Below are 57,671 nucleotides of genomic sequence, written 5' to 3'. Positions count from 1 at the left end.
GAGTAAATTACTGTAAAAGCTGCAATGTCTTCCTCTTAACTCAAAATAATGACTGCACTTGCACGCTTCTTGCAGCACTAGTAAAGAAAAAAGGGGGACTTACCAATGAAAAATATAAAAAGATGGTGTGCCTTATTGTTGTCGTGTTTGTTATTCTTTTCCTGCAGTGCCATCTCTAAGATGACGGCGATAGAAGAAGACCAGCAGGTGGTGGAAAAACAAGCAATTGAAACTTCTGCTAAAGGTGTTCTCATAAAAGTCGACGAGAAAAGCAATGGTCAGAACGAGTTGCTGGATGCCGTTTATCTGCTGGAGAAACTCTACGGCAAGCCGGTGGTCGTCACCAATGGCGGTATCACGCATGATGGTGGATCAGTCGTAAGATATGCACTGTACTTCGATGTCTCTGACAGCTTGTATTCTGTTGTAATGATATCAGGTGGCCAGATTACATCAATTGATACGATGAACAAAGGTAATGTAATCCTGGGCCCGGCAAAGATTTCGGTTGATAGTATTATTCCCGATTCAAATGTTAAGAAAATACTCGAGGCGGGTGATACAAATTCTAATCTTGGCGGGTAACCTGGAATAAATAAAAGTGGGAGTGAGGTTGGGACTCGGTACCAGTAAGCTGGTTTAGCTGGTCCTGGCCTCAACTCCTGCAGATTCTTGTTATTTCATATCAACGGCACCTCACCAAAAGGATTAATCCCGCATCTGGTCTAATACTTTTGTATTAAGAAATAACATCCACAATATTCACGATTTGTTTTCACACTACCCGTTATTATCATTTGCTGGAAAATGTCTTATGCATCTGTTTTGATTAAGTATAAAATTTATGAAGATGTTTGGCACAGCAATTGCTTCTATCCACCCGGCCATCAAAGTTTTGGTCATGTGTCGAGAAGGGACGTAAAGAAGGGCGTCATATGATGGGGGCAATTGATCAAACGGAGCACAATCGGCTATCGGGAATAAATTATTTCAATACAATTCATTATCCCAGAATAGCAACCGAACAATCCGGCAAAACAGGAAACCGAAAAGATAGACCCATGGAACATGCCCGCCTGTCCGGCACATTTATTGAAAACAAGGGGCCGACAATTACAAAAACGGTTGTTAAAGACCGCAAATTGGTGGTTGAGAAATATGACCGTAACGGACGGCTAATTCGATTGACACCTCCCGGCTATATTCCATTCGACCGGGCACCGCACTCATTTTGGATTTGATGGTGTGTCGCGGCATCGATATGAAACAACGACTCAGTGATGGCTTGAATAACTCTGGAGAGTCTAATTTCTGATTATCTAAAACCTAAAGAGAAAAGGAATTTTAAACCCTATGGGAATGGAGGCTTTAAAAATCAAACCGAAAAATGAGCGCAGGAATGGAAAACGACATATATGCTCACAGGAGATCTTTTTTGCAACCCGAAGTCAATTTTATGAAGGGCTTCTTATGAACTACAGTCTTAACGGTCTTTTTATCAAGACCAAAGAGGACCCGCCTATAGGCGAATTGGTCACTGTTGTGGATCCAAACCCGGACGGAGAAGATAAAAAACGTCAGGGTCAGGTCCTATGGAAAAACGAGCAGGGATTCGGAGTCGAGTTGTTCCATTCTCGAAATGATCAGGAAGCCAAGCTGTTGCGTTTTGAAAAAAGATCGCCAATATAGATGGCTTAAAACACTTTAAATTAAAATCACCGGGCAGATGATATCATCAAAGAAGTTCTGGCCTTATTTCCCGGTTGCGACGCAACGATCAAGACGGATCCGCCTGTCCTGCTACCCCTCACACGTAAATCAAAACCCGCTCCCCCTTGCCATCCGCTTCCAATGCCTTATTGTTTGTGTAGGGAGAAAACCATGTTCAATACCCTAATAGACGTTATTGGTGCCGTGTGCGCTGTTCTGCTAGTCGGGTATTTGGTTAAATCTTATGCCCGCAAGCCACCAAAAGACGGCGATGCCGAATCGACGGTGATCGAAGATTACCTTCAGAAAATAACGCGGATTACCGGCTTTAGTGTCTATGATACATTCCAAAAATCCGCAGAGAACTGGCATGTTCCCACCCGAAGAATTGATCAGGATTTCGCTAAATACCTGTCATCCCAGATCATCCCTTATTACGTAAAAGACTTTGTCAGGAAAAGCCAAATACACATCGATGAATTGTACAGGGGCAAGGGGACTGTCTATTCAGAAAAAAGATTGTGGGTTTTTTATTCTGTTCTCATATTGCTTTTCTGGGGCGGTGCTGTTTTCATAAGCCTATATGTTTTTCCAAATATCTGGCCGCCAGAGTTCAGGGCAAACATTCACATCGGCCCGCCTTGATATCCTGACTTTCGACTGTTGTCCCCATTTACCAACATCAAATGACCTTTACCCGATTGCCATTTCCGCAACCCTATTTTCCAATTCGCTATGATACTGTATAAAAAAATATACAGTAGGTATCATTTTTCTTACACATTTTGATGTTGCCAGCTGTCCGTTATAATCGATAACTGTCTGTATTTTAATCACATCATTTTTTTTTGCCTAAATTGCACACTTATTGCTATATTCTTATATAGATCAGATACATGCGGCGCCCGATCGAGCTAAAAATTCGAATTGCTTGCGTATCATGAAGGGTCATTTGGCGCTTGTGAATGCTTGCGTTGATCTTGCCTGGGGGGAAGGACAAAGCTTTAAAGCAACCACTTGGTTGTTTCAATAATGTTTAAAACGGGTGTATGCCTTTTAGACTGGCTCCATTATATTTCAAATTTAGAACTGCCAAAAAGACTTCCTCCTGAGTAAACCACCGCAGAATCTTTCTTGAGCAAGCTCGAAAAGTAACAAATACGTTCATACGTATTTCGATGAGCCGTGATCAAATCAACCGTTTGGCTTTGCCCATCAAGCGAATGATGGAACTTAGCGAACAAGAATTGACCTAAAAAGAAAGGAGAGGCATCATGTTAAAAAAAGGCAAAAAACCGGAAGATAGCTCAGATTATGTCTATGAGAAAGATTCAGTCTCAGAAAAGACAGCACCCAAACCGACACCGTCCATCCCGTCAACGCAAACCAGTTCTGAAAATACCACCATCGGAAAAAATATCGCTATCGAAGGACACATTCGCGGCGATGAGCACCTCGTTATCGATGGTGCTATGAAAGGTAACATCGAAATGGCCAGGCATAATTTTTCTGTGGGGTCCAACGGACGGGTTGAGGGTGAGATCAATGCGCAGAATGTACGCATCAGCGGTCAAATGATTGGCAATATAAAGACACAGGGCAAGGTTGAAATTACCAAAGAAGCCGATTTTATGGGTGATATAAGAGCCAAGGGTATTTCGATTGAAGATGGTGCCTACTTCAAAGGATCCATTGAGCTTGCCCAGGAGCCCCACAGAAAGACAACTTTGAGCGCAAAGTCGACGCCCTCAACAGCCCAACAACCCGCTAACAAGTCCAAAAACCAAACGGCCAAAGAGGTTGTTAAGGAGAATTGATTTTTGGTAACTCCGAGCGTACCTGTTTACGACTATTCTCATGCCGACCCCTCACTTGCTGCCTTTACCAGCAGGATGCTTAAAATGTATCTTGAAAACCTTGGCCGTCATCCGACAGCACAGGTTTTGGATGTGGGACCCGTTTGTCAGGAAAATATCCTATATTTCACAAAACGGGTGATGCGCTTTCACGTTTGTGATTTATTTGTGCGATTGAATCGTAGCCGGCACAAGGGTTTATCGACCGAGCAGGTGCGGGAATTCTTAGACTATCCGGCGGGCAGTTTCGATGGGATCAACCTGTGGGATTTTCTTGACCATTTAAAGGTTGAAGAATTGGGTAGATTGGTGAATTGGTGTCAAATGACACTAAAGCCGGGGGGAATGATGATCATCACCAGTTTTGAAAAGCAATGGGCCCCTCAGCAAACCCACACCTTTGTCGTCAGTAGCGGCTGCCGCATAAAGTTTCGCCTCCAGGGCCACCTGGATTTGCCGCGCTATTATCACAACAACAGGATCATGACCGCTGTGCTGTCAGATTTTCGGACTGTCAAGTCATTCATCTATCGCAATGGGGTAAGGGAGTTTTTATGTAAAAGCGACTAGGGCATCATTATGCCGAATTCGATTTTGAACCAGCCATCAGCGTGCCGGGCATTGGTTTATTATTGAATTTCTCGCTGCAGTGATGGATTAAATGCAGGATAAATTGAAAACAGAGACAAGACGAAGCTTAATGTGTTAAACGCTCACTTCACTAACAGCTTGTAGATAATGATGATGAGTGTGACGAAAATGATGAAGGAATAGGTCCAGCGGTTTTGTCGTTTGGTTAACACCGGCACGGTCTTTTTTTGTATCGGAACGGGAAATTGGAGATCCGGAATCTTGAACCGCATTGCTGAAAATTCATAGGTTTTTGGGTCGGTATAAATTCTTAAAATAGTCACCGGCGCAATAAAATTCTCTTCAGGCGTATAAATAATCGCTTTATTAATTTTGGAAAAAGGAATGTTCCACTCTTCAAATTGAATGCTATTGTCCGTAAAACGTAATCGGCCGTTGCGAGTCTCTTTGCGCGCCCATTTCAAAGGATTTTGCTTTTGAGGATGATCTATTAGCCTGGCTTTAACTTGAACGTCCTTTTCCAAATTAGGCACCTCGCGAAACAAGCCTGCTGGCCAGGCTGTCGATATGGCGCTCATCGGTTCCGCAGCATCCCCCCAAGATCTTCATTCCCAGCTCATGATGAAGGCTGGCTACTGATTCACCAAAAATGTGCGGGTCTTCCTCAACCAGCTCTTCGCTGTCATCGAGCGCTTCAGGCTCAAGGGCAGCCGTATTGGCCAACAGCCCTGCCACGCGTTTTCTGACCGCAGAAGACGAATTTTTTGCGTGCATCATGGCAGCTTTAAATATAGACGCATGGGTGCAGTTGGACATAAATGCCAATGGTTTTGGTTCGACGCTGGTATCGATGGTGGCAATGGCATCTTTTATGGGGGTGCCATCCAGCAGCGTGCCTTCCGAACGGAACACAAAGCTGACAATGTAGGGTTTTCCGGTAGCAGCCAACGCTGTGGCCAGGCCGGTGGCTTCGCTTAGGGCCGGCAAGGTGGCGGCCAGTAGAAAATCAACCCCTGCTTCAGCAAGTTTATTGGCCTGCCATGAGTGAAACGCGTGGGCCTCTTTTGATGAAAGTGCTTCAGCCTGATTATACGCGTCGCCGCGACAACTCAGCAGACCGCAGATGACTATTTTGGCGGCATAGGCGCCGTAGCTTCTGCGCATGTCATCGAAAAATCTAAAATTGTCGCCGTTGACATCCCTTTTTTCATAACCGGCTTTTTTGATACGCTCTTGGCTGGCTCGCCAAGTCGGGGTTGAAAGCAGCAAGGGTAGATTATATTTGTGGCCGATATCAAGATATTGGCGATAGATGTCAGCCAGCGCGGCACGTTTACTTGGGTTGTAGATAAAAGCCGAGTTGACCACATCTGGATCGAGTTCAAATGCGCTATTACGACGCAGGCGTTCGATTACGGCACCCTCGCCAAGGATGCATTCAGATGTATCAAACAACTGTGGGAAAGATAACTGTTTCATCTTGATGATCGTAAATGTCGTGTTATTCCTATAAAGAGAGGTAAATAAATACGAATTGTCCGGCGTTGACATCGATGGTCAGGTCGCCGCCTCTTGAATCGGCAAAAATAATCCATGCCGGTTTATCACCCGGGCCGCATTCTAAATTCGGATACGACTCGCCGGTTTTTCCTTTGTACCAGGACAGCAGCATCGGATCTTTGCAAAACTCTTTTGCCTTTTGTTTTGCCAAATCCTTTGCTTCTTCAAAATCAAGCTCAGGCTTATCAACCGTTAATTCAATATGCCTGCCCGGATAATCTGTAATTTTGGGCTTAATCAATTCCATAGGCTGGAAAACCCAAACGCGTAAAGCGTTCTCTTATCACACAGAGCCCCCAGAGATCACAGAGAGCAAATCTTAAAAACCAGCTAATTCTGTATACCTCCAAATGAAGGATTCGATAGTTAGTTTTACTCGTCTGTGTTTGTCCGTGTGGGTCCGTGGTTAATTAAAATTCCTCAATCCGGAATTCTTAGTCCAGCAACTCCATCAGCTTTCCGCAGCACGGTGGGATGCGGTCTCCGGCCTTAAGGTTGACGAACTTGTTGCACGTCTGGCAATAGCAGGTGCAGTCCTTGTCCACGTATACGGCGGGATAATCCTCTTCGCCCTTTTCGCCTTCGACGGCAAAGCTGGCGATGTTATTTTTTTCAGGCACATATTCACCCACAGGTACAAGCTTTTGATTAAAGCGGGCGCAATCCACCAGCATGCGCCACAATCCCTCTAACATGGTCTTTTCGTAGTCAGCCTCGGGGGTGAATTCCACCAGGGTTTTGCTGAGTTCAATCTTCATCTGTTTTCCTCCTTAATCTGCTGTTAATGGATATACGTATGGGAAAGGGAGTTTCCGTTTACGGTTTTAGCCATCACATGGGCTGGATCTGCACTTTGGAAAAGCGGCCAATCCATATAAACACATCAGGCTTTCTAAAGTCAATAATTGACCATTTTCACATCAATATGTCACAGTGGTTTTGATTTTCAGTTTGGTGCCTTTTCTGTGGAAATTCATCAATTATGCAAAAATATGATATATTTAAAATATGAGACTGTTTCTGGGAACCATCATTGTGATTATATCCATGCTGATAACAGCATTTAATTTCTGGTATTTTCACTATCATATGGTCGTTTTTGGCAGGGGATTGCTGGAAGCGTTGCCTTCTGAAAGAATGGTTGCATTTACTTTTACATCTTTTCCCTTTTTGGCCGCTATCTATCTGTCGATGCGTCATCTCATCTTTGAAAGCAGTGGTCAAAAAAGACGATGGATTAAAAAGAAATGGACCACGGCGGGAATCGCAGCTGCTTTCGCCTGTTTGGCCATTTTTTGGTTTCCACTTTCCAATTTTACCATTTGCCTTTATTACACCATTACTCAGGAGGGAACCGCCAACGCATGTGACAGAATGGAATCCGATGCTCACAATACCGTAGCGGCCATTTCGAGTTATTTTGCCGATCCAGACCACATGACACTTCCCACTGTCGCTCAATTAATCGAGCAAGAAGACCTATCGTTAAATTGTCGTGTTGAATTGGAAGAAAACGCAAACGGAGAACCTATCATTACGGTAATTGATGACACGGCAAAATGCCGCAAAGGAATGAAATACGTCTATCATTTTGATGGGTCAGCCTCAGAATGGATAATAGAAAATTAGAATAATCCATTTGGGGGCTAATTTGAAATTCGGCAATCGACAAAATTAAAACTTCTGAAAAACGCAGTGACGAATTATCGATTCAACGGATTAACGCATTAACCTGAAGACTTTAAAACTTTAAGCTTAGCAGTAATGAGCTGGTTGTGATCCAGCCGCAGTAAGGTCTGCAGTTTGCCCATCAGGTAGTGCTCGTGCTCGTCCATCTTCCCGTCAACATAGACGATGCGCCAGAGGGTTTCGATGATTTCAATCTTTTCTTCAGTTGAATAATTTTCGTTAATCAGGTTGGAAAATTGCCACAGGTCAACACTTTTTTCCAGCTCCTGTTCAGCTTCTGCGATCAAGGCGTCGGCGTGTTCCTGGGACAAGCCGTATGTATCTTTTAATATGGATAAGATGGTTTCCATCTCCGCATCGCTAAATTCATTATCGATGCGCGCAATCTCCACAAACAGCGCACAGGTGGCAACCCTTATATCGTGTTCTGTAGCCTGCTTGGCATTGTCGGAACCGTCGGTCGCAGCCTTTTCAAAAAATCGTTTGATCTTGTCCAGCATCTGCCATTTTCCTTTGAATTGTCATTAGAGATTTGAAAGCTTGTGATTTAAAAGCTGACTAACAAATAATTTTTATGAACTCAAGTGGATTTAAATAAGGAAGGGATTATTCCGGGAGAACACCAGCCACTGAGGGCTTTCACAAATTGCAGTGCAATTGTCTGGATTAAAAGCTGTTAAAAGAGTTACATCTGTATAAAGAGCGATATTTGCAAAGTTTAAGACAACGTTTTTCATGCCTTATCGTAAAAACAATTAATCTGGGACTATTTTGAATACTTTGTCGTTTTCCCTTACTTTTTCCGATACCTTTATACCGACGCTATCCCCTTTCTTTACTTTTGTTACCGCTTTGTGCTCGATTTGCATTGAGCTCACCTTGGATTCACAATCTGTTGTATGCCCCAAAAAATGAAGTGTATCGCCCACAGACACAGTCCCATCGGTGATCTCGACGGCTGCAACGGATATTTTACTGAAGTAATTAGAAACGACACCGACTTTTTCTTCGCTCATAACTGTATCCCCGTTGTTTAATGTTTGGATATTGCATTTCAATTATGACGTCACCGTAGCCCTGAGTCTCACATTTTAAAGTCAGAGGAGGACCATTTCGAGATCAGTGGTAATCGTCGCTTCTATACTAAGTGAAAAAAAGCGTGTCTCTTGAGAGCAGGAAAGGGAGGTCTGTTTTAACTTTAACAGCTATAAATTACGTATAGGATGGAGTTCGGTTCAGAATGGACACTCGGCCGCTTTTGAGCTTGGCGATCTTTGTGGACTTACTACCAAAAAATTTCGTTTTATGTCAAGGAGTTTAGTTAAAAGGGGGACAGCGTCTGCGGCACACAGCTTTCCGCGTTATAGTTAGAAGGAGACGACGTAATCCTGCGAACCTTGGACCTTTTTTAACTTCAGTCTACAGTTTCAAGATAACCGGCCCCATCTTTTAAGGCATTCTCAATTTGTTCGACGCTGGTTAAAGCAGGATCATACCACACGGTGTTGGCTTCTTTTCGACCGATAAAGTGACTGTAAACGTGTTCGGCACCTTTAAGCCCATCCAGGACTTCTTCACTTACATCGAATCAGGCAACTTTAAAAACCGCTTTGGTTAATTCCTTATTTTCAGCTTTCGATTGAAGGTTTGCGTTTATGCTGAGCATAAGACTCAGACCGAGCATCAGCATCAGCGCCAAACCCACCTTATGTTTAATCTGCATTTTTTTGATTTCCTTGCAGCCGCGTCCGATAATCGTTCTTAACGTAATGCGAAAATGTAAACTAACGATAAGATAATCACCCTGACTTTTGCAGCAAGCTTGAATGGCGCCGCTTGACGAGCTTGGCGTTTTGCAAGAGGTAAGGGGTGGCGCCATCAACTAACGTTTAAATTCTATGATTATTTGCTGTGTGTTGACCTTTTTGGCTTTTCCACCCAGTTTTATTGTAACCGGCAGCAGTTTGAAATTCACACCGCCGCCGCCTTCTGTTTTAACGACAAAGCGAATTTTTGCGGTCAGTTTTGACAGGTGCAAAGGCGGCTTTCTTTTTGAAGCCCGATAGGCACTTTTGGCAGCCTCGATGATGGCAGTAGCCAGCGTATCCTCTACTGAGCGCACCAAGGCTGCATCAGCGGGTTTCGGGGGCTTGAGTTCAAGATGGATTTCCTGCACCGCTTCGCTATCCACTTTGGCGCCCAACTGCACAACGATCAATGATACTTTGCCGTCGGCCTTTGTGGCCAAAGCGCTTTTTAACTGCAGGGTGATCTTATGTAAAGGCGGCAGATTATCTTCTGCGATAGATGTGCTCACCCGGATAAGTGTTTTCTGAACCTCGGTTAATAGCTCATCTAAAATCACATTATCTTCCGCCATCCCCATAGAACTATTGAAAGCCAGTAAGCCAAAAACCAGAAGTGCTAAAAAAACCGTACCAAATCGGTGATTCATTCTGCGTACCCCCTCGATTATTTTTTTTGAGCGTGGTGTTTTATGATTTTTGTTCTGCCGATGCGAACTTATGTGTCAATATCACGGAATGTGACGATTTCGAGGTCTTAATATCGCAAAATGGGTAACAATAAAGTCCGATTGATGTCAAAGGAATTTGAGGGGAGGTGATCGGAATGGCAGGTGACCGACACTCAGGGCTCTGCGAATTTTTTACAGGCGGTTGCGGTTAATGGAAATACAGCGGTTAGTTAGCAGATAAAGTCCTTTCTCAAAATTCCAAAGATAAAATTCTTTGGACCTTGTCTTTCAAAGCCCGCAGGACGCATGGCCGTTCCTAAAACACAGTTCGCCCAAGGTGCAGCGCTCAATTTATTGTGGCCATTTTCATTTTTAACAACTGCGTCAATTTCCGCAAATATTTTGTGTTAAAACGCACAATAATTTGTTGCGGCCTTAAAATCACACAGTCATATTTAATATAACTATTTGATATTAAGCAAATTTCCATAATCTTGTGATGTTGGCATTTGATTTGCTCTGAACTTATATCTAGCAGGAGGCCTGGTTTTTAAATTGGAAGGAAGAATGATCATAAACAAGATACAACCAACGTTTCCGGAGCATAAAAATGGATATCATAAAAATATTGCTCATTGTTATCATAGTGGCGGTTGTTTTTGTTGTTTTTAAAATTGTCGATAAGAAAATGGGACCATGATCTTACTTGAGAAAACCGATTCATGCCGCAAGAAAAGGAGTTAGATATGGCATGGTACAAATTTACCATATCAAATGAACATATTGCCCCAATTGTGGCACAAAAAATACAAGAAAGATTTAATCAAATTTTTTGGTCCGTGCCCTGCCCTAAAGGCGCGGCGGTATATGCAAAAAAATCGGAGAAAGGGCGCGGTACAGTTTTTTACTTAACGCCTTCCTGTGAAAGATCAGCTAAAGCGTTAATCGTTTCATGTTCCGCAGAAGCTTGCGAAAAACCGGATATGGCTTCATTAATTTTTTTGGCTGGCGATTCTTCACATATTGGTTGAAGTGCAAAATCTTTGGGCCTTGAATATTTAAACCCATAGCGCTCATCGAGGGCCTCGACTTACGATGGGCGTTTCCCTAACCTCTGTTCAAAATCCGAAATTTTTACGTGTTGCCCATGAAAACTAAAGACTCTTATGGTTTGGGTATCCTCATTATAAAATGCCCAGATGCCGCCTTCGCGGTCAAATTTCAAAACACTCGTATGATAACCATTCATTGCGGCATCTGTTTGCCACCATGCTGGTTGCGGGTTCCCAAGCCAACCCAAAGAGATAGCTAACGCATCCATCGCCTGCCACCATGCAGGATGCGGCTCCTTACACCAATCAATCGAAATAGCCAACGCAGCCGCAGGAGAAGGAAAATTCTCAACCAGGGTTGGCTTGCTGCCATCATTTAACAAAAAAGCAGCGACAATGGCATGTAAATCCGGATCTTTTTCTTTTACCTTAGCTTGGATGGCAATACTTTCGCATTGAGGAACGACATCGTAAAATATGTCAATATCCTGGCTGGTTTCAGGAAGTTTTATTTTTGACACGTACTGTGTTTGAAGAAATTGTTGATAACTTAAGTCCAATTTTTCCAGTCTGAATTTACCCGCAAAACTGCCACTGCCAAAGCTCCAATGAGAAAAAGCACCCAATAAACTGATGAGCAATAAAGGTAATAAAGTGACCGAAACTATTTTGAGGGTCTTAAATAATAGTCTGCGAGTCGGCTTTTTAATGTTTTTATCGGAGCATTTTTGGCCGTGTCGCTTAAGGGATTCCCGGTTTGTGTCCAGTTCTATAGCCTTTGACAGGATGACACCGCACCGGGCACATTCGACAAAATATTCTTCTTGTTTATGACCACATTCTGGACAAATCATCAGTTTATCCCATTTCGAATTTAAGCTTTTATAAATTTCGGTATCTAACAGGATAAACTTAAGAATGATCGATCATACTAAACCAGATCTATCATCATGTGGATCGGTGTTGAAATGCCGGAATTGTAGGCAAGATCTGTGTGGAAACTATCAGGAAAGTTATAATTTCATGGACGTACCGACCAATATAAACTTCTGAGGGTTACATATCGCGCAGGGTCCGTTTGAGTATTTTACCGGTGGCGGTTCTCGGAAATTCATCGATTATGACGACTTTACTGACTTTCTGAAAACGCGCGGAAACGCGATCGTTGACCCATTCCAGCAACTCTTGCGGTGAGGCTGCTGCATCCCGCCGCAACATCACTGCAGCCACCGGAGTTTCGCCCCATTTTTCGCTGGAAACACCATATACGGCCACCTCTCTGACAGACGCATGCTGGATCAAAACTTCCTCGATGTCTCTTGGATAGACGTTGATGCCGCCGGAAATAATCATATCCTTTTTTCGATCCACCAGGTGCAGGAAACCTTCTTCATCTGTGAAGCCCAGGTCGCCGCTGTAAATCCATCCCTTTCTAACGGCCTGGCGGGTCAGCTCAGGCTGTTTGTAATAGCCGGACATTGCCAGGGGGCCCCGACCGATGATTTCGCCCACTTCCCCACCTGGCAGTTCTTTGCCCTGATCATTGATGATCTTGATTTCGGTAAACGGCGTCGGGCATCCAACGGATTCAGGTTTATTTTCATAATCGGTTTTATCCAAAACCGTAAAAAATCCTTCCGTTAAGCCATAAGCTTCGTAAAAAGTGCCGGGCAATTGCCGATGCCACATTTCTTTGTGCTTTTTATGTAGCGGGGCGCCCATACAGCAAATCGCTTCGATTGAAGACAGGGCTTTAGGTGAAAAATTAGGCGCATTGAGCATCGCAATCATTTGGGCGGGAACCGTGGTGATATGGGTTACCTTTTCCTTTTCAACCATTTCGACAAGCTGAGAGCCGTTTAAGTGACTCCCAAAAACAAACGTGGACCCAAGGTACATAGCGGGCATCATAAGCATGAACGCACCGTTGAAGATGACCGAGCCGGTGTGTAGACAAATTGATTCGGGTGTCATGCGCCATGACGCGGCAAAAGTCGAACAGTATAGTCCTCGAATATAGTGGGTATGGACGATTCCCTTGGGCAGGCCGGTGGTGCCACTGCTGTAGATGATATTGACGGGATCGTCCTGATGAATTTCGATTTTTTCCGGCTCGAAGTCTTTCGAAACGGCTTTGAGCACCTGATAATCCGTGAAACCAGAATGCTCGCCGGAGACCGTATAGTAACGCTCTGCGGGTATCTGGGGCAGCTCCGGTTTGACGGCATCTATAATTCCTGTAGCCTCGGATTCTGTAATGATCAAAACCGTATCCGAATCCCGAATCAGGCTTGAAAGACCCTTACCACGCAGCAGTGGGCTCAGCGGAACAGCCACCGCACCGATTTTGGCAGCGGCCCAAAAAACCTCCAGAAGCTCAATGCAATTATTTAAAACGGTCGCGATTTTGTCGCCTTTTTTGATGCTCAGTTTTAAGAAGCCGTTGGCCAGTTGATTGACGCTGGAGTTAAACGCTTTAAAGTTGAGCCGTTCCTCGCCGAAGATAAGTGCCGGATGATCAGGCCGAAATTTTGCGTGTCTTTTGAGCAGTCTGCCAATATTCATAATTTCCTCAAAATTGTTCAATCATTTTGATGGGCGTGTGGCGCTGGACGGTAGAGTGAAATCTGAAATATACTAATGCGAGGACGGAAGGATGTCAAAATCAAAACAGGACCTGGGGTGCTATTTAAAAAGTAGATTGGATACCCACACCGTGCGGGTGGCATTTGATTTGTGATCAGCAGCCGGGGGTTCGGCAATGATCAGGTTGATAATGTTGCCGGCTTCCAGACGGCCGTTGCGGCTGGTTTTTTCGTCGATGGAAAAATCACTGAATGCGAATTCAAACCGCTGCCAGTCCGAACCCGGGTGGGTGATGACGAAAAACGATTCACCATCTGACTCGTCAATCCGCAGGAAGACGGGGCCGTTGCGGTCACTTTTAAGCCATAAGGATACCCGGGTGGTATGTTCTAGCATCTGGCCTTTAACGCTTCTCAGACACCACATCCAGTCATCGGCATAGCGGTAGCTCCAGCGCATCGACATGTTGTCCGTTTGCGGGGCGACATCATCCAGGGATACCGTGCTGCCGTCTGCGCATCCAAATAACTCCGCTTGTTGTGAGAACCCAATTTTAACCGCACCTCCATTATGAGGGATTACCGCAAGAGTATCTTTTTGAACCTGCCAGTTGCGCGCCTGGATTTGATATTTGAGCTCGTCAAAGGCCGGCTTGTCCTTTCCATCATAGGTGCGCAGCCCGAGGGTTGCTAAAAATTGGATAAAGGCCCTGGTTGAAATGCGGTAATATCTTTCAAATTCCTCCAATTTGGCATCGGAAACATCATGCAGCCACATGAAATTCATGTGCAAAATCTGATCGCGATGATGGTCCCAGGCCGTGAATAATTCACGGATAAACTCGACCTGCTTGTCCTCGGAGCTGTCAAGATAGGTACTGGTGGGATAGCCGGCTTCCAGCATGCTGATGGTTTTGCCCGCGTAAATGCCGGTTAAGCGCTTGAAGTGGTCGTGAACGACAGCGGGGCTGTGGACCTTGAAACCGTTTTTGAGCGGATAATAAGTCACCATGATCAGATCGCTGTTGCGATTCATTTCCTGTAGCTGTGCGGTATGATGAAAAATGTGGCCGTACATCATGGCCTTGGTGCCGACTTTAAGGTCCGGTCGTTTTTCTTTAACATACCGTCGGCCGGCTTCGTAAAATGTTTGGTATTGTTTCCAGCGCGATATATGGTTGGCGAGATAAGCATCGATTTCATTGCCGATCCCAAAACCAATTAGATCAAGTTGGCCCACGTGATCAAAGACATAATCGAGCAGCCGCCTGAAGCGCTCGATGACTTCTGGATCATCAAAGGCCTTATTTTTCAAGTCCGCCGGCATCCTGAGATTGTTGGTGTCGATGGGGTTGACGGTCAAAAAAATTTTCACGTCCCTGGCAGGAAAAAAGGCCCTGGCAATGGTGAGGATTTTGCTGTGGTAACGACCCGGTGCGTTTTCAACGCTGTCCCAGGCCAACGGCAGTTCGATGAATTCCAGACCGGTTTCCCGGGCCAGGGAAAAGGCTACCCCAAACTCGTTGGCGCCTTCGGTAATGCCGTGACCGATCAATCGCTGGCCCTTGCGCTGAGGCTGAAAGGGAAGGGCATGGGTGTGCAGGAAGAAAACCGCTGTCAAAAGAACTCCAAAAAAGATCAGTCTTGATTTCATATGCGGCACCCCTGGTTCTGAATTAGTTGGAAGCTTTATTTTTTCAGACGCCGCTGGGGGAGGATAAGTTGACATGGGAATCAAAGAAGCTGGGCGTTATAAAAATTAACCATGAACCCAGCGTCATTTTCAGCGAAGGCCGACAGCCTGAGTACTGAGGACCGAGCTATAGGTCCGGTGCGACAAGACGTCTTGGCAAGCTATACTCGGTTGGTGATATATTGACTTGAATCGGAATTATTAAAAGGCGCCCATTTACCCTGTGGCTCTTTGTTAAAAAGAGAATTTGCTTGACACCCCTATCCGCCTTTGATTAGCTGGTTTAAAAAAGATCTTCTGGTAACGCTGTTTTTGGCTCCGGAGATTTCTTCTCACCACCGATGATGTGGCTTGCATGCAGTCTGAAAGCTGAAAATATGGTTATTCTGGCAATTTGCTTCTGACGCGAGACCGTTCCGTGACCCTGATTCTGCTCGATAAATTTCTTTGTGCGCGATGCTTGGTAAATTCGCAACCGCTTGCACCAAAAAAGTGCTGCGGACAGGTCAACCCGGGAAACAATCATTAATGATATGATTGCATTATAAAAAGATCGGAGGAGCACAATGGATAAACGAAGAATCCTTTTTCTGGCTATCATCGTCAGTTTATTTGCAGTCAATGCATGGGCAGACGATGTGCGCCTGCACCCCCTGCGGGAATTCTGGATTAAATACAAGCAGGATGGCATGATGATGAAAGGAGAAATAATTTCACAATGCCGCAACTGGTGTAATGAGGCTGCGGAGACAAAAAAAATAAAGATATCGGCGGGCGGTATGACACAGGTTCAAAATAGCCGGTCCGTCACGATAAAAGATAAGATCTATAATACCGATTTAGATACCGGGCGAACAACTGTCGTGCGCAATCCCATGTATGAGTCCATTGTAAAATCTGTCAAAAGGAAGGGCGTCAAAGACCTCAACGAATCCATGCTCAGCGCCTGGGGTTTTCGGCCGACAGACAATGTTCGCACAATCGCCGGAGAAAAATGCAGGGACTATAAAAGTGACCAAATGATGGGCGTGACCAATTGTTATACCGATGATGGCTTGGCATTGAGAACTGAAGCGCCCGGCATGGTTCAGGTAGCGATTGAGTTTAAACGCAATGACCCGGGGGATGAAACCGCATATGAAATACCCAATAACCCGGTACAACTGGAAAGCGAAGCTCAACCGGGAATGAATCAGCTCGAAGAAATCATGAAAAAAATGCAAATGCCCAGTCAGGCTGAATGATACATTGGTAAAAAGAAGGCCGCTGTTCTATTTTAAAATTGCCCACTTTTTCAAGGATAAAAATAGCAAAAAGATATACGACTATATCTTGTTCGCTGGCTCCCAGCTTTGGTTTACCTTAAGAATCTTCATCGGGCTCATAGTCGCTGCCTTCTTCCCAGCGGCGATCAAATTCGTCCAGGTACAGCTGCGCGATGGTTTCATTGCCAATCAGCAGGAGATTTTCGTCATTGCTCTCGTCGGCGCTTTCGGAAAAGTTAAATGAGCCGGTCATGACAGTGTTCTCATCAAGCACAAAATTTTTGAAGTGGAAGGTGCGGCTGTTGCCGTCCTGACGGACTTGCATACCCAGATCATACATTCGCCCTAATTCGCTGTACTCGGTTTCGCTGCCGCGCAGCTCGAAAATACCCATAACGTCTTTGCCTTGCTCATAACGGTCTATGACCGCATCGCCAAGGGTGTCATGGGTGAAGGAATAGGCCATAAATCGCACGCTTTTTTCAGCGGACTGCACAATGGGGCTAATGTGGTCGATAACCTCGTCTTCCGCACCGAAGAAGACCCGGACCTCGGTTCCGGCAATGTTGATGGCCTGTTCGTCTACAGTAGACGTCGAAGTGGTGCCAAATTCACCGGCACGCATTTCGTCGAATTCTTTTTCGTAGATGGCGGCGGCATCTTCGGAAAAAAGCACCACCACGTCGTTGTTGTTGCGAAATACACCGTTGACCGTGATGTTGCAGGAGCCGGTCCACAGAATGGATTTGTCGAACAGCCAGATCTTGTCGTGCATCAGACCGCTGCGCGCATCATCGTGGATTTCGATACCGGCCTCTTCCATCTTGCTAAATAAGTAGAGTCCGTCTTCTTCATCGGCCTCTATACCGTGCTCGTCGTCGGTAATAAACACCACCTCCAGCCCCCGCTCCTTGGCCGCGATGAGCGCGTCGGCAACCTCCTCAAGGTTCATTTCGAAGCTGCAGATATGGATGCTTTCTTTGGCTTTATCGATCAGCGAGATAAGGGCTTCGGCGATACTGCCCTTGATATCATAACTGGTTTCATCGATGTCCTGGTTGTTCTCCGGTGTGGTGAACATAACCTGCCACCGGTATCTGCCGGCTTTGTCAAAAGTACCGTGGAACTCACGCATCGCTCTTGTCCTCCTCGTCGCCTGCGGCATCGTCTATAAAGGTTGTTAACGCCTCCACTAGGTCTACAGAATTGTCGCGCCGCTTAAGAATACGCTGCAGTATCTGTTCTTTTTCTTCGTTGGATAGATCCGGGAAACGTTTACCGTGCAGTTCTTTAGCGTGCTTTAAGATGAGTTTGAAGCGATCTCGATGGGCATCCTCGTCAAGCCGATTCACCCGACCGCTCAAGCGGTTGATGTTCCGCATCAGGCGCCGCAAAGATCGAATGCGTTCACCGATATGCTCAAGGCCTTTATTGTGCTTCATATTGCTGGTTTCATTGGCCACTGAGACGGCCAGACGCATACCCCATTCGTTGAGCTTGAGCGCGGCGGCGTCCTCGAGGTCGGATGTGAGGGCCTCGTTTTCAAGGATATATTCCACTGCGCGTTTGCGGCGTTTTTCCAGATCGGACATCAGGCGACTCCTTTCATTCGTTCCACTTAATTTGTTTGATCTCAAATATCAGGGAAAGTCTATCGGCAGGATGTGATGACAGGGTCGTCCCCATCTGACCATCGGCACCTTCACATAAAAATGAGGGCTGGACTGCAGATCAATCGTTGAGTGCCCCACGTGACTGGTACCGACTTCAAGAATACATTCAACAAAGACAACGGTCTGATCCCCGCCTGTCAGCGGTACTTCCATCAGCAACTCTTGATTCACTTCGGAGTCAAAGTCAAAACCGCTTGAAAACGTATTGTAATTGGGTCCGTCTAAGACATAATGGGTATGGGTCTGGATCAGAGCGGAAAGCTGCTCAACCCGTACGCGAACCCGGGCAATAAGCTCAAAGACGGGGAGATGATCAATGTCTTCACAACCGTAAGAAAGATAAAGCATCCAATACCCGTTTAGCTGCACAACCGGCAGAATGCAGTAGGTGCCGTCATTTTCCGGAGTAAAGGAAAAGGTAAAACGGGTCTTGACTTCTGCACCGCTAAAATCACCGTCCTGCTCGGAATTGCCGATGGCAATCGGATGAGCGATGCGCGTATCAGTGTCAAATGTGACCGAGCCTGAACTGGTGGTCGTGTAAGTCGGCGTTAGCAAAACCTCATGATCGGAGTGCTCAAACTCGGCCGTATGCGGAAAATAACACGGGCACATAAAACGCCATGAACCGATCTCCGGATGCTGTCTGTTCACTGACAGGAGCGCCTCGATGTCTTTTTGAGCGATTCTTCTTGCCCTCGCATGCGACGCTCTGTGTCGCTCGGCGACATCTTCCCCGGCCTTTTTATACATCTTTTTCAATTCCTTTTGAAGCTTGTTGAACTTTTTGACCGTTTCCTTTTCAAAGGCGCGCAGCTTAGCCATATCGACGCCCATCAGCTTCATCCGTTCATCACGGATTTGCTTGCGCAGTTTAAAGAACTCGTCGTGTATTTTTTGATTCGTAGGCATGGTGAATACCTCCTCAATAGAACAGCACTCTTCTGATTCCCCAGAAACAGTACATATATGGGCGTTAAATCAAAGAGCGGAAAGTGACTTTTTGCAGTGCCTTATTCGATATTAATCAATAATATCTGGTAAGTTATGGTCGTGAACGTGAACTGTCAATATTTCATCAAAGGTTCAAAGTTCAGGTGGGTAATCCTATTCAAAAGTAAAGGCAAGACCTTTAACGATCCTGCCTTTGCGGTTGGTATGAAATCTGATGGTTATTGCGGCAGATCTAATTTTTGCAATGCCTGCGTATACAGTTTAACGACCTGTGGGCTTTTGGTGGGAAGCCGTTGACTGTGATGCACGTGTTGGGAATTATTTCCAAGACACCGCTTTATGGTGATGAGTTGCAAAGGAAACGGTTAGGGCAGGAACGGGCATTACCTATTTAACGTCCCTTAAAACCCTAACCGGATAATACACTCATTATTTTCTCAAAGCTTTGACGCAGCTGGGGTGTGTTGTTGAAGATAGCGTTTATCTATGGGATTGTTAAACCATCTAACGTCATCTTGCCTGAATCAATCTGCTCTTTGGCGTCGCGACGAGTCAGATGGGTGTTGTCGAGAAGCTCAGCCGTGGTTGTTTCCTGTTCACGATTAAAAATGATGGTTGCCAACATCTTATGGATGCTTTGGCTGGCTTGACATTTCGGATTTTCGACCACAATGGGTGTAAATTCCCGGGCAGCCGCGCGCACCATTTTGTCAAAAGGTATGGTGCCCAATATCCCGACATCCACCAAACACTTGTCTTTTACCAGTTTCTGCATTGATTCGGCAATTTGCACGTCTTTACTGTTTTCGGTCATATTCAAGACGATGGATAGGCGAATTTGTTCATACAGCTCTTTTAATTCGACCAAAGCCTGGGGATATCGAATGCGGACCTCCTGAAGAATAAAATCAAAGGAATAGTAGGCTGATTTTTCAAGTGAACCGTTTTTGACTTGCCTTGCCAGATCCTTGAGCGGCTTATGTTTTGAGAAAAATCGTTCCAATAGTCGCTTTTGGGCCACTTTCACAAATAAATAGCTGTCCAGAACCGATGATGGTTCCGTGCCGGAAACGACAATCTTTTGATCTGCCTGCAAAAAGAAATCCAGACTGTTATAACCGGTATCACCACCCAGATCGACAATTAGATAATCCGTCTCCAGCGCTTTTAAGTGCCTAATAATTTTCAGCTTCTGAAAATAGGGCAAATTGGCGCTGCCCAACCTCGACGAATCTCCCCCGATTAATGACAGTCCTTTGAAGGCAGTGGGGGTGAGGATGTCTTCAAGCGAGTCGACTTTTTTATCCAGAAAATCATTTCAGGTCTTGTCCAGATTTTTGACACCGGTGTAAAGATGGGTGTCAGCGCCACCCAGGTCAAGATCCGCCAGCACCACTTTCTGGCCTAATAGAGCCAACCCGACCGCCAGATTGGACGCAAGCGTGGATTTGCCAACCCCTCCTTTGGCGCCGCCCACGGCAATCATTTTATTGCAGGGCTTTTTGATCGTTGAGTCAGTCGGTGCCGCTTTCGATTTTTCAGCATTCCGATCCCGAAACTGGCGGAGGATGATAATCACCGCCTGGTCAATGGATCGCATCATATTTTTATCAGGTTTTGTTGCAAGCGTTTCAATCGACCTGTCTGCGGGCCGATCAGGACAGGCAAATAAATTTTTAAGTGTGGTTTCCTCTCCGCTCGGAAGCGCCTTTGACGGCACCGCTATTGGTCATTGCTTTTGATTTCCGTCCAAGACCGCAACGGCATCTACATCATCAAGGCTGTCAGCAGAATTTTGCTCTGTGGTCACGTCTTTGTCCGCAAGCTCTTCTGAAGACGCTTGTTCTTCAGATAGTTCATGTATTTCATTTGAGGGCAATGAAATATTTTGGCACCCATCGGGGTTTTGGATAGAAGTTTCATCTGAGGATGCGTCATCTTCTCCGGGTTTCCCTGTTGATCCCATTTCCTGAGATTTTTCTTCCTTTTCGTTTATGTGCTCAGCTGTCTCTTGGCTCTGTTCGGGACTTCCTGAAGAATTTTGTTCTGAGGAAGCCACTTTGTTTTTGACTCGCTTTGAAAACCCAACCCCCTCTGATTGATCGTTATTTACGCTTATGAGCAAAGCAGCCGCCTCTTCCCCCCGAGACATTCAGCAAAAATTTCCCCTATGGGCACTTCTTTTTCCTGGAAATCCTTTGACTGCGTATTACACTGAATTTGTTTATGATTTTTATTTGATCGACCGATGGCATCGGTTATCGCTTCATGGCATCGAGCTTCCGTCTTCAGTCAAATGTTAGGTCATCTATGTCAAATTTTTCTTTAACCTTATCCCTGATCCATCTCACTGCTAACGGTTTGGTTCTAAATATCCTGCTTTCCCAGCACGACCGATAAATAAATAACTCAGACATTTTCGAGAGCCTGTTGATCAGCTCGATATTTGCACCAATGGGAACATTATTAACCATCGCCACGATAGGTTCAGGATTAATTCTCGAGATTTCTGCACATAGCCCCGCAATCGATTCGACCGTTTCATCGGATATGTCCACCTTCGTTAATTCCGTGTGATCGATAAGAATATATTTGTATTTTTTAAATTTTGCTTTATTCTGCGTCAGGTGTTGTCTCAAAGAATCGATAAGATCCTGATCCGTAACTCTTCCGCGACTTTCGACGATATTGCCGATACCCCCATCACCATCTTTTATCCTAATTGGCATTATCGCTTCTCCATATAGCCAGGAGGGGCAGCGAATCCGCCAACGAGTTTGGACAAACCGCGTGCGAAGTCGATGGTGGTGCGATCTTCGAATCTGTCACTGATAATTTGGACACCCACCGGTAAACCTGATTCGGTCAGCCCAACCGGCGCTACGGTGGCCGGAAGCTCCGACACAATTGCCATGACCGTCCAGGTCAGGTTCTTGAAATAGGACTTTGACCGTCCGTTAACCGTCAATCTGCGCGATTCCATTGGCAGGCGATGTTTGTGTTCAAAGGCGGCCGTTGGTGACACCGGCGCCAGCAGCACATCGTAACGTTCAAAGAATGCTGCCCACTGCGCCTGCTGTTTTTTTTGTTTTTCGATGTGGCCCTCCCATATCGGTATGGCCCCGGCCATCATATCATCGCGAATATTTGTCCAGATCCGCAAATTTTCCCATAGATGGATATTCGGACGCGCCTCCTCGTCAATTTTTAGACCGGCTGCACTTAGTTTTTCAACGGCCCTTTGAAGGGCCGCCAACACCTCTGAATCGATTTCATTGGCAAATTCGGAATCTTTAAACCACACCGCAACGCGATAATCTGCAAACTGCTGCCTTCGCGGCGGTAAAAGTTCAGGTCGGCTGTCGTTTTGATCTGCTTGGCCCGGTGTCATTAAAACTTCCAGGGCGAGCTCAAGGTCATCGGCGCTGCGGGCCAGAGGGCCAGCTACAAAAAGCGGTAGCAGCGGCATCGCGTCAGGGGGAACCCGGCCCGGCATGGGCGGAATATGCCCATAGCGCGGAACGACACCAAAGGTGGGTTTGTGGCCGAAAACCCCGCAAAAATTTGACGGAACGCGGATCGAGCCACCCAAATCACTGCCCAGCTCCAGCGGCGTGAAACCCACGGCAATTGCTGCTGCCGAGCCGCCCGATGAACCGCCGGGCGTTTTGGAGGTGTCCCAAGGATTATTGGTCGTACCATAGACCGGGTTGAAGCTTTGAAAATCACGGGCGTGATATGGGATGTTGGTTTTGCCAAAGATGATGGCGCCGGCGTCGATCAGGCGCTGGACCGCGATGGCATTTTGTTGTGGCAGGTGGTTTTTTAGTTTGGGATCGCCCGATGTTGTGGGCATGCCCACCACTTCGAAGACATCTTTTACGGTCATCGGCAGGCCATGCAGTGGCCCCCAGTTTTGGCCATCAGCGAGTGCTTTATCGGCTTCTGCTGCGCGTGTCCGGGCTGCGTTTTCATTCATGGCTACAACAGCATTGATGCGGCCATTATTTGCCTGTATGTTTTCAATAAATCGATTGAGAAGATCGAGAGAGGAAATCTCGCCGCGCCGAATGGCAGCGGTCAGCTCGGTTGCGGATTTATAAAGGAGGGGGTCAATGGGTTGTGGGGAGTTGGAAGCGGGATCTTGCTTTTCGCAGCAAATGAGAAAGCCAATCAGAAGCGAGAGTGCGCTAAGCCGAACAACTTTCCTGCAAAGTGCCATAAAATGTCCTCTCAGATATTTCTTTTTTTAATCTTCTCCAGTTTTTCTAAAAGCTGTTTTATGTTATCTTGCTTCTTCTTTTCTCTTTGTTTCTTCTGTGATTCATTATAATAGCGGTGGTTTTCCATAAGCTTAAGCGTTCCTTTATACCATTTTGCGCCATCGCTGACATCCAAGCCTCTTGCTCGCCGCCCATCCCTTAATTTTTGATCCAGTTTGAAAAAATCGTCTCGGCCCAGATGGTCGAGATCGGCATCACACAGTATTTTTTCAATATGAGTTTTCGGTTTTTTTGCCAAATCGGTCGCCAGTATCATTTTTTGAACCTTTTTTATTTCGGCCGGCTTGTAACCAATTATTTTAAGGATTCTGCCGGCCATGCGGGCCGCAATCGGTTCATTCTTGTCATATTCTCTGATGTAACCGGTGTCATGAAAATAGGCTGCAGTAATGACCAACTCGCGATCCTTTTGGGAGACATTCTCAGATATGGCAATTCGGTTAGCGCTGGCAACCACTCCTCGGGTGGGATGCAGGGTATGATCGGCATCATGGTATTTAATGCCGTCGGGCAGTTCATCTCTGAACAGCTCCCGAATATACTGATCCACGATTTTCAACCGTGGCGTGTGCGGCTTATATTTGGGTTGCAATTTCCGGTTGGCCCGTTGATTTGGCATGCTGCACCTCCATTTTAAAAGTACCAAACAGAAGCACTCAGGATGTGGACTATCGAGAGAACCTTGAAGCCGGGTGAGTAATAAGATTCGAATCTGAAAATGGATAACCGTTTCGTGTCAGTTCGAGTAGGAGATTCAAAAATAGATTAAACGTATCTATACCTAAATCTGTGGGATTTAGTCAATAATAATCAAGGGTTTCTGACCGATGAGCCGTTCAAAGGATCAACGAAAGGATGTTGTCGGTTTATCAGGCGACGCTATGCCGCTGCCTTACCAGAGGCCAACGCCGTAAATATCATGCTGTGTTCTGGTTTCAAGATGCTCGTTGATATTTTGATGAAACTCGATGCGGCGCGGGTCCTTTGTCCACTGTTGCCAGTTTTCTAAGGATACCCATCGGCTGATAACCAGGCATTCCTCGACCCGATTCAGATGAAAAAATGTTTCGCCTGAAATATACCCCGGTTGCCTGACGGCCAGTGACCTTAATTCGATGATGTGCGGTAAGAGTGTCTTCGCATTGAGCCCATTCTTTGCCACGTGTTTGATTAAAACGCCAATCGCCATTTTTATTCTCCTTTCCGTCGCCCATTCTCCCTTTTGTTTGTTGTCTAGCGAAGTGACTACTTTAGTGGCGTCGTATGATACAGAGATCAGAACTGGGATTCGCGATTTCGGATGGTGAGAATAAGCTACTTAGGGCAGCCTATATACCACACCGTGACATATGTCAATAGCGATTGGTCAGGCGGGATTAATTGATTTCTATAGCTGCATATACTCGGGAGAAAGAAAAGTTACGCTCTTGTATTATTTCGTTTTATTTTCAAATAAATAACGATCAACAGGCAGGGTAGCCAAACCCAAAACACCTCACTCATGATGACCGTCAAGCCGCGCGGGCTCAAAAATGCCCTGATGCTGAAAGGCGAAACCTCGATGGGCGTCCAGGGGAAGAAAAAGCGAATATTGCTCAAAGGGGATAGCAGGGCGATACCCTGCCCCCCGTTGGTCAGGGCATCCAGCAGTCCATGGCTGGCGGTGAGAAGAAAAAAATAGAGAATGTATTTCCACCATTGAAGTGAGAAAATCACTTCCTTGCGGTAAAATGTGCAGACAATAAAGATACCCAGCAGGGCCGCAAAAAATGGAGAATGAAAAAAACCTCTGTGACCGAAAACGTGACCATAAGGAATGTATAGCCAGCGGTAGCCAATAACATCAGCATCGGGCAGCACAGAGCAAGCAATGCTTAAGATCCAAAACTTCAGGGGTTCCTTTCCATCAGCAAAACCGTATGCAGAGGAACCCGCAACCACAGAGTGCGTTATAATTGTCGGCAAGGCAATTTCCAATCAATAAAAATTCGGCATAAAGATCCGTATGCGATCATCTGGCGATCAATATTTCCAGGCGTAAATATACCATTGATGGCCTTCCATCCTCATATCGTAAACAACGAGCACATTAAGATCTCCGCGAGTCATATAAATTTTCACTTCAGCCTTATCACCGTCAAGCGAAATTTTGGGTTTTCCTAGTACGATCGAAGGATTTTCAGCCAGCCGTTTGGGCAGTATTTTAAGATAATCTGCTTTGGACATAATTTTTCGATCCCTGCCGGTCATGATCGCCGCGTTCTCATGAATGAGATCGGCAACTTTTTTGGAATCTTTGGTGTTGACCCCATCCTGAAAGTCCAACAATACCCTTTTCAGTGCCTGTTCTTGAGGGGATTGCGGTTCATATTGGGCTAAAGGCTCATTTTGCCCGCAGGATAGGATTGCCGCTGCGGCGATTGCAAGGACAAGATGTCTAACCATGGTTTTAACCTATTACCATGTTGGTCAGATGACCAGCTCTTGACGGTTTTGTCAAGACGATCACATAAAAGTTTCGACCGTTCATGAATTCTTCGAAAGCCGGCGATATAAATAAGCAACATAAATAAGCAATGTCAGGGCAATGCCCAGAATAAGTTTAGTCACTCTAGCCATGTTTTCTCCGAATCTGCTCAAAATATTTCAGAATTAGGATCTTCTCGCCGGCAACTGAAATTCCGCAGACGGTGATCAGAGAAATGCACACCCATAATGAAAGACGCCGTGAAATTTCCATTTCATATTTCCTTGCCGACTACGATTTTTGGTTTAAAAAACGGGTTATCAAAACCAAAACAGAGCGAGGTGCAAATCGCGTATTAAAGGCCAGTAATTTGTTCATAAAACCAGGGATGATGATTTTTTTGCCTTTCATCAAGCCTGCAAAACCGGTCTCAGCCACTTCGGCAGCCTGCATCAACCATGGGACGTTGATGATTCTTGCGTTGGTCATTTCGGCACGATCTGCAAACTCGGTGCGTGTCGGACCCGGGCACAGAACGGATACATTGACGCCGGTTGTTTCAAACTCAGTATGTAAGGCTTCTGAAAAAGATAGCACATAGGCTTTAGAAGCGTAATAGGTGCTCATCAATGGACCGGCCTGAAAAGCAGCTGTAGAGGCAACATTGAGAATACTGCCGGAGCGCTTTTTGACCATATCGGCACCAAACAGCCTGCACAGCAGGGTAAGGGAGGCAATATTCACCTGGAACAAATCCATATGTTTTTCGATGCTAAAGTCTGTGAAATTTCCATTAAGCCCAAATCCTGCATTGTTGACCAGCACATCGATATCGATGCCGTCGGAAATTGTCGCATCATAGAGCTCTTGAGGAGCAGAGGCAATGGATAGGTCTTTTGCAAACACCTTTGCAGTGATATCGTTTTGACTTTCCATTTCCCCAGCTATTGCTTCAAGTTTCTCCCTGTTTCTGGACACCAGTGCAAGATGGTAGCCATTTTTTGCAAAAATTTTGGTTAACTCATATCCGATACCGGTGGAGGCACCGGTAATCAACGCTGTTTTGCTTAGCATTTGCCCTCCTTGATTTTCAGGAACACAATATCAGACGAACGCGACTGCCAATCTGACTACCTCATCTTATCCCTCTTCCAGGGCACGCACCTCATTGGTGCGAATGCGCAGGCGCTCACTGATGTCAAGGGCGATATTGCGGATGAGCTTAACCGCTAAAGATGGGCTTTGTTTCTGCAAAAGACTAAATTCATCCGGTGTGAGCACATAGGTTTCAGCGTCTTCTTCTGCCCAAACACCAGCAGAGCGCGGGCTGCCGTCCAAAAAGGCCATTTCCCCGAATGTCACCCCGGCGCTGTAGGTGACCAGCCGCTTGGTGCGATCGCTTTGTGAAAGGTGAATACGGACACTCACCAATCCTTTGACCAACAGGAATAAGTTTCGATCCGTATCGCCTTCTTTGACAATCCGGTCGCCTTTTTTAAATGATTTGCGTACCAATTTTTGCGCCAAGATGTCAATTTCCGGCGGACTGAAGTCTCTGAGAATATCCATTTGTGCCAATTGAATTTTTCCGGAAGCGCCTGCCAGATCAATCGATTGTGTCAGAACGCTATCTTCAGCCCATTCGAGCGCCGCATCGGTATCCTCAAAAAAACAATCTTGGTCCAGAAACTGGTAGGCCCCCATGGCCTTGAGAAAATCCGACAGGGCTGTATTGGCGGTCAGGTAACTGATCAGCAGGTATTTGCCGGAGGCGCTCAATTTTTTACTGATCTGCACCAAGATTTTTGCACCGGTGCTGTCGATTTCATCAACACGCTTCATATCAAGAATGCAATATGTATAATCATTAATGGCGTCCTCGATTTCCCTGGCCAGATTATCAGCCGAGCCGAAAAACAGCGGTCCGCGCAGCTCATATACAATTATCCCTTTAGCACGTTCTTCCAGTAGCTGGTTATTTTTTAGACTGCGAACCTTTTTCGAGCGGATTTGATCACCGGAATAAGTGCGCTTTACAATGGATTTGCCCATCCTGACGACGAATAAACCGGAAGCGATGACAATTCCGATCAAGACAGCAACAATTAGATTCACGCAAACCGTAATCACCACCACCACAAGGGTGACAACCAGATTGGCGATGATCCTTTTGCGTTGCTGGCCGGCCCGCGACAGGTTTTGAAACAAATCCAGGGTCCATCTGTCAAACAATCCGATGCCCACGGATATGATGATTCCGGCTATGACGGTTAACGGAATTTTTCCGATGACCGGTCCGAGGGTCATGACGATGACAAGGATCAACAGGCCGCATAGCAGGCTGGACAGACGCGTGCGCCCGCCGGCCCTATAATTGGCCATATTGTGCAGCTCTGATCCGGCAGATGGAAGGGCGGAAAAGACGGCGTTGATCATGTTTCCGATACCCTGACCAATAAGTTCTTTGTTGCTGTTGTGTCGGGTGCCGGCGATGTTGTCTGCGGCCAAAGAGCTGAGCAACGACTCAAGGGCCCCGACCGAGCCCAGCACAAACCCGGTCATCAAGATGCGGGGGAACAGGTCGGCCAGATTGATGTTCCACAGGATGCTGGAAATCTTGGGCAGGATATCGGGTTTGGGCCATTGAAATGAAAAATTACCAATAACCGGTCCCATATCTGCTGTACCGGCGACATGCTTTATGGCGTAAAATAAAAGCGTGCCGGCGATCAATCCGATAAGTGAGGCTGGTACAGCTTTAATATAGCGCCGAGCGTAGAAGATGACGATGATGGTGATCAATCCCACCACGAGTGTTAACGGCTGCACAACGGTGGGGGTGTAAAAAATGTCAAACAAAGAGACATGGCTCTTTGCCCCTACCAGTGGTCCCAATTGTTCAAGTATCAGAATCACTGCAATTCCGTTCATGAATCCCGAAACAACCGGATAGGGCACATATTTGATCAGATTGCCTAGCCGCAGCGCCCCGAACAGAAACTGAATGAGTCCGCCGGTTAACACACACAAAGATGCCAGACCGACAATCAGAATGTTCTTGGAACCCGGATCCGGAACATGCAGGCTCACCGACAGTGGGAGAACAAATGCGGCCAGGATTAGCGACAGCGGCGCTTTGGGGGCTGTGATTTGGATCTCCGTGCCACCCAGCAGCGAGGCGCTAAGACCGCCTAAAAGACAGGCAAAAATTCCCAACAAGGCGGCAAACGGGAGGAACTCTGCACCCAGGGGGCCGTACACAATAATGCCGTATCCGATAGAAAGCGGGATAGAAATGATAGCCGCAGAAACAGCGCCGGAGAGATCCCCCTTCAAATTGAATCGGTGCTTGGACAGATTCATTGCCGCATGACCCTTATTATCACATATCAGATAAGAACGTTTCTACGCTTTGTCCTCCCGCTTTATGCAGTCATTGATCACTTTCTGGATTCTTTGTGGCGCCAGCCGGCTGCCAGTTTTGCGCGGCGAGCCGCCAATGATTGCGCTGCCACCCCAGCAATTGTCCGCAGACGACAAACCTTCAGCTTTGTTCAAGGCCTCATAAATGCGTTCCACAGGGAACATTACAAACGGTGACATTTTACCAATCGTGTAAGCGTAGCGACCTTTTCGGTGTTCAACTAGAGCGACATAAGCCTTTATTTTTTGAGAGAACAGTTTTGTGCGTGCGTATGGTCCTTTTTCATGAATCATCTGCCATCCGGGCCCGCCACCGATCCTTGAAAAGCGAGTGTCCAATTCGATTTTTTTGCTGCGCCCCTCGATGGCAGCATCAATTCTGGCGCATACCTTCTGGAGGATTGCCTGCATTTGCTTTTTCGACATGTGATAGATGCTGCCATCGGCTCGCGCACGGGTGTAGGGCTCGTATATCCAGGCCTGGTGGTGAATTTGCGGATTGTTGGGATGGACCGGATAGGCCCCTGCAGAGGCGTCCAGGATATCTTCGAATAAAATCATTTGAACCAAAAGATTATCAAACCTTAAACCTTCCAGTTTTTCTGAATTTTTAAGCAGCCAGCAGGACAGACAAGCATCCTGATCGACATCATTAATGTAAACGCGTGCATGCGGTTCCCCGTTTTTTTGGTAGGTGTCTAGCAAGCCCAGACGTATGTAGTAATAGACCTGGGCGCAGGTGCTGCGGGTGGCGATGCGGGCCACGCCTTCATGGTGATTGAAATTGGCATACGGGCCCTGAATTAAAAACCGCGGCGGCCCCTTTACATAGCCATCAAGCGCAATCGAAAAGCGCGGCTTGGTATCAATGAAATCCTCCCAGTTGATAACCACACGCGGTTCCAAATAAACGCGTATCATGGCAATATCCCGTTTGAGTCAGAGGTTGTTGGGATCAGTTTTAAACGAAACAGGGAAAAATAGGGAAGACACGGCAACTGCAGGTATATCCATAACCGTTTAGGCGTTACAATTCAAGCCTTGTCTTGCTGCTTCGCCATGAGGAAGCCGTGCACCATGAGGACCTTGGCAGAGAATCTAAAGATCTGGCTACAGAAATGAATTAGTTAAACAAGCACTGACTTTATATTACGGTACCCCAACGACTCTTTTACTATCGCAATAGCGATCATTTCCACCGCTCATTGGCTGGTTGACGTCGGGTTGGTCATTATAGTACATGCGAAAGCGGGCGTGAGGAACAGTGACCAATACTTTTTGGCCCTCATTAATTCTGCCTGCCCATATGACAGGGCCCTGTTGCCCGTCGCGGTTTAATTCGTTAAGAACGACGAAGACATCCGTGCGCGAGGCCTGGAGATAACATGAACCTGTTGTTGCATATATTGTAGGAGCTGATATCAAACCGGTTAACATGATTACCAGAAACCAGATTGCCATTAATTGAGCCATTATTTTCATGATTCCCCCCTTTGCACCCTAGCAATGTCTTTAATACCGGATTCTGACTTTGCTTTTAATGCGGTTTATCAAAAGGTTGGTATATAGAACATTAGGTCTCGATGGATAACATGTCAAATGATGCAATTTTTTGACATGATGTGTTATCCGGTTGGAGGGGCACTGGACATGAATCTAACCAATTTTGCACCAGGCAGTTGACGGTATGCCTGATAAAACAGCTGACGATCAAATACAGGATGGCTGCACCAGAGTTTTCGATCTGGCATTTACCAGTAGGCTGGAAAGCGCAATTGATAATAATTTCAAATATGATTGATTGCTGAACCGGCGGCCCTTTTTAATGGCAAACCACAAGCAAATGTCAAAGGTCTCACCAACAACCTGTTTTGAAGTGATATCTAACTTAATTTAGGGCTCGGATAGCAGGAACCTGTCGATCCGTTGCGCTGCAATCACCGCCAGGCGTCAATTAACTCAAAATGATAAAACACAAGCTTCCATTGACCATTTGATTTTGCCCAAGTGGAAGACCATCGTTTTTTGGCAGATACCCACGGGTACTCTTTGTGTTTTCTTGATACCTTATAATTTCCACAGGCGACGCCGGTGGTGCCAATCACATTTAGATGGGAGGTGACGATTTCGAGATCGTAGTATTCATACTGCGAAATCAATTCTTTTAACTGCTGTTTCCAAAGCGCCTTATCCATAATTCTATTCTGGGTAAGGTAGCTGATCATTGAGGTAAATCCGAAAGCTTCCCCTTCAATATCGGCGATAATGTCAGCATCCCAATGAACCAATGAATCGTTATATCGTTGAACAGCAGCACTGAGCTCGGTTAAATCATCAGCGTGCCCGATACAAATGCTCATGGTCAACGATAGCATCAACGAAAGAAAAAAGGGCATCAAAACCCTCCGTTTCATATTTTCCCCCTTTCGTTTGGATTGTGATTTGGCAAATTCTAACATGACCAGTTTACAACTGTTGTGCGAAACCGTTCTGTACAAAGAAATATGACAACAGCGGCAAACCTGCTATCAGCACCTGTGCTCAATGTGTTCAAGGCCGCCAAAGCATTTTGAGTGCCTTCTTTTCCCGTCGATATGCTACGAATAAGCATTCCAAAGCGAAGACGGAATCTCCCCTGCCTGTGCATGAACAGCGCACCCTTTGTTTAAAACTTCGGTGCGACAACCCGCCGTGTAAACTACAGCCAGAACAGCAGTTTTAAAGAAAGTTGGCCGGATCGACAATAAGGGCCCTGAACAATTTGTCAGACGGTTTTGATGTATCGATAAATAGCGTATTCAGTTGTGACACCCGGAATTGCATCGATGCTGTCTTGAATTTTTTTTCTGTCATCGGTATCAAACCAGGTCTGCCAATCCTCCACTGAAAACCATGTGCTGATAGTTGCAATCTCATCTTTATCATCGATTGATTTTAGGTATTCACCGGAGATGTATCCGGGCTGCTGCGGGACGAGACGCCTGATGTCCTTGATATATCGGAATAGCTCTTTTTCTCTTTTTTTATCTCTGGGAAACTTGCGTTTGATTAAAACTTTAATCGCCATAGCCCCCCTCCTTGGTTATTCCGTTTGCAGGCCCAATCCATAGTATTCATATTCAGCATCGCCGACGTAGTAATCCCTGAATTCATCTACATAGGCCTTGCGTTCATCACTGTTTCTCCAGGCTTCCCATGCTTCAATATTCTCCCACATTGACACCACCACGATTTGGTCTTTGTCCATAAGGTTTCGCAGATTTTCTGAAGCTATATAGCCTGGTTGTTTCATTGCCCCGGTGCGGGTGTTGATTAAAAACCGGGATGCTGCCTTCATGCTGCCTTCTTTAAACTTACGTTTGATTAAAATTTTTACTGCCATGTTGATGCCCTCCTTTCTAATTAAAAAAATTGAATAAAATTTTTTTAATCCGGCCTGTTTTTAGAAAGGTTTTTAGTGGCAGAAGTGGCTTCCGATGATGATCAGCAGCGATCGAAAAGTGAGTTTCGCGGTTCGCTATTCGAAGTGACAATGAGTTGTAAATGAAGGGAATCCGGCTCAGGCCCGATACCAAACTAAATAGAAAAGAGGCGCTTAAAAGTCAAGAGAAAAGGACTGTGGGGTTCCTCCTGCGCCAAAGGCTTCGGAGGACAAGCAGGGCTCAAGGTGCTGTGTTCAAAGGTTCAAGTTTCCGAAAGAGCGGTTTTTTGCTCGTTGAATCAATTATTTAAGCAGGTTCAGATGGCCCGTGCGGACAGAGTCGGCCACCAGTTTGCCAGTCAACTTTAATTTTGCCAGACGGCCTTTTTTGGCAGCCATAAGGATTTCGCGCAGTTCTTCGACCGTCTGCGGTGGTTTAAGCTCGACTGGTTTTTTCACCAGCGTAATCGATTCGGTCGGGCATCCGGGGACACACACGCCACAGCCCAGGCAGCGATTCAGATCCACAACCGCTGTTTGGTTCTCTGGGGCTACGCGCACCGCATTGACCTGACAGCTTTTCTCACATTCACCGCACCCGACACAGGTGTCCTGATCCACGCGGGCATGAAAATTTGACGCCCAATAATCCAATGGTTTGGGCAGGGCTTTATGGGTTCGAAGCATCCCGCAGCAACAACCACAGCATGAGCAGATAAATTCGGCCTTTTCCGTGTTGGACGGCTGAAGTACCAGGCCCTGCTTTTGATTCTCTTCAAGAATGGCCAGCGCTTCTTTGCTGCTGATTTCTCTGCCCATACCATTTGCGAGGGCCATGCCGGCCATACTGCCAACGGCCAGACAGGTTTCTTTGCGATCCGTTGCGTCGCACGATTTGCCTTCAAGCCGTTTTTTTTTGCGGCAAATACAATCAAAGATGACAAAAGGGGCTTCAGCCTGTTGCAACAGGGTCGACACTTCATCAAAGGTGCTGACATTGTGCTGTGGGTGGATGCTCTTTGATATGGGGATGGTGCGCATCTGCGGCAATTCAGTACTTAAGAAGGCAATGCCGAATTTTTTATCCGAAGTATATTCGTTGAAATCTTTGACAAATTCCGGGGTCAGGCGGTCTAACTGATATTCATACATCCCCACCACCAAGGGCGCGTTGCAATACACCATTTTACCGTTTCGGCGTTTGGCCTCGATACCCCCTTTTTTCTGAATATCTTTTAAAAATTTGGCCAGCTCTTCAGGTGCATCAACCAGATCACCGGCCCTTTTGAAAATTGTTTCAAGGGGCTCGTATTTGTAGTTCAAGCAACAGGCAATGGCAGCTTCTTTGGGCGTAAATATATGCTTTAGGATTTTTATCTCAACACCGGAGCGGGTGGCCGGAAATCCAACGGTTTGCTTGTCTAAATGCTGCTGCAGTCTGACATAGACTTGATCATTTTCTATCACTGGGCACCTCCACATCAGATGGTCTATTTGAAATCCGAGGTCCGTATTAAATCCCAAAAATGGGCCGGTGGTCAAGGGTTGTTTTTGGGGAAGGTTCCGGGTTCAGGGTTCACCCGCCTTCGCGAATGCTACGGCGCGGCAGGCAAGGTTCAAAGGAAAGAGAACTCAGAAATGGTTTGAAAAGCGCGGGCAGGGGCGATATTGTCAAATTTCAGGGGAAAAGGCTAACATCATTTAAAGATATTTATTGGCGGAAAGTGAATAGACATGTCGTTTCTGAAACATACGCCGCAGTTTGCGAAACAGGACGCAATTGCAATCCTGAATGATCTTTACGATATCCAGGCCACGGCAGACGCCCTTCCCAGCGAACGCGATCAGAACTTTCGTATGTCCACCCCGTCCAAGGAATGTTTTGTCCTGAAAATTGCGAACGCCTTAGATGACCCGGCCTTGCTGGATTGTCAAAATCAGGCCATGTTACATCTCAATCGTCAGGTGACGTTCTGTCCCAAAGTTGTTACGAACCGAAACGGCGAGTTCATTTCCGAAATCCAGTCTCCAACGGGCGCTACCCATAAAGTTCGTCTTGTAACCTATCTGCCCGGAGTTCCAATGGGATCTGTCCAAAGACGCTCATCCGGCCTTTTTGAAGACCTGGGGCGCTGTGTTGGTGAAATGGACCGTGCGATGACGGACTTCGATCATCCTGCGGCCCGGCGGGATTTTTACTGGGATTTGGCCAAAGGCTTACAGATCGTTAAGGAATATCACCCCTTGATACCAAATGCCCATTTACGGGAGCTGATCGAGAAATTCGCCGGGTATTTCGAACAAAGCGTAACACCGCTACTTCCGGATCTGCGTAAAAGCGTGATTCACAACGATGCCAATGATTATAACGTTATCCTTGGTGGCAATGGCGATCTGTACACACAAAATCAGCGGGTGGTCGGTATTATTGATTTCGGTGACATGGTCTTCAGCCATACAGTCGGCAATCTGGCCATCGCCATTGCTTATGCGATTCTCGATCAATCCGACCCCTTGCGGGTTGCCGCCCATATGATCAAAGGATATCATCGACCATTTGCCCTCACCCAAGCTGAAATCGCCGTGCTCTATCCGATGGTATGCATGCGGCTGTGCATGAGCGCTTGTATTGCAGCTCACCAGTTAAAGGAACGTCCCGACAACGAATACCTGATGATCAGCCAAATGCCGATCCAGCGGACCCTGCCGAGGCTGACTGAAATCCATCCGCGTTTTGCGGAGACGGCCTTCCGTCAGGCCTGTGATCTGTCTCCGCTGCCGCACGCTCAAACCATCTGCAAGTGGCTGGACCGAAATCGTATCACTGCTGCGTCGCTCCTTGATATTGATTTACGCACAGCCCCCCTGAAAATATTTGATTTAAGCGTTGCCAGCTCCCTGGTGAGCGGGAACCCGGAAAAAAACAAAGAATCCCATCTGACCAAAAAGCTTTGGGAAAAAATGCAAGCCGCCGGCGTCTCAGTTGCTATTGGACGCTATAACGAAGCCCGCTTGATTCAAACACGCTTTATTGGCAATATTGATTCACCGACCGCTGAGCACCGGACCGTTCACATCGGTATGGATGTGTTTGCCCAACCCGGGGCCACAGTTTATACTCCATTAGCGGGCAAGGTATACGCCTTTTCGAATAATGAGGGATCCCAAAATTATGGCCCGGTGATCATCCTGGAACACACCACTGATTCGGGAGATTCTTTTTACACCCTGTACGGTAATTTAAGCTTGGATACCCTGGAAGGCCTGACTGCCGGCAAGTCCATAGCCGCTGGGCAGCAAATCGGCCGAATTGGCTCAGCGGACGAAAACGGTAATCGGACACCCCACCTTCACTTTCAAATTATCACGGATTTGCTGGATAAGGATTGTGATTTTCCGGGCGTGGTTCGAGCCAGTGAACAGCATCTCTGGAAGCTGTTTTCACCGGATCCGAATCTTGTTATCGGTATTCCGCAGGATCGTTTTCCGGCGCCGGATCCAAGCACGTCAGACACTTTGGCCGCGCGCCGCAAATATATCGGTCGCAATCTGAGCATCGGCTATCGCAATCCGATTAAGATGATGCGGGGATGGCGGCAGTACCTGTTTGACGACACCGGGCGCAGATATCTTGATGCCTATAATAATGTGCCCCATGTCGGTCATTGCCACCCCAAGGTGGTGGCAGCTGCCAGTCGGCAAATGTCGGTTTTGAACACCAATACCCGCTACCTTCACGATTTCATCAACCGCTATGCCAAGCGTTTGTGTGATACCCTGCCGGCACCCTTGAGTGTCTGCTTTTTCGTCAATTCGGCCAGCGAAGGAAACGAGCTGGCCCTGCGCTTGGCCAGAGCCTATACTGGGCAACGCGACATGATTGTGCTCGAGGTCGCCTATCACGGGCATACCACCTCGCTCATCGATATCAGTCCATACAAGCATAACGGCCCCGGTGGTAAAGGGGCGCCATCGTGGGTCCATACGGCGCCGATCCCTGATCTATACCGGGGCCTTTACCGTTCAGACGATCTGCAGGCAGCCCTTAAATATGCAGGACACATTGACGACATCATCCGCGAGCTGCAGGACAACGGTATGGGACTGGCCGGATTTATTGCCGAAACCTGCCCGAGTGTGGCGGGACAAATTTTCCTGCCCAAAGGTTACCTGTCGGCGGTTTACCGCCGGGTCCACAAGGCCGGAGGGCTGTGCATCGCCGACGAAGTGCAAACCGGTTACGGTCGAATTGGCACCCATTTTTATGCTTTCGAAGCCGAAAATCTAGTTCCCGATATCGTGGTTTTGGGAAAGCCTATCGGTAACGGGCACCCCATCAGCGCCGTGATCACCTCTCCTGAGATCGCCGAAGCCTTTGACAACGGCATGGAGTTTTTCAGCACTTTCGGCGGCAATGCTGTCTCTTGTGCAGCGGGCTTGGCCGTGCTCGATGCGGTGATCGAGGAAAATCTCCAGTCCAACGCGCTGAAAGCCGGAAAACGAATGCTTGCCGGAATGATCCCGTTTATCGATCGTTTTCCGATTGTCGGCGATGTGCGCGGATCAGGGCTTTTTTTAGGCGTTGAGTTGGTGCGCGACCGTGAAACCCTCGAGCCGGCCAGGGAAGAGGCGGACTTTATCGTCAACCGCATGCGCGATGCCGGCGTTCTTTTGGGCACGGACGGCCCTTTTGAAAATGTGATAAAAATCCGGCCACCCATGCCTTTTAACGAAAGCAATGCCGAGTTTCTGGTGGCCAACATGGAGCGCATTCTGACGGAAGATTTTTTGGTCTAAGGTTCAAAGGTTCAGAATTCCGTCATACGCCAAAGTCTTCGCAGGAAAAGCAGAGTTCAAGGATTCAACAAAATTGGGTTTTAGGTGCCCCGCATTTGCCACAAAGGCTACGGCGGGCGGGCAGCTTTCCCGGCTTCGCTCAATAGAGCTACGCCGCGGCAAGCAGGTGTCAGATTACAGACCACAAAAGTCAGAAGACTGATGACAATCAACAGCGAGCCGGATGGGTATCTGCGTGCGGATGCCTGGCTGGCGATATAACAGGACATCAACATGTGGCGTTTGCTTGACAGTATATCTTTTCCGGTTATGATTTTTATTGCAGCCTTTTTGCTGCTGGCGCCATTTAGCCCCATGCCGCATGTGGTCGAAAAAATCATCATGCTTAAAAACGGTAATCTGAGCCGGGCGGTCGACATATTCGATCTGTGCTTTCATCTGGCACCCACCGTTTTGCTAGGAATAAAACTCCTCCGCAGCCGTAAGCAAAAATAGGCATTTGACTTACAAATCAAAGCTTGTCCTTTTTTATCTTTGGCGAAGCAGTAAGGAGCGCTTATATGATTGATTTATATGATGTGACCCTGGTTGCGGTCGTTTTGGCCGTGGTCGAGCTTATCGGCATATTGCTGGCCGTTGACGCAGTCATGCGACCACGCTCGTCTCAAGCCGCCATTGCCTGGTCCATTGCCCTGGTTGCGCTGCCATTCGTTACGATTCCCATCTATATTATATTTGGCCGCACGCGCTTCCATGGCTACCAGACAGCTCTGCGGGAAAAAGAAGCCGTTGTCGGGCAGCGCCTGACGGACTGGTTTGCGCGCATGGAGGCGACAGCTGCAGAACCGCAGGAAGGGCTCGAGGCTGTCGAGGACCTGGTACGTGGCCTCACCAAGATTCCATTTACAAGGGGTAATCGTGTCGATTTGCTCGTGGATGGTGAGGCGACTTACGGGGCAATGCTGGATGCCATCGCGGAGGCCGAATCCTATGTGCTCGTCCAGTTTTACATCGTCAAAGATGGCAGTGTTGCGCGCCGTTTGCGTGATGCCCTGATCGAAAAAGCGCAGGCCGGGGTACGGGTTTATTTTCTATATGATGAGATCGGCTGCCTTGGTTTGTCGGCCAATTATCTGGATGCGCTGCGGAAAGCATCGGTCGAGGTGTCCGGCTTTAAAACCACCCGGGGGCGTCGCAACCGTTTTCAGATCAACTTTCGCAATCACCGCAAGCTGCTGGTTGTCGACGGGCGCATCGGCTTTGTCGGTGGGCATAACTTGGCCGACGAGTACCTGACCTTTCGAGATACCCATCTGAGATTAGAGGGTCCGGCTGCCCAGCATATTCAGTTCTCCATCCTCAAAGACTGGTACTGGGCCACTCGGCAGGTTCCAGAGATCAGCAAAGAGATCCACCGATCCGACAGCGATGACCAGAAAGTTGCCATCGTCAACACCGGACCGGCCGACACCAAGCCGAACTGCAGCGCTCTGTTTGCAACCATCGTCCACACAGCACAACGACGATTGTGGTTAACGAGTCCCTATTTTGTACCCGATGATGTCCTGGTGCGTGCACTGCAGGCCGCCGCCATCCGCGGTGTGGATGTACGCATTCTGCTGCCCGGAAAGGCCGATCATCGCCTTGTCGAGCTGGCCTCATTCACCTATTACGGGGAGATGCTGGATTGTGGGGTTCGGCTTTTTCGCTACCAGGACCGCTTTATGCATCAAAAGGTGTTTTTGGTGGACGACCGCTTGGCAGGCGTTGGCACCGTCAATCTGGACAACCGGGCCATTTACCTCAACTTTGAAGCCACAGCCCTTGTTGCCGGTGATCGTTTTGTTCAAGAAGTGGAAGAGATGTTAAAAGCCGATTTGGCCTTATGTGAGCCGGTGCGTCGTGAGCAATTTGACAACAAACCGCTTCGATTTCGGGTTGCCGCCCGCATTGCCCGCTTGGCGTCGCCCTTGCTGTAAAGCCAATCTTGTTTTCAACCTTCCGGTGGGTAAAATATCAACTTGCTCTTTACCGCATTGAATAGGATGCATATCTTTTCAGCTATATTTTTTGACGTAATGAAAATCATTGGTGAAAAGAGGCCATATAAACGCCAGTACTGAGGTTCAAAATGAAGTCAAATAAAAAGAATAAATTGAAAGACATGCCTTTACAAAACGATCAAAATTCGGCGTCGAAGCCATCAATAACGCGTGCAGACAGATACAACCTGTGGCAATTGAGGTGTCGCCAGGCGTTCTTTCTGGTTGCGCTCGCAGCCATTGTTTTGCTCTGGCCGCAGAGCGCGTCAGCCGAAGAGGGCGCTGCGAAACCCATCAATTTTTTGGCCATGGGAGTGGGGCTGCTCGGAGGGCTTGCGCTGTTTTTGTACGGTATGGAAAAAATGACCGACGGCCTCAAAGCCGCAGCCGGCGAGCAAATGAAGATCCTGTTGACCAAGCTGACCCGCAACGCAGTCACCGGGGCGTTCACCGGGGCCCTGGTGACAGCCGTGATCCAATCCTCATCGGTCACAACCGTTTTGGTGGTCGGTTTTGTGAGTGCCGGCCTGATGACGCTGGTGCAGTCAGTGGGTGTGATTATCGGCGCCAATGTGGGCACCACCGTCACAGCCCAGATTGTGGCTTTCAACGTCACCGCGGCGGCCTTGCCCCTGATTACCATTGGTTTTTGCATGATCTTTATCGGTAAAAACAGCCGCGCACGACACTACGGTGACATGCTGATGGGCCTGGGCTTGATCTTCTATGGCATGGCGGCCATGGGCGACGCCATGTCACCATTGCGAACCCATGAGGGCTTCATTGAGTTGATGCGCTCCATGGAACGACCGATTTTCGGGATGTTTGTTGGCGCGCTTTTCACAGCCCTGGTGCAGTCGTCTTCGGCGACCATCGGTCTGGCGGTGGTAATGGCTACCCAGGGTTTTGTGACCCTGCCGGCCGGAATTGCGATCGTTTTCGGCGCCAAAATCGGCACCTGTGTAACAGCGCTGCTGGCCTCGCTGGGCAAACCCCAGGATGCGCTGCGGGCAGCTGCCGTGCACGTCGTTTACAACGTGCTCGGGGCTGCGATATGGATTGCCTTCATCGATCAACTGGCCAGCCTGGCTGTCTGGGCGTCAGCTTCTTATCCGGAGTTGCAGGGTGTTGAACGCCTCGCACACGAAGTGCCGCGACAGATCGCCAATGCGGCCACCATCTGGGCGGTCGCCAATATGGTCATCTTTCTGCCGTTTAGCGGGCTGCTCGCCCGCCTGGTACGCGTGCTGGTGCCGGAGCGCGAGACGGCCGAAACGGTCATCGTACAGCCCAAGTTTTTGGACAAAGAGCTGATGCGCGTGCCCTCCCTGGCGCTCGAGCGCGCACGCCTCGAGTTGGGTCACATGGCCGAACTGGTTGATCAGATGCTGGAGGACGTGCCCGCGGCTTTCCAGAACCGGGATTTTCGCGAGGTCTCGCAACATCATGATCAGGTGGTGGTGCTTCGTGAGGAGGTTTTACATTACCTGCAGCAAGTCGGCCGTGAGAACCTGACGGATATTGAATCAGACGAGCTTGCCCAGCTTGTGTCTGCCACCAGTGAAATCGAAAGCATCAGTGCTGTCATCGGCCGTGAGTTTGTCCACCTGGGCGAAATCTTCAAGCGAGAGAATCTCACTGCCAGTGATACGACCGGCACTTTGATCGGAAAACATTATGCGGCAACACGTGAGGCTGCCCGTGCAGGTCTGCAGGCGATTGTGAAAAAAGACGAGCGCGCAGCCCAGGCGGTTGTCGCGCGCCGCGATGAGCTCTGGAAACTTGGCCGCGATCTGCTCCAACAGCAAGCTGCTCGTTTAGCCCAGGACGATCCCCAGCGCCTGCTCAAGCACCGGGTGCAGGTCGACCTGCTGGACAAGATGCGGCGGATTTACGGGGTAGCCGAGCGCATGGCGATCTCGGTGCTGCCGCGCGCCGTTCTGGCCGGAGAGCTGGCGGCGTAAAATGCCAAGTTGCGAGGTGCGCGTTGCGGGTTGCGCGAGTTTGATGGTTTGAGTTTTCGAGAGATCGATGTATGGTTGTCGAGCTCAAGGCGAGTCGGCGGTGATTTGTTTTAACAGCTGCTCATCCAGGTTGCCGCCGGTTAAAACCACACCAACTTTGCTACCAGGGTCCGACCAATGGCCGTGCAGCAGGGCGGCCACACCGACTGCTCCGGAGCCTTCCACCACCAGCTCATGTTGCTTATGCAAGAAGCGGATGGCAGACCGGATATCATCTTCTGCGACCAGCACCATTTGGTCAATCAGGCGTTGACCAAGCTCGAAGGTGATGTCACTGATGCCCCCCTCCAGCCCCTCGGCAATGGTTTCTTCCGAATCGAAGGTCAGATACGGCCGGTTTTCCGCCAGGGAGCGCGTCATGGCGCAGGAGGCCATCGACTGGCAACCGACGACCCGCATGGCCGGTTTGATTGCTTTAACGGCCGTAGCCACCCCGGCGACCAACCCCCCGCCGCCCACCGGCACAATCACGGTATCCAGATCGGAAACCGCCTCCAGCATCTCCAGACCTACGGTCCCGTGCCCTGCCATGATCAGCGGGTCGTCAAAAGCCGGTATAAAAACTCGCCCGGAGGACTTCGCATCCGCCAGGGCCGCTGCATGGGCTTCATCGAACAGGCGGCCCTCGATCACCACTTCAACCGGGTATTGCCGAATGGCTTCCAGTTTATTGTGCGGAACGGTTTGCGGCACATAAATGCGGCAGGGCATTTTAAAGGTTCTGACGGCCAAACCCACACCCTGGGCATGATTGCCGGCCGAGCTGGTGACAATGCCGATGGCCTTCTGGTTTGCATCCAGCGAGGCGATCTTGTGATAGGCCCCCCGGATTTTAAAAGAGCCGGTATGCTGCAAACACTCGGCTTTGAGATAGACCGCCATTCCGGTATGATCGCCCAGAGGAGCGGAGCGCTCAAACGGTGTTTGTCGGATGATGCCCTGCAAGTTGCGGCGGGCGTTGCGAATTTCTTCAATGGATAGGGGCGCCATAGACTTATTTGTCCAAGAACAGCGCCCGTGAGTCAAGGGTTTTATTCAGGAATCAGTGGTCAGATGTCAGAAAACAGATGTCAGAAAATACAGGAAAGGTAAAATGCTTAAATTGCCGCTACTTTAAGTTGTTTTCCAAAAACTGACACCTGACACCTGAACACTGAAACCTTGTATAAATTCAAGCACCCAGTCAGTGGAAGTAAGTCACCAGACAAGTTTAAAACTGTATCCCGATAAAATGGTCAGCCAAGGTATTGATGAAACAGCCACCCCCGCCGCCTGATGAACCGGAGCCGCTGGGCGCAGCGCCCATACCGGATGGATCAGCGATGATGCCGTTTTGCTGATTGTCATCATCGCCAGTGCCGCCGTCGACCAGGGTAATGCTCAACTGGGTGCGGTCGCCATTAAGGGAAACGTGTGCGCTGTAGTCATACCAGCCCTCGCTCTGGCTGTACTTAAACCATTTATAGCCCTGCGGCATGGGCTCGGGCAACAAGACGGTGACAGTGGCGCTGCTGCCGGGGATGTCCACTTTGATTTTAAAGTCCAGCAGGCCGTATCGCATGTCTTCGGGCATCCCGTTCCGAATTGTAATTTCCGCACCGTCGGGATCGACTGGCTGCAAGCTGACCAGATGAGAGCCATTATCCGGTTTTAAACCCAGCACTGATTGGGTCGTGGTCTCAAGGGCGATGGCATCGTTGGGTACCGATTGGATGCCGTTTTCGGTGATGTCGATTTCTACCGTATCCGAATCGGAATCACCGCCCGAGTCGGTCACGGTTAATTGAAACATCACGGTTGCGTCGGCGCTAACTGGTGCGGCCACAAAGGTGGGCCGAACGGCGTCGGCGTCCGATAAGGTAATTGCCGGACCATTGGTCTGGTTCCATTCGTAACTGACAATTGCATCGTTGGGATCAGATGACTGCGATCCATCCAGGGTAACAGTTGCGCCCTCAACAACACTCTGATCGGGGCCTGCATTGGCAGTCGGCGGCAACTGGTTGACCGCAAAGCTGACCGCAATGGTGTGATTGCTGCTAACATTCTCAAATGTGTAGCTGGTGGTAATAGTGGCGGCAACACCATCCACCAAAATTTCGGCCACGCTGTAACCGGCGTCGGGGGTGATAGTGAAGGTGATATCACTGCCCTGATCGATTGAGAAGTTGCCCTGGGGGACGATACTGCCCCCTGCGCCTGCGGTAGCTGAAAATGTATAGGTGGCAATTTCCGGACAGGCGCTGAAGCCGCTGCGGCGCCCAAAATTCTGGGTCCAGTAATGACCATAGTTGCTGCTGGCCACATACGCATAGCCAACACCGATATCGCAAAAATTGGGGTTGAGAATATTGGCGCGGTGTCCGGGACTGGCCATCCAGGTGTCGATCACATCCTCAGGCGTCGGCTGCCCGGCAGCGATATTTTCACCACAGTAATTCCAGGTGTAGCCGGCGTCTGTGATGCGAACGCAAGCGGTTCGTCCGTCAAGTCCCGTATGACTGAAATAGTTTTGCAATCCCATGTCCTCGGAGTGACCCTGAGCGGCAGTTGCCAGGCTGGCATCATAGCTGAGCGGCGGCAGGCCTTCAGCATCCCTTTCAATGTTGACCAGATCAATTACTTCGGATGCAAAGTCGGCATAAGCGTTTCCGCAGAGCAAAAAAAAGCAGCACGACAATAAACTCAGTATCCGTTTCACTGGCTCGCCCCCCAAATAGTTGTATCGGTTTATAGTTAAATAGATATAGGCGCTATTAACCTGCTGTAATTTTGCAATAATCGCACCATGGGATTTCGTTTATCTTAAAGAGAATAATACCCAGTGGTTACACGCCCCGGGTCGCAATGTTTTATTTCAAAGTGACAAATTTAATAAACAGGCCGTACAAAAAATGTCACACACCGGCACCTGATCCGGTTTTGTAAACCTTTCCAAAATCAGTTGCGTCATAGGCCTTAAAATTCCGGGTCGATTCTATAATCGAGGAAGGAGAGCACAGATGAAAAAGAAACTGATAGGGCTGATACTGGTTACATCGTTAATTGCATGTACGGGAATGTCTCAACGACAGCAAACCGGAACCGCCGTCGGGACCGTTGGCGGGGCTGGTGTGGGAGCAGTCATCGGAGGCGCCTATGGTGGCAATACCGGCGCATGGATTGGCGGATTGGTTGGCGCCGGGCTCGGTGGTCTGGCCGGTTACCAGGTGGCTTCTTACATGGACCGGCAGGAAGCCGATCTGAATGCTGCCCTGGCAGAGTCAAGAGCATACAACCGCGCCAGCATCGAGCGGGATCGGGAAAACACCGATATTCTTCTGGCCACTTTTACGGGCGATGTCTTCTTTGATTTTGATTCAGCCAGCGTTAAATCCGGCGGATTTGCCGAAATCAATCGCGTCACACCCGTGCTGCAGAAATACAACCACACCGCCATTCAGGTCGAAGGCCACACCGACGCGGTCGGTACCGAACTCTATAATCAGCAGTTGTCCGAACGCCGCGCAGCGGCTGTTAAAAATGTGCTGATTCAGCGCGGTATTGATCCCAAAAGGATTCGCTCTGTGGGTTTTGGTGAATCCCAACCGGTCTCTTCGAACAATGCTGTGAACAGAAGGGTGACCTTGAGAATTATACCGCTGGTGGATGGGAGTACCACATAGGTATACAGAGGACAGAGGACCCGGCTTCGCTCTCCGAGCTTGGGGCTTCGCCCATCGGGCTTCGACCCCACAAGTCGCCGGGACAAGACGCCGCGGCAAGCAGAAGCAAGGTTGCCCTTCGACTTCGCTCAGGGTTTCGGTTAAAGGAAACTGAAACTAATCGGAACGCATGTTGTGTTCCAGCTTATACAGATCGATGATGTCATTGACCTGGCGGGCGGTGGCTGAACTTTTAAATGCCTTAATCTGGTCTGCCCGATAATAGGTCTGAGTGTTGAGCCAGGCAGCAAAATCATCATCTGCGATAATCTGGTGCCAGTTGGTGTGTTGAGCAGCCACTTCTGCATAAAGCACCACCGCCTCGGCCAAATCCGGTGCAAATAGCGTGTCGGATCTCATATGGTGGTCATCGGCAAATTGCTGCAGAGCAGCGCTGGTGTGAGGGCCGATAATTCCGTCAAGCGGTCCGGTATCATAGCCGTTGGCAATCAGGCTTTTCTGGATCCGTCTGATCCGGGCCGGGTCCCGATTGTATGGGCTCAAAATTTCTTCGGACAAGGCCTCTTGATAGTTGATCTTCTCAGGAGCCGGCGCTGCTGCGGGCGGTGCTTGTTGTTGAATCCTCGTCTCAGCTTTTGTGAGTGGCTTTTTTAATGCGGGTTGCTGTGGTGTCTGGGCGGCTGTCTCGGTTTTTGCAATCTCTTTTGCTTGAGGCGTCGGCTCTTTTTTAGGACGGGCTGCAGTCGGTTTTGGCTCGGCTTTAGATGCCGCCTCTATGCTTGCTTTCTGGGGCTCCGCGGGCGGTTGGCGGTCAAGAACACGATACAGCAGCAGGACGCCCAAAACCGCTATGATGGCCACAAAGCCAAATACGAGGCTTTTTTGGACGGTTTTTTGAATATGCGGCCGGTGAATGACGTCAGGAGCCTCTGCAGGGTAGTCGGGCTCCCAGGGAGGCGGCTCCGCTGGGGGGTCCAGAACCGGTTCTGCTTCAGAATCAGACAACCGTTCTGAAGGGGAGCCGGGCTTCGGATCGGATTGTGGATAGTCCAGATCCGGTTCAATTTTAACAGGTGCTGCTTCAGAATCGGGTTGATGAACATGACCCGCTAGATGTGGTTTGGCCTGCAAGTATGATTTTAGCCGTTCATAGGCTTCGTTGATTTCATTTAATTTCAATTCCGCCTTGCGCCGATAGCGCGGCAGATTCTGGAAATTTTCCGGGCGCCAGGCGTTGCTCAATTCCTTATAAGCGTGCTCTAAATCGTCAATCGAGGCCGATTCATTCAGTTCGAGTATGTCAAAATATTTTTTCATAGAATTGTCCAGAGAACATATTCACAATATTCTACACTATAAAACAAGCAAAAAATCGGTCATTAGTTAAGTAAAATCTGAATGCACATATTAAAAAAATTAAAAATATGAAACCCAAAGCTATCTTAAAAATAGCAGATCACGTTCAAGGGCAAGGCAAAAACCGATTCAAAAGTGGAGCATACACGTCAGTATTCGAGCATTTTGAATCGGTTTTAAATCCGCCACGAATATTGGCGGATTAGATGCATTTTTAAGATAGCTTTGAGGTTTGGGCGAAGAATTCATGCTTATCCATCTCATCAAAGGCGATGATTCCCTGGCGCCGCGCTGTGTTGTAAAGCCTGTCGAGATAGGCCTGCCATTTAACACTCAATTGGGGATCATCCTGCAAGCTGCAATCGATGGCGTGGTGAATTTCGTGTTTTAAAATGGCGTCCAATTCAGGATCTTTTAAAATACTGGCTGAGATGAAAATGATACGGTTAGGATGGTTGTAGGCGGCCGGCTGCTGATCCCAGGTTTTGCCGTCATCGAATTGATCTTCCACTTCATACCATTGCTGCCGGCCGTCCTGGCTAACATTCACCCAACGATCCGGTGTGATGCGGCCGTCGCCATCCAGATCCGCGCCGAATCCAAGATCCGTCGGCAAGGTTTCCGCGGCGCCCACAAAAATGCGAACGCCATTGTTTTTTAAAAAAGCAATTAGTTCTGCAGGAAAACCGGCCAGCTTATCTGATATGACTGCTTGCTCAACCGGGCTGGCAGTTCCTCCCATCCAGGAATCTGAAAACATGTTGGCAGGTATTCGTTCGGATATCGATTCTAGTGGTTTTAAATTCAAGCCGGCGATGAATTTTTTAAAATAGCCCTCGGTGGCCAGGGCGGTTTCAAACATGGCCAACGGATGGTATTTAACCAGATCGGGAAACTCACCCAGGCAGGTGTGAACGGACGGCGTTAATTGGGCATGGGAAAACATATCCTGCAAACTGTGTAGACCGATGGCAAACTCTTTTTCAGCAGCATCATAAAATCCCTCATCCGCCAGGCGGTGGGCGCGCGCCAGGTGAATTCGGGCGGCTGTGATGCGGGTATCTTCCTGCCCGGCCGGACTACGGTTGTAGTGCCGTTGAATGTCGCCGATTTCACCGACAGTCCCGGTAATGCGGGGTTTGGCAGCATCCTGTGGATCGCGGTAATGCGTCCGGCTGATATCGACATTATAGCATTGGATGGCGATGCGGCGGGCCTGTTGTCTGCTGAATCCGAACCAAACTGCCATATCATAGGCGCCAAAGTTTTCATCGGCGCGTCGCCCCGGATCAATGCTGCCCGCATGCGGTCCCCTGTCCCATGCATACTGACGCATCTGTTTGCGTAGGATTCCCAGATAGCGATCTTCTCTGGGCAGGTTTGAGGGGGTTGCCTTGATAATGTCTTTGAAACGACCATAAGGGGCAGTGTGGTATCGATGGGTGTTCTGTTTTTTTTCGGTCCATTTGACTGCCACAGGGTCAAGGATGCGATCAATGGCAGTGATCGGCACCGGAGCGACGCGGCTTGCTGTTAAAAAAAACTTTTGGATGAGCGCGCCGACTTTTTTGGAAAAAGGAAAGTAGCGCGGGTCCGGGCGATATCCATTGATGAGATGAAATGCGCGCAGCAAACCGGCATTTGTCCGGCCGGCGGTCAAGGAGGTTTTGAGACCCAGCACAGACAGATAACCGGTCGGGTCGAATTCTTCGATGGGTCTGCCCCCCAGCGTTTGTTTATATGCCTCGTAAACCTGTGGTGCTGCTGCCGACTGCCAGCGGCCGGATGCGTATGGATCATCGGTGGCGTCCAGGCAGCGCTGAATCTCTTTTAACAACGCCCCCTCCTGCCATATCCCGGGCCGGAAAAAATCTATTTTAGGAATCGGCATCAATCCCCCATGTATGATTTAATGGCTATAAAATAGGGGCTAAAGGTTCAGGGTTCAAGGGTTCAAAGGTTCAGAGGTTCAAAATTACAAGACTGAGGGTTATTCAATTGTGAGTCGCGCCTTTCGGGTTGAGTTGGCGTGATCTGGTGGAGGGCTGCGTACTAAGCGCTTTGGGCTTCACCCTAAAGCCACAACCTAACAAATCGTTTAAGGAGCAGAACCGAGGGAATTGACGAGAAAAATTAGCCGAGGATTTGCAACATGATTTTATTTAACTAAAAGATTTGATCTCTCTGTGTTCTCTGTGGGCTCCGTGTGATAAATAATCAATTGCGCGCTATTTTGGTTACTTCTTTTTTTTGAACTCGGCGATTTCGCTGACAGCCTCGATAGTGGTTTTCATGTGCGCTTCGGTGTTAAACGGGCCGATGCCGATGCGGACCGATCCGCCGATTTTATCGGTGCCCAATTGCTCGTGGACCAGAGGCGCGCAGTGAAGTCCGGTGCGGCAGGCAATCTCATACTCGCCATCCAACAGGGTGCCGGTATCGAGCGCTTCCATGCCGTCGACGTTAAAACTGAGAACACTGATATGATCGCTCAAATCATCTTGACAATGCAGTGTCACGCCATCTATGGCCGTGAGGCCATCGCGCACCATACGCGCCAGCTTCATTTCATGGGCATGAATGTTATCGATGCCTTTTTGCGCAATCCACTTCAAGCCGGCATGCAATCCGGCAATACCCATGACATTTCCGGTGCCATATTCGAGCCGGTAAGGATAATCGTCCAGGTGCATACGGTCAGCGGATCGAACCCCTGTGCCGCCGGCGCGAGTATGCCGGATGTCAATGCCTTCTCTAACGTAAAGACCGCCGATGCCGGTGGGTCCCATCAAGGATTTATGGCCGGTAAAGGCGACAACATCAATGTGCATTTTGTCGATGTCGATCGGCACCTTGCCGGCGGATTGGGAGGCATCGATGGCAAAGACGACACCCTGCTCGCGGCAGATGCGGCCAATGGCGGCAACCGGCTGAACCGTGCCGATGACATTGGAGACATGGTTGATAATGACCAGACGGGTGTTGGATTTGATTTTTCGCTTGATATCGTCCGGGTCGACAAAGCCTTTGTCATCGAAGGGAACATAGTCAACTTCCACGCCATGCAATTGGCTCTGATGATACAGCGGTCTCAGCACCGAATTGTGCTCTACGGTTGTTGAAATGGCATGATCGCCCGATTGTAACAGACCGAAAATGATCAAATTAAGCGCATCGGTGGAGTTATAGCCAAAGCATAGCCGGTTGGGATCCGTGCCCCCGAAAAAATCGGTCATCATCTCGCGGGTGTTATCCACCAGTGCGCCGGTTTCCATACACATGTCATAACCGGAGCGTCCCGGATTGACGCCAAAGTCCCGGAAAAATGAGTCCATGAACGCGTAGACCTCTTCCGGTTTAGGGTAAGAAGTGGCGCCATTGTCAAGATAAATAAGTTTTGCCATTTTTGGATATCCTTGCTTTAGTTCAGCCGGTATGAATTTTACGGCGCATGGGCCATTAACCTTGTTAGCAGTAGCCTTATTTTTCCGGGCTACCATATGGCAATTCGCGGATAAATACAATAGGTCCTTAACTAAGTTTGAAAATTAGTGCGACTTTTAGAATGCGCTTTCATCGCAGCGGGCTAAATGGACAACCGGCTCTTTCCTTTGTAGCCGGAATAGGGCAGGGTGACGTACAACCCGTCGCCCATGTAGACGCCCAGACCCATAAAAAATCCTTCCGGATCGTAGGTCTCTACCACATCCCCGTGGGTTCTGCCGGGATTTACTTTTTCCGGATAACAAGTTGACAGCGGGTTGTAATACATGCGGACTTTATGGCGCACACGCCCGCGGGTGGAATTGGATTCGATCTCTTTGACCTCGTTTTTCCAATAGTAAAATTTATCATACAAGGCGCAATGCGGCCCTTTTTGGGCACAGGCGTTGAAAAATTCTTGCAGATCGACTAACTGGCCGTCCAGAGTAGGCAGATACCGTTTATCGGGCAATACTTTCAAACGCGCCACGATGGCATCGATGCATTCTTCGGGTGTTTGCGCGGGGGCCTTTGTCTGTTTATGACATCCGGCGATCAGCAGCCCCAGAAGAATGCAGATCAGACCCAGAGCTATCGCACTTCCCGGTCTCGCTGCTCTTCTGGCAGTCGGTCCGACAGGTAACAAGATGATAATATATCAACCTCCATTTTGGTGGATTTTAGCGCTACAACATTATGTCGTTATAGCGCTAAAACGTCAAGCAGGAGGCGAATCTCCGTTCTGTTTCGGTTTAGCTTTAATCAGCCATTTATCGGCTTGACCGATCATCTTGCCCAGCTGGGCCATTATCTGCTCATAAGCAGCGTTGAGTTGCTCGCAGGTGTCATCATCCAGGTATTTGCATTGCCGGGCGAATTCAATCCATACCTGGGTCTCACAGGCGTGACCTTCGGAATCATTTAGTTTGGCAATAAAGGGCGTCTTAAAGCGCCTTTTGCGCCAGGCCCTGCTAATCTGCGAGCAGACCAAACGCGCAGCTTGTCGCAGTTGATCGGTCAACCCGTATTGTTCCTCAGGCGGAAACTTGGCAGTCAAATGAAAAATATCCATGGCAGTGTGCATGGCATTTTGAAAAACCCGCAAATCCCTGAAACTGGTAATTTTGTCTGGCATGATGCAACCTCCCTTCAATAAAAATGTGCAGATGCAATTAATCGTATATCAACCGCCTGCCGGGCAGGCGGTTGATGATATTTGGCCATGGAACCGCTAGTTCTTGGCCTGCCGTTTTTTGGGATTTTGAACGCTGATCAGCGCCTTGTTTTTTTCAAATGTCTTTTGTCCGATGCGCGGAACTTTCATTAAATCTTCCGCTTTCTGGAAGGGCCCATTTTTTTCACGATAGGCAACAATAGCGGCGGCATGACTTGCACCGATACCTTTTAACTGCGTCAGTTGCTCTGCCGTGGCTGTGTTGATATTTATCTGTGCAACATCATCTGCCCAGACGCCGGACGCAAAGATCAGGCCCATTAAACATACGGCTACAACTCTTCTTAAATTTTGCATGCTTTCCTCCTTTCAATTATGGGGTATCCATCATTCCCATGCCCCTGCGGCAGGGAAGCTGTGAAACGCAGCGCAAAATTTATTTGGATATTGTCAACTAAAACTTGCATTTTTTTAAATCAGCTGTTATCTAAAGTTTGCATGTAAATGAATCTGAATGGTATAAACAATCTCTTTCTTATGTAAATTAGATCAGTTGTATAAAGATTATGTCGTTTTGGTGTTAAGATGACATATAAACCGGCAAATTAGTGTTGTCAATAAAAATTTGCATTAAAAGCAAAAATAATTTACCTAAAGCAAATGTCTGGTTTACCGGACCGACGGGGGCCAAGAATGACTGAGGAAGAAAAACAAAATAATAACAATGAGATGAAGCTTTCATTGAGTGAGACTGAGGACATCATCGGGCGGCTGAAAGAAGCGCTGCATGTCAAATCCGACGGACAACTGGCAAAATATTTAGGCATCACACGGCAAAATATCGGTGCGGCCCGCAAGCGAGACGACGTTCCTCCAGGATGGATATACAAGGTAGCCGAGCTCAGTGGATGCTCCATGGATTGGCTGCGGTTTGGTCAGGGCCCCCAGAGACGGGTGGCATATACGATGGCAGAAGCTGAAGAAAAAGGGGAGCTGTCCAGTCAGGAGTCGCCCTACCGGCGCCGGGTGAGTTGGAAACCGCGATCGGTGGATGACCTGCAAAGCGATGCCGATGCCACCGGTTTCGGTATGGCAGTTGAAATGTTGGCTAAAATCTACGGCTCTGAAGATCAGTTGCTGATCGGTGCCATCAATACAGATTTGCGTGCATTTTGCGAAGCCATAGACCGCAAGCAACGCGATCAGCATTCAACCAAAGAGCTCATCGAGCTGAAAAAACGCCTGGCTGAGATTGAAAAGCATCTGAAGCAGGACAAGTCTTCTTGATTGCGGATTTTGGATTTCGGATTGCAGATTTCGGAATGCGGATTTTTAACCACAGATTACGCACCCGCCCGCCTCGCCTTGCTCGCATGGCGGGCGTGGGATTAACACAGATTAAAAAATTAAAAAATAAAAATTAAGAGATGATCTATAAATAATGAGTTTAGCTATGCCGGGTATATGATCCCGCATAGCAGAAACTGTGAAATTGATCGGTCATGAATTGCTTACAAAGGGGAATTCGCATGAAGCGGAGACCCCTTTGTAATGGAAGCCAAGGAAAACAAATATCTTTTACTCTACGGTGCGATATTCGTACCGCGACCGAAAGTCCATGGTATTGGTATAAACCAGTTTGGGAACCAGTTGGCCATATTTTTCTTTGGGATCGCTGACACCGACGCTAAACGGGCCATCTTTTATCAAGTTAATTGCAGCCACCTGGGTTTTACCGGAAGTGGCCCGGGTCCAGCAAGTGGCACCACTATCTGTTTCTAAGATTCGGGTTTTCAGTGCAGCTTCGATATAGGCTCTGGCATTCAAAGATTTAGCAGCGGTGTACACATTAATTTTAGGCTTTATATGTGAGACTTGCAGATGTCCCAATATGATGGCATCCACTTTATACTTTTGTCCGATCGATTGGATGGTTTCGGAATTGAGTTGACTGTGTCCCAGGGAACGCATCAGGTAATCCGCATCGCCAAGCTCAAGGATACGTGTGCCCGGTTGCGCTGACTGAATATTTTCGATGAAATTTTGCGTTACATAGGGTTTGAGCGTATCTTCGGCATTTGTTGAAAATTCAACCACACCAATCGACGGATACGTTTTCAAATCGACTTTGGGCGGCACGAGCACTTTCTCGGTATGGGCACATGCCAGCAGTAAGACGATGATGGCTGTTGCTAAAAATAAGAGGTTAAATTGTCCGCTTTTGATAAGCGTACAGCAGTCTAACGTTTTCGTTTTCATAAATTGCTCCTTAGTGTGTATTTTGGAACCGTGCGATTGATGAGATTAGTCGCAACACAGCTGCCTGACTTAACGGCTGTGTTCTATATCGGTTAGAAATGGGAATTCTTGAGGATATGGTTCTCGTCGTCGCCCTACAGGTAATATCACGGCAAGAAAGGGTTCAGATGTTCAAATTTCGGGCGTCTGGTCACTGGCTCCTGGCAGCTGGCTGTCGGTCACTGATCAAGGACTCAAAGCCAGTCGCCAGCCGCGAGTAGCCAGTGGCCGGAGAACCAGAGTTCGCAGATTCCGGGTTGGTTATTTATTTTTTAATGGGAATGCCTTTGATCTGGTTAGTATAAATGCCGGGAGCAGAATCGGGTATCTCGATGGCGCCGACGGTGTTTTTATAAAAATCAATATCTTCAACACCCCCAACGACCGCATAGCCATAGCCTTTGTTTTTCATATCCAGCAGACAGGCATACATCAACGCCGTGCCGGTTCTTTTTTTACGATGTGATTTTATCACCCCGATGGGGCCGAAAAATCCCAAGGACGTGGCATCGTAGCAGGCAAACCCGATGATGTTGCTGTCTTTGACGGCCACATAGCAAGTGCGGGGCTGATTGGACAGGGCCACATCAACCTCGCTGGCCCAACCGTCGCCAAAATGATCGCAAACCCAGGCGATGATGGCGTGTTTTTCAGGGCCGATGGGTTTGCGAAGCTCAATGCCAAGCGCTGTTTGTTCCGTCCAAAATGTCCCTTGCGGCTCAAGATCATATAATTTGACCAGCATATCGACCATCAGCATGCCTCCGTTTCTAATTTATCGAACAGTCTGAAACCCAAGCTGTATTTTTCAACATTTTATGCAGTTTGTCAAAAAAACAGAGCTGCGAATCTGATTTCGACCCCATTTAACAATAATTGAGTATAGTTCGCTTAATTTTTAAAAAAAGATCGACGTCGGGCGAAACTTTTTCAACGCCGCTGTGTTTAACCCAGGTAAAGACAAGGCCCGCCACATGGAAAACGCAGATAAAAATATAAACGGAGGCAATGGCAATGAGAAAAAAACTGTTGACGGCATTAACCGGGGTGACGCTGTGTCTGGCATTTGCATCAAATCCTAATTCCGTTCTGGCTGAAGAAGAAAGCGCCGATTTGCGACCGGGTGTGTCCTTACGGCAACGCATCGATACCAATGGCGATGGCACCATCGATGCCAATGAAAAAGCAGCTTTCAGAAAGCAGTATCTGAAACGTTTTGATAAAAACAATGATGGTAAACTGGATCGGGATGAAAGACGGCATGCGCGTCGGCGCTTTGATCGCGCCGAAGATCGCTGGGACCGTCGCGAAGATAAATTTGATCGACGCGAAGATCGTTGGGATCGCCGGGAAGACCGCTGGGACCGACGCGAGGATGTCCGGGACTATCGTGAAGACAGACGGGACCGCTGGGAAGACGTGCGAGACCGCCGGGAAGATCGCTATGATCGACTTGAAGACAGATACGATCGGCGTGAAGACCGCTGGGACCGCCGCGAAGATATTCGGGATCGTAAAGATGATCGCATCAAGGCAAAGCGCCTCAACAAATTAGAGGAGCGCCTGGCCAACACAGATGACCCCAAAGAAAAGGCCCGGCTGGAAAGACGCATCAATCAGTTAAACAAAAACATTCGTCGGGATAAAGCCGAAGATCGTTGGGACCGCCGGGAAGATAAATGGGACCGTCGCGAAGACCGTTGGGACAGCCGCGAAGATCGCTGGGATCGGCGCGAGGATGTACGCGACCATCGGGAAGACCGACGCGACCGCCGGGAAGATTTTCGTGACCGTAGAGAAGACCGACGGGATCGCAGAGAGGATTTCCGGGATCGCAGGGAAAACCGTCGGGACCGCAAAGAGGATGTGCGTGAGTTTAAAAGAGATCGACGGCAATACAGAAGGCATGCCAACCGTCCGGGAGGGGGCGGAAGGCGCGGCCACCGTCGCTAGATGTCATGGCCGCCAAGGCTAGTGTCCCTAATATTATCGATCATTTACAGCGAAAAAACGGCAGCCCGATCACCGGGCTGCCGTTTTGTTTTGCAGATGTTTTCGTTATGTCAAAGGCCCCTACCTGAATCTAAGTTGCCTCTATTTTTGTTAAATCTGTCTCTAAATCAATACCGTATTTTTTGATGCGCTTCCAAATCGTCACGCGGCTCACGCCCAAAAGCCGTGCGGCTTCAGATTGATTGCCGCCGACCTGGCGCAGTGTATCCAACAGGTTTGACCTATCTTCTTCCCATGATACAGAGCTTTGCTGCGCGCGTGTTAACGGTCTCTTGCTACCGGTAGATATTTTCGGTGGAAGGTGCTCCACGCCAATCCAATGCCCCGAGCACAGGACAAAGGCATATTCGATGGCGTTGCGCAACTCGCGCACATTACCGGGCCAGGAATAGGTGAAAAGAGCCTCCATGGCTTCCGGTGTCAGGCCGACAATTTTTTTGCCGGATTTTTCGGCATTTTGTTCAATAAAATTTTGTACCATCAGGTGGATATCATCGAGTCGCTCGGAAAGGGAAGGGCATTTAAGTGGAAACACGTTGATGCGGAAAAACAGGTCTTCACGAAAGTGTTCCTGGGCGATCAGGTCTTCGATATCTTTGTTGGTAGCTGAGATAATTCTGACATCAACCGGAATCGGCTTATGATCACCGACGCGTTCAATTTCTTTTTCTTCCAGAACCCGCAGCAGCTTCACCTGAATGCCCAACGGGATGTCGCCGATTTCATCTAAAAAGATCGTGCCCTCGTGGGCGGCTTCAAAACGACCGATACGGGTTCGGTCGGCGCCGGTATAAGAGCCTTTTTCATGGCCGAAAAGCTCACTTTCCAACAGATTTTCATTCAGCGCGGCGCAGTTGACTTTAATAAAGGGCTTGTCTTTTCTGGGGCTATCTTCATGAATGGCGCGGGCCACCAGTTCTTTGCCGGTACCGCTCTGACCGTGGATGAGTACCGGTGCGTCGGTCTGGGCCACATTCTCGATGAGTTCAAAAAGGCGCTGCATCGGCGGCGATTCGCCCAGCAGCCCGTGGTGTTGGTCCTCCAGCCGACAGCTTTTGCGCAGGGTCAGGATTTCCTCCTGCTGGCGCACGATTTCAGAGATATCGGTCAAGGTTTCCACCGATCCGATCATCTGCCCCTCAGGATCTTTAAGCACGGTTGCATTCTTGACGACATGCAACGCGCGCCGGTCTTTCCTGGAAATTAGGCATTTCTTGGCGGTGACGATACCTTTTTCAAACAAGCTGCACCACTCTTTTCCGGGGCCGCGCCCATACAGCTCGCAGCCGGTGCAATTTAAGATCCGGCAATTTTGACCGACCAGCTCATCGGCTGAATAGCCGGTCAGCCTTTCAGCCGCTGGATTCATGGCCAGGATATTGCCCTCCGGGTCAATGACCATCAGACCGTCCTGTAAGGTATCAACAATGGTTTTCCAGTATTTAGCGATGTCCATTAGCATGCGCTCCTTGGATGCAAAATTCGTGCGCTAGTCATTTCAAGCGCTTCAGTTTAAGTCGAACAGACAATTGTGCTCAATAATTTACCTGCCTAATCGCTGTCGAGCCAGGCCAGACAAGCAATTAGCAGATTGCTTCGCCATTTTTATCTGCCTGGTGAAATTCATTATCGAATGCAAAAAACTGTTAACACTATTAACCTAAGAGTGTTAACTTAACACTTTGTGTTAACGATTACAATGAAAGAAATGGCTGTTTACCAAGAATATCAAAAAGCGGGAATATTTATGACTGTGGTGCCGATTAAACAGACCGCATAATTGGCTATAATATATTGTAATAATTTAAATTACGGATTCTATGATTGGGATATCTGTCGGTTTATGTGTAAGTGAAAAAAATTTGCTTCTGTATGATTGTTGCCCTGATTGTTCAACTCAGATAGCGTATCAACGGTGTATTGGCAACAGATGGGGCATAACCTGCAGATGAAAGGTCTTAAGTGTTAACCTGTTAACTGCGAAGAGATTAACACCTGCCGGAGAAATGCCGGTTATAAAAGTTTAGTGTAAAAAAATATTTATAAAATTCAGTAAGTTGTAAAATTTAGCGTGCATTAGTGTGTTGGCATGGGCTTTGCTATCTTTACGTTACCTGAATA

Annotated in this window: 58 protein-coding genes; 16 read left to right on the top strand and 42 right to left on the bottom strand. The window is 48.2% G+C overall.

The features are described 5' to 3' along the window. Positions 1-105 precede the first annotated feature (105 nt). The 6 genes from QNJ26_09885 (at position 106) to QNJ26_09860 (ending at position 4,136) form a co-directional block, all read left to right on the top strand. Positions 106-585: a hypothetical protein gene (locus tag QNJ26_09885; GenBank protein MDJ0985843.1), complete on the top strand. Its 480-nt coding sequence runs from the start codon at positions 106-108 to the stop codon at positions 583-585. Positions 586-935: 350 nt separating this feature from the next. After that, positions 936-1,241, top strand: coding sequence for a hypothetical protein (locus QNJ26_09880; GenBank protein ID MDJ0985842.1), 306 nt, complete (start codon positions 936-938; stop codon positions 1,239-1,241). 118 nt (positions 1,242-1,359) lie between these two features. Then, a complete protein-coding gene (locus QNJ26_09875; protein ID MDJ0985841.1) occupies positions 1,360-1,689 on the top strand; it encodes a PilZ domain-containing protein in 330 nt (109 codons plus the stop codon). A 192-nt stretch (positions 1,690-1,881) separates the two neighbouring features. Beyond that, entirely contained in the window at positions 1,882-2,355 is a 474-nt protein-coding gene (locus tag QNJ26_09870) for a hypothetical protein (protein MDJ0985840.1), read from the top strand. A 629-nt stretch (positions 2,356-2,984) separates the two neighbouring features. Continuing rightward, positions 2,985-3,527, top strand: coding sequence for a polymer-forming cytoskeletal protein (locus tag QNJ26_09865; GenBank protein MDJ0985839.1), 543 nt, complete (start codon positions 2,985-2,987; stop codon positions 3,525-3,527). A gap of 84 nt (positions 3,528-3,611) precedes the next feature. After that, positions 3,612-4,136 (top strand): hypothetical protein, encoded by a 525-nt coding sequence (locus tag QNJ26_09860; GenBank protein ID MDJ0985838.1) that lies wholly within the window; start codon positions 3,612-3,614, stop codon positions 4,134-4,136. A 143-nt stretch (positions 4,137-4,279) separates the two neighbouring features. Here QNJ26_09860 and QNJ26_09855 read toward each other — a convergent pair whose 3' ends face one another. The 4 genes from QNJ26_09855 to QNJ26_09840 all read right to left on the bottom strand — a co-directional run bounded on the left by QNJ26_09855 (position 4,280) and on the right by QNJ26_09840 (position 6,475). Then, positions 4,280-4,735, bottom strand: a complete 456-nt coding sequence (locus QNJ26_09855; protein ID MDJ0985837.1) for a hypothetical protein — start codon at positions 4,733-4,735, stop codon at positions 4,280-4,282. After that, on the bottom strand, positions 4,683-5,636 hold the full coding sequence (locus tag QNJ26_09850) for a homocysteine S-methyltransferase family protein (protein MDJ0985836.1): 954 nt from the start codon (positions 5,634-5,636) through the stop codon (positions 4,683-4,685). The genes QNJ26_09855 and QNJ26_09850 overlap by 53 nt, the downstream gene beginning before the upstream one ends. A gap of 28 nt (positions 5,637-5,664) precedes the next feature. Then, a complete protein-coding gene (locus QNJ26_09845; GenBank protein ID MDJ0985835.1) occupies positions 5,665-5,964 on the bottom strand; it encodes an AF1514 family protein in 300 nt (99 codons plus the stop codon). A 187-nt stretch (positions 5,965-6,151) separates the two neighbouring features. Next, positions 6,152-6,475, bottom strand: coding sequence for a hypothetical protein (locus QNJ26_09840; protein MDJ0985834.1), 324 nt, complete (start codon positions 6,473-6,475; stop codon positions 6,152-6,154). 250 nt (positions 6,476-6,725) lie between these two features. On the opposite strand from QNJ26_09840, the gene QNJ26_09835 reads away from it, so the two are divergent. Next, entirely contained in the window at positions 6,726-7,346 is a 621-nt protein-coding gene (locus QNJ26_09835) for a hypothetical protein (GenBank protein ID MDJ0985833.1), read from the top strand. 98 nt (positions 7,347-7,444) lie between these two features. Here QNJ26_09835 and QNJ26_09830 read toward each other — a convergent pair whose 3' ends face one another. The 4 genes from QNJ26_09830 to QNJ26_09815 form a co-directional block, all read right to left on the bottom strand. Next, the gene (locus QNJ26_09830) at positions 7,445-7,906 is read right to left on the bottom strand and encodes a TerB family tellurite resistance protein (protein ID MDJ0985832.1); all 462 of its coding nucleotides are present in this window, start codon (positions 7,904-7,906) and stop codon (positions 7,445-7,447) included. A 255-nt stretch (positions 7,907-8,161) separates the two neighbouring features. Further along, entirely contained in the window at positions 8,162-8,422 is a 261-nt protein-coding gene (locus QNJ26_09825; protein MDJ0985831.1) for a hypothetical protein, read from the bottom strand. A gap of 572 nt (positions 8,423-8,994) precedes the next feature. Continuing rightward, positions 8,995-9,129: a hypothetical protein gene (locus QNJ26_09820; GenBank protein MDJ0985830.1), complete on the bottom strand. Its 135-nt coding sequence runs from the start codon at positions 9,127-9,129 to the stop codon at positions 8,995-8,997. A 159-nt stretch (positions 9,130-9,288) separates the two neighbouring features. Then, the gene (locus QNJ26_09815; protein ID MDJ0985829.1) at positions 9,289-9,861 is read right to left on the bottom strand and encodes a hypothetical protein; all 573 of its coding nucleotides are present in this window, start codon (positions 9,859-9,861) and stop codon (positions 9,289-9,291) included. A gap of 767 nt (positions 9,862-10,628) precedes the next feature. On the opposite strand from QNJ26_09815, the gene QNJ26_09810 reads away from it, so the two are divergent. Continuing rightward, the gene (locus QNJ26_09810) at positions 10,629-10,913 is read left to right on the top strand and encodes a hypothetical protein (GenBank protein ID MDJ0985828.1); all 285 of its coding nucleotides are present in this window, start codon (positions 10,629-10,631) and stop codon (positions 10,911-10,913) included. Between the two features lie 59 nt (positions 10,914-10,972). Here QNJ26_09810 and QNJ26_09805 read toward each other — a convergent pair whose 3' ends face one another. The 3 genes from QNJ26_09805 to QNJ26_09795 form a co-directional block, all read right to left on the bottom strand. Continuing rightward, positions 10,973-11,788: a hypothetical protein gene (locus QNJ26_09805; protein MDJ0985827.1), complete on the bottom strand. Its 816-nt coding sequence runs from the start codon at positions 11,786-11,788 to the stop codon at positions 10,973-10,975. A gap of 202 nt (positions 11,789-11,990) precedes the next feature. After that, positions 11,991-13,499, bottom strand: coding sequence for a class I adenylate-forming enzyme family protein (locus tag QNJ26_09800; GenBank protein MDJ0985826.1), 1,509 nt, complete (start codon positions 13,497-13,499; stop codon positions 11,991-11,993). Between the two features lie 120 nt (positions 13,500-13,619). Next, positions 13,620-15,173, bottom strand: a complete 1,554-nt coding sequence (locus QNJ26_09795; GenBank protein MDJ0985825.1) for a hypothetical protein — start codon at positions 15,171-15,173, stop codon at positions 13,620-13,622. Between the two features lie 605 nt (positions 15,174-15,778). On the opposite strand from QNJ26_09795, the gene QNJ26_09790 reads away from it, so the two are divergent. Then, the gene (locus QNJ26_09790; GenBank protein ID MDJ0985824.1) at positions 15,779-16,456 is read left to right on the top strand and encodes a hypothetical protein; all 678 of its coding nucleotides are present in this window, start codon (positions 15,779-15,781) and stop codon (positions 16,454-16,456) included. Between the two features lie 118 nt (positions 16,457-16,574). Here QNJ26_09790 and QNJ26_09785 read toward each other — a convergent pair whose 3' ends face one another. The 19 genes from QNJ26_09785 to QNJ26_09695 all read right to left on the bottom strand — a co-directional run bounded on the left by QNJ26_09785 (position 16,575) and on the right by QNJ26_09695 (position 34,165). Continuing rightward, positions 16,575-17,612 carry a phospholipase D-like domain-containing protein gene (locus QNJ26_09785; protein MDJ0985823.1) on the bottom strand — a complete coding sequence of 346 codons (1,038 nt, stop codon included), beginning with the start codon at positions 17,610-17,612 and terminating at the stop codon, positions 16,575-16,577. Beyond that, entirely contained in the window at positions 17,605-18,069 is a 465-nt protein-coding gene (locus tag QNJ26_09780) for a hypothetical protein (protein MDJ0985822.1), read from the bottom strand. The genes QNJ26_09785 and QNJ26_09780 overlap by 8 nt, the downstream gene beginning before the upstream one ends. A gap of 48 nt (positions 18,070-18,117) precedes the next feature. Beyond that, complete coding sequence (locus QNJ26_09775; protein MDJ0985821.1) at positions 18,118-19,062, bottom strand: hypothetical protein; 945 nt, start codon at positions 19,060-19,062, stop codon at positions 18,118-18,120. Positions 19,063-19,588: 526 nt separating this feature from the next. Further along, positions 19,589-20,326, bottom strand: coding sequence for a hypothetical protein (locus QNJ26_09770; protein ID MDJ0985820.1), 738 nt, complete (start codon positions 20,324-20,326; stop codon positions 19,589-19,591). Positions 20,327-20,422: 96 nt separating this feature from the next. Next, positions 20,423-20,707, bottom strand: coding sequence for a P-loop NTPase (locus tag QNJ26_09765; GenBank protein ID MDJ0985819.1), 285 nt, complete (start codon positions 20,705-20,707; stop codon positions 20,423-20,425). 126 nt (positions 20,708-20,833) lie between these two features. Beyond that, positions 20,834-21,256, bottom strand: a complete 423-nt coding sequence (locus QNJ26_09760; protein MDJ0985818.1) for a hypothetical protein — start codon at positions 21,254-21,256, stop codon at positions 20,834-20,836. 136 nt (positions 21,257-21,392) lie between these two features. Continuing rightward, the gene (locus tag QNJ26_09755; protein MDJ0985817.1) at positions 21,393-21,833 is read right to left on the bottom strand and encodes a hypothetical protein; all 441 of its coding nucleotides are present in this window, start codon (positions 21,831-21,833) and stop codon (positions 21,393-21,395) included. Further along, positions 21,833-23,326 (bottom strand): amidase family protein, encoded by a 1,494-nt coding sequence (locus tag QNJ26_09750; protein ID MDJ0985816.1) that lies wholly within the window; start codon positions 23,324-23,326, stop codon positions 21,833-21,835. The genes QNJ26_09755 and QNJ26_09750 overlap by 1 nt, the downstream gene beginning before the upstream one ends. Before the next feature lie 11 nt (positions 23,327-23,337). Then, complete coding sequence (locus tag QNJ26_09745) at positions 23,338-24,006, bottom strand: HD domain-containing protein (protein ID MDJ0985815.1); 669 nt, start codon at positions 24,004-24,006, stop codon at positions 23,338-23,340. A 273-nt stretch (positions 24,007-24,279) separates the two neighbouring features. Continuing rightward, complete coding sequence (locus tag QNJ26_09740; GenBank protein ID MDJ0985814.1) at positions 24,280-24,576, bottom strand: hypothetical protein; 297 nt, start codon at positions 24,574-24,576, stop codon at positions 24,280-24,282. A 230-nt stretch (positions 24,577-24,806) separates the two neighbouring features. Beyond that, on the bottom strand, positions 24,807-25,352 hold the full coding sequence (locus QNJ26_09735; protein MDJ0985813.1) for a metal-dependent hydrolase: 546 nt from the start codon (positions 25,350-25,352) through the stop codon (positions 24,807-24,809). A 57-nt stretch (positions 25,353-25,409) separates the two neighbouring features. Next, positions 25,410-25,832, bottom strand: coding sequence for a nuclear transport factor 2 family protein (locus QNJ26_09730; GenBank protein MDJ0985812.1), 423 nt, complete (start codon positions 25,830-25,832; stop codon positions 25,410-25,412). 313 nt (positions 25,833-26,145) lie between these two features. Then, positions 26,146-26,928 (bottom strand): SDR family oxidoreductase, encoded by a 783-nt coding sequence (locus QNJ26_09725; protein ID MDJ0985811.1) that lies wholly within the window; start codon positions 26,926-26,928, stop codon positions 26,146-26,148. Between the two features lie 66 nt (positions 26,929-26,994). Next, complete coding sequence (locus tag QNJ26_09720) at positions 26,995-29,217, bottom strand: SLC26A/SulP transporter family protein (protein ID MDJ0985810.1); 2,223 nt, start codon at positions 29,215-29,217, stop codon at positions 26,995-26,997. Positions 29,218-29,259: 42 nt separating this feature from the next. Further along, the gene (locus QNJ26_09715) at positions 29,260-30,198 is read right to left on the bottom strand and encodes a hypothetical protein (protein ID MDJ0985809.1); all 939 of its coding nucleotides are present in this window, start codon (positions 30,196-30,198) and stop codon (positions 29,260-29,262) included. A 1,016-nt stretch (positions 30,199-31,214) separates the two neighbouring features. Next, positions 31,215-31,691 carry a nuclear transport factor 2 family protein gene (locus QNJ26_09710; protein ID MDJ0985808.1) on the bottom strand — a complete coding sequence of 159 codons (477 nt, stop codon included), beginning with the start codon at positions 31,689-31,691 and terminating at the stop codon, positions 31,215-31,217. 350 nt (positions 31,692-32,041) lie between these two features. After that, positions 32,042-32,344, bottom strand: coding sequence for an antibiotic biosynthesis monooxygenase family protein (locus QNJ26_09705; protein MDJ0985807.1), 303 nt, complete (start codon positions 32,342-32,344; stop codon positions 32,042-32,044). Positions 32,345-32,359: 15 nt separating this feature from the next. Continuing rightward, on the bottom strand, positions 32,360-32,659 hold the full coding sequence (locus QNJ26_09700) for an antibiotic biosynthesis monooxygenase family protein (protein MDJ0985806.1): 300 nt from the start codon (positions 32,657-32,659) through the stop codon (positions 32,360-32,362). A 342-nt stretch (positions 32,660-33,001) separates the two neighbouring features. Continuing rightward, the gene (locus QNJ26_09695) at positions 33,002-34,165 is read right to left on the bottom strand and encodes a 4Fe-4S binding protein (GenBank protein ID MDJ0985805.1); all 1,164 of its coding nucleotides are present in this window, start codon (positions 34,163-34,165) and stop codon (positions 33,002-33,004) included. A 267-nt stretch (positions 34,166-34,432) separates the two neighbouring features. On the opposite strand from QNJ26_09695, the gene QNJ26_09690 reads away from it, so the two are divergent. Beyond that, positions 34,433-37,495, top strand: coding sequence for an aminotransferase class III-fold pyridoxal phosphate-dependent enzyme (locus QNJ26_09690; protein ID MDJ0985804.1), 3,063 nt, complete (start codon positions 34,433-34,435; stop codon positions 37,493-37,495). Positions 37,496-37,602: 107 nt separating this feature from the next. On the opposite strand, the gene QNJ26_09685 is transcribed toward QNJ26_09690, so the two are convergent. Beyond that, positions 37,603-37,770 carry a hypothetical protein gene (locus QNJ26_09685; protein ID MDJ0985803.1) on the bottom strand — a complete coding sequence of 56 codons (168 nt, stop codon included), beginning with the start codon at positions 37,768-37,770 and terminating at the stop codon, positions 37,603-37,605. Between QNJ26_09685 and QNJ26_09680 the strand changes: the two genes are divergently transcribed. The 3 genes from QNJ26_09680 to QNJ26_09670 all read left to right on the top strand — a co-directional run bounded on the left by QNJ26_09680 (position 37,769) and on the right by QNJ26_09670 (position 41,501). After that, complete coding sequence (locus QNJ26_09680) at positions 37,769-37,990, top strand: hypothetical protein (protein MDJ0985802.1); 222 nt, start codon at positions 37,769-37,771, stop codon at positions 37,988-37,990. The two genes, QNJ26_09685 and QNJ26_09680, sit on opposite strands and share 2 nt — an antisense overlap. A 65-nt stretch (positions 37,991-38,055) precedes the next feature. Continuing rightward, positions 38,056-39,474, top strand: a complete 1,419-nt coding sequence (gene cls, locus QNJ26_09675) for a cardiolipin synthase (protein ID MDJ0985801.1) — start codon at positions 38,056-38,058, stop codon at positions 39,472-39,474. A gap of 152 nt (positions 39,475-39,626) precedes the next feature. Continuing rightward, complete coding sequence (locus tag QNJ26_09670) at positions 39,627-41,501, top strand: Na/Pi cotransporter family protein (GenBank protein MDJ0985800.1); 1,875 nt, start codon at positions 39,627-39,629, stop codon at positions 41,499-41,501. An 84-nt stretch (positions 41,502-41,585) separates the two neighbouring features. Here QNJ26_09670 and QNJ26_09665 read toward each other — a convergent pair whose 3' ends face one another. Further along, the gene (locus tag QNJ26_09665; GenBank protein MDJ0985799.1) at positions 41,586-42,551 is read right to left on the bottom strand and encodes a threonine/serine dehydratase; all 966 of its coding nucleotides are present in this window, start codon (positions 42,549-42,551) and stop codon (positions 41,586-41,588) included. Between the two features lie 220 nt (positions 42,552-42,771). After that, complete coding sequence (locus QNJ26_09660) at positions 42,772-44,262, bottom strand: CAP domain-containing protein (protein ID MDJ0985798.1); 1,491 nt, start codon at positions 44,260-44,262, stop codon at positions 42,772-42,774. A gap of 301 nt (positions 44,263-44,563) precedes the next feature. On the opposite strand from QNJ26_09660, the gene QNJ26_09655 reads away from it, so the two are divergent. Continuing rightward, the gene (locus QNJ26_09655; protein ID MDJ0985797.1) at positions 44,564-45,226 is read left to right on the top strand and encodes an OmpA family protein; all 663 of its coding nucleotides are present in this window, start codon (positions 44,564-44,566) and stop codon (positions 45,224-45,226) included. A gap of 156 nt (positions 45,227-45,382) precedes the next feature. Here the strand turns inward: QNJ26_09655 and QNJ26_09650 are convergent, their stop codons facing one another. The 6 genes from QNJ26_09650 to QNJ26_09625 form a co-directional block, all read right to left on the bottom strand. Next, positions 45,383-46,543, bottom strand: a complete 1,161-nt coding sequence (locus QNJ26_09650) for a hypothetical protein (GenBank protein ID MDJ0985796.1) — start codon at positions 46,541-46,543, stop codon at positions 45,383-45,385. Between the two features lie 253 nt (positions 46,544-46,796). Beyond that, the gene (locus tag QNJ26_09645; GenBank protein ID MDJ0985795.1) at positions 46,797-48,473 is read right to left on the bottom strand and encodes a hypothetical protein; all 1,677 of its coding nucleotides are present in this window, start codon (positions 48,471-48,473) and stop codon (positions 46,797-46,799) included. A gap of 346 nt (positions 48,474-48,819) precedes the next feature. After that, positions 48,820-49,986 (bottom strand): aminotransferase class V-fold PLP-dependent enzyme, encoded by a 1,167-nt coding sequence (locus QNJ26_09640; protein ID MDJ0985794.1) that lies wholly within the window; start codon positions 49,984-49,986, stop codon positions 48,820-48,822. Between the two features lie 182 nt (positions 49,987-50,168). Continuing rightward, a complete protein-coding gene (locus tag QNJ26_09635) occupies positions 50,169-50,711 on the bottom strand; it encodes a hypothetical protein (protein ID MDJ0985793.1) in 543 nt (180 codons plus the stop codon). A gap of 72 nt (positions 50,712-50,783) precedes the next feature. Beyond that, positions 50,784-51,200, bottom strand: a complete 417-nt coding sequence (locus QNJ26_09630; protein MDJ0985792.1) for a four helix bundle protein — start codon at positions 51,198-51,200, stop codon at positions 50,784-50,786. Between the two features lie 96 nt (positions 51,201-51,296). Next, positions 51,297-51,596: a helix-hairpin-helix domain-containing protein gene (locus tag QNJ26_09625; protein MDJ0985791.1), complete on the bottom strand. Its 300-nt coding sequence runs from the start codon at positions 51,594-51,596 to the stop codon at positions 51,297-51,299. Between the two features lie 336 nt (positions 51,597-51,932). Here QNJ26_09625 and QNJ26_09620 point away from each other — a divergent pair, with 336 nt between their 5' ends. Next, positions 51,933-52,526, top strand: coding sequence for a helix-turn-helix domain-containing protein (locus tag QNJ26_09620; protein ID MDJ0985790.1), 594 nt, complete (start codon positions 51,933-51,935; stop codon positions 52,524-52,526). Positions 52,527-52,817: 291 nt separating this feature from the next. Here the strand turns inward: QNJ26_09620 and QNJ26_09615 are convergent, their stop codons facing one another. Then, a complete protein-coding gene (locus QNJ26_09615) occupies positions 52,818-53,498 on the bottom strand; it encodes a hypothetical protein (protein MDJ0985789.1) in 681 nt (226 codons plus the stop codon). A gap of 304 nt (positions 53,499-53,802) precedes the next feature. Next, positions 53,803-54,291: a GNAT family N-acetyltransferase gene (locus tag QNJ26_09610; GenBank protein MDJ0985788.1), complete on the bottom strand. Its 489-nt coding sequence runs from the start codon at positions 54,289-54,291 to the stop codon at positions 53,803-53,805. A gap of 260 nt (positions 54,292-54,551) precedes the next feature. Here QNJ26_09610 and QNJ26_09605 point away from each other — a divergent pair, with 260 nt between their 5' ends. Beyond that, the gene (locus tag QNJ26_09605) at positions 54,552-55,490 is read left to right on the top strand and encodes a hypothetical protein (GenBank protein ID MDJ0985787.1); all 939 of its coding nucleotides are present in this window, start codon (positions 54,552-54,554) and stop codon (positions 55,488-55,490) included. Between the two features lie 130 nt (positions 55,491-55,620). On the opposite strand, the gene QNJ26_09600 is transcribed toward QNJ26_09605, so the two are convergent. Next, positions 55,621-57,006 (bottom strand): sigma 54-interacting transcriptional regulator, encoded by a 1,386-nt coding sequence (locus QNJ26_09600; GenBank protein ID MDJ0985786.1) that lies wholly within the window; start codon positions 57,004-57,006, stop codon positions 55,621-55,623. Between the last annotated feature and the right edge of the window lie 665 nt (positions 57,007-57,671).

Source organism: Desulfobacterales bacterium (assembly GCA_030066985.1).
Taxonomy (GTDB): Bacteria; Desulfobacterota; Desulfobacteria; order Desulfobacterales; family JAHEIW01; genus JAHEIW01.
Note: the sequence above shows the minus strand (reverse complement) of the source record. Positions and strands in the feature narration are given on the sequence as shown.

Bases quoted from the DNA above. Each gene is read 5' to 3' on its own strand.
- QNJ26_09885 (MDJ0985843.1), top strand. From the start codon at position 106: ATGAAAAATATAAAAAGATGGTGTGCCTTATTGTTGTCGTGTTTGTTA.
- QNJ26_09880 (MDJ0985842.1), top strand. From the start codon at position 936: ATGATGGGGGCAATTGATCAAACGGAGCACAATCGGCTATCGGGAATA.
- QNJ26_09875 (MDJ0985841.1), top strand. From the start codon at position 1,360: ATGGAGGCTTTAAAAATCAAACCGAAAAATGAGCGCAGGAATGGAAAA.
- QNJ26_09870 (MDJ0985840.1), top strand. From the start codon at position 1,882: ATGTTCAATACCCTAATAGACGTTATTGGTGCCGTGTGCGCTGTTCTG.
- QNJ26_09865 (MDJ0985839.1), top strand. From the start codon at position 2,985: ATGTTAAAAAAAGGCAAAAAACCGGAAGATAGCTCAGATTATGTCTAT.
- QNJ26_09860 (MDJ0985838.1), top strand. From the start codon at position 3,612: ATGTATCTTGAAAACCTTGGCCGTCATCCGACAGCACAGGTTTTGGAT.
- QNJ26_09855 (MDJ0985837.1), bottom strand. From the start codon at position 4,735: ATGAGCGCCATATCGACAGCCTGGCCAGCAGGCTTGTTTCGCGAGGTG.
- QNJ26_09850 (MDJ0985836.1), bottom strand. From the start codon at position 5,636: ATGAAACAGTTATCTTTCCCACAGTTGTTTGATACATCTGAATGCATC.
- QNJ26_09845 (MDJ0985835.1), bottom strand. From the start codon at position 5,964: ATGGAATTGATTAAGCCCAAAATTACAGATTATCCGGGCAGGCATATT.
- QNJ26_09840 (MDJ0985834.1), bottom strand. From the start codon at position 6,475: ATGAAGATTGAACTCAGCAAAACCCTGGTGGAATTCACCCCCGAGGCT.
- QNJ26_09835 (MDJ0985833.1), top strand. From the start codon at position 6,726: ATGAGACTGTTTCTGGGAACCATCATTGTGATTATATCCATGCTGATA.
- QNJ26_09830 (MDJ0985832.1), bottom strand. From the start codon at position 7,906: ATGCTGGACAAGATCAAACGATTTTTTGAAAAGGCTGCGACCGACGGT.
- QNJ26_09825 (MDJ0985831.1), bottom strand. From the start codon at position 8,422: ATGAGCGAAGAAAAAGTCGGTGTCGTTTCTAATTACTTCAGTAAAATA.
- QNJ26_09820 (MDJ0985830.1), bottom strand. From the start codon at position 9,129: ATGCAGATTAAACATAAGGTGGGTTTGGCGCTGATGCTGATGCTCGGT.
- QNJ26_09815 (MDJ0985829.1), bottom strand. From the start codon at position 9,861: ATGAATCACCGATTTGGTACGGTTTTTTTAGCACTTCTGGTTTTTGGC.
- QNJ26_09810 (MDJ0985828.1), top strand. From the start codon at position 10,629: ATGGCATGGTACAAATTTACCATATCAAATGAACATATTGCCCCAATT.
- QNJ26_09805 (MDJ0985827.1), bottom strand. From the start codon at position 11,788: ATGATTTGTCCAGAATGTGGTCATAAACAAGAAGAATATTTTGTCGAA.
- QNJ26_09800 (MDJ0985826.1), bottom strand. From the start codon at position 13,499: ATGAATATTGGCAGACTGCTCAAAAGACACGCAAAATTTCGGCCTGAT.
- QNJ26_09795 (MDJ0985825.1), bottom strand. From the start codon at position 15,173: ATGAAATCAAGACTGATCTTTTTTGGAGTTCTTTTGACAGCGGTTTTC.
- QNJ26_09790 (MDJ0985824.1), top strand. From the start codon at position 15,779: ATGGATAAACGAAGAATCCTTTTTCTGGCTATCATCGTCAGTTTATTT.
- QNJ26_09785 (MDJ0985823.1), bottom strand. From the start codon at position 17,612: ATGCGTGAGTTCCACGGTACTTTTGACAAAGCCGGCAGATACCGGTGG.
- QNJ26_09780 (MDJ0985822.1), bottom strand. From the start codon at position 18,069: ATGTCCGATCTGGAAAAACGCCGCAAACGCGCAGTGGAATATATCCTT.
- QNJ26_09775 (MDJ0985821.1), bottom strand. From the start codon at position 19,062: ATGCCTACGAATCAAAAAATACACGACGAGTTCTTTAAACTGCGCAAG.
- QNJ26_09765 (MDJ0985819.1), bottom strand. From the start codon at position 20,707: ATGATGCGATCCATTGACCAGGCGGTGATTATCATCCTCCGCCAGTTT.
- QNJ26_09760 (MDJ0985818.1), bottom strand. From the start codon at position 21,256: ATGTCTCGGGGGGAAGAGGCGGCTGCTTTGCTCATAAGCGTAAATAAC.
- QNJ26_09755 (MDJ0985817.1), bottom strand. From the start codon at position 21,833: ATGCCAATTAGGATAAAAGATGGTGATGGGGGTATCGGCAATATCGTC.
- QNJ26_09750 (MDJ0985816.1), bottom strand. From the start codon at position 23,326: ATGGCACTTTGCAGGAAAGTTGTTCGGCTTAGCGCACTCTCGCTTCTG.
- QNJ26_09745 (MDJ0985815.1), bottom strand. From the start codon at position 24,006: ATGCCAAATCAACGGGCCAACCGGAAATTGCAACCCAAATATAAGCCG.
- QNJ26_09740 (MDJ0985814.1), bottom strand. From the start codon at position 24,576: ATGGCGATTGGCGTTTTAATCAAACACGTGGCAAAGAATGGGCTCAAT.
- QNJ26_09730 (MDJ0985812.1), bottom strand. From the start codon at position 25,832: ATGGTTAGACATCTTGTCCTTGCAATCGCCGCAGCGGCAATCCTATCC.
- QNJ26_09725 (MDJ0985811.1), bottom strand. From the start codon at position 26,928: ATGCTAAGCAAAACAGCGTTGATTACCGGTGCCTCCACCGGTATCGGA.
- QNJ26_09720 (MDJ0985810.1), bottom strand. From the start codon at position 29,217: ATGAATCTGTCCAAGCACCGATTCAATTTGAAGGGGGATCTCTCCGGC.
- QNJ26_09715 (MDJ0985809.1), bottom strand. From the start codon at position 30,198: ATGATACGCGTTTATTTGGAACCGCGTGTGGTTATCAACTGGGAGGAT.
- QNJ26_09710 (MDJ0985808.1), bottom strand. From the start codon at position 31,691: ATGAAACGGAGGGTTTTGATGCCCTTTTTTCTTTCGTTGATGCTATCG.
- QNJ26_09705 (MDJ0985807.1), bottom strand. From the start codon at position 32,344: ATGGCGATTAAAGTTTTAATCAAACGCAAGTTTCCCAGAGATAAAAAA.
- QNJ26_09700 (MDJ0985806.1), bottom strand. From the start codon at position 32,659: ATGGCAGTAAAAATTTTAATCAAACGTAAGTTTAAAGAAGGCAGCATG.
- QNJ26_09690 (MDJ0985804.1), top strand. From the start codon at position 34,433: ATGTCGTTTCTGAAACATACGCCGCAGTTTGCGAAACAGGACGCAATT.
- QNJ26_09680 (MDJ0985802.1), top strand. From the start codon at position 37,769: ATGTGGCGTTTGCTTGACAGTATATCTTTTCCGGTTATGATTTTTATT.
- QNJ26_09685 (MDJ0985803.1), bottom strand. From the start codon at position 37,770: ATGTTGATGTCCTGTTATATCGCCAGCCAGGCATCCGCACGCAGATAC.
- cls (MDJ0985801.1), top strand. From the start codon at position 38,056: ATGATTGATTTATATGATGTGACCCTGGTTGCGGTCGTTTTGGCCGTG.
- QNJ26_09670 (MDJ0985800.1), top strand. From the start codon at position 39,627: ATGAAGTCAAATAAAAAGAATAAATTGAAAGACATGCCTTTACAAAAC.
- QNJ26_09665 (MDJ0985799.1), bottom strand. From the start codon at position 42,551: ATGGCGCCCCTATCCATTGAAGAAATTCGCAACGCCCGCCGCAACTTG.
- QNJ26_09655 (MDJ0985797.1), top strand. From the start codon at position 44,564: ATGAAAAAGAAACTGATAGGGCTGATACTGGTTACATCGTTAATTGCA.
- QNJ26_09650 (MDJ0985796.1), bottom strand. From the start codon at position 46,543: ATGAAAAAATATTTTGACATACTCGAACTGAATGAATCGGCCTCGATT.
- QNJ26_09645 (MDJ0985795.1), bottom strand. From the start codon at position 48,473: ATGCCGATTCCTAAAATAGATTTTTTCCGGCCCGGGATATGGCAGGAG.
- QNJ26_09640 (MDJ0985794.1), bottom strand. From the start codon at position 49,986: ATGGCAAAACTTATTTATCTTGACAATGGCGCCACTTCTTACCCTAAA.
- QNJ26_09630 (MDJ0985792.1), bottom strand. From the start codon at position 51,200: ATGCCAGACAAAATTACCAGTTTCAGGGATTTGCGGGTTTTTCAAAAT.
- QNJ26_09625 (MDJ0985791.1), bottom strand. From the start codon at position 51,596: ATGCAAAATTTAAGAAGAGTTGTAGCCGTATGTTTAATGGGCCTGATC.
- QNJ26_09620 (MDJ0985790.1), top strand. From the start codon at position 51,933: ATGACTGAGGAAGAAAAACAAAATAATAACAATGAGATGAAGCTTTCA.
- QNJ26_09615 (MDJ0985789.1), bottom strand. From the start codon at position 53,498: ATGAAAACGAAAACGTTAGACTGCTGTACGCTTATCAAAAGCGGACAA.
- QNJ26_09610 (MDJ0985788.1), bottom strand. From the start codon at position 54,291: ATGGTCGATATGCTGGTCAAATTATATGATCTTGAGCCGCAAGGGACA.
- QNJ26_09605 (MDJ0985787.1), top strand. From the start codon at position 54,552: ATGAGAAAAAAACTGTTGACGGCATTAACCGGGGTGACGCTGTGTCTG.
- QNJ26_09600 (MDJ0985786.1), bottom strand. From the start codon at position 57,006: ATGGACATCGCTAAATACTGGAAAACCATTGTTGATACCTTACAGGAC.